Origin of the sequence: Amycolatopsis orientalis DSM 40040 = KCTC 9412 (assembly GCF_000478275.1) — a bacterium.
Classification (GTDB): domain Bacteria; phylum Actinomycetota; class Actinomycetes; order Mycobacteriales; family Pseudonocardiaceae; genus Amycolatopsis; species Amycolatopsis orientalis.
In genome coordinates this window covers 1-55,559 of record NZ_ASJB01000015.1, presented here as the reverse complement: position 1 = coordinate 55,559, position 55,559 = coordinate 1, and the positions used below count along the sequence as shown (strand labels likewise).

Below are 55,559 nucleotides of genomic sequence, written 5' to 3'. Positions count from 1 at the left end.
CCTGTCCCGTTTGCGGGCGAGTTCGTCGCGTGCCTGCCACAGTTCGCGTACCGCGGCGAGCCCTCGGGCACTGCGGATCTTGTGCACCCCGGACGTCCGGCGCCACGGCTCGGCCCTCGGCGCGGGCGGCGGCGCGGTGCGGACGGCCTCGAACTCCTGCTGGGCCCATTCGAGCTTGCCCTGGGCGGCCAGGTCGGCTTCGAGCTTCTCGCGCAGTTCGATGAGCAGCTCGACGTCGAGGGCGGCGTAGTTGAGCCAGTCGACCGGGAGCGGGCGCTTCGACCAGTCGGCGGCGCTGTGCCCCTTCTCCAGCTGGTAGCCGAGGAGGAGTTCGACGAGGGTGCCGAGGGCGACGCGTTCGTACCCGGCGAGACGCCCGGCGAGTTCGGTGTCGAACAGGCTCTTCGGGCGCAGGTCGAGTTCGGCGAGGCACGGCAGGTCCTGTGAGGCCGCGTGCAGCACCCATTCGGCGTTGTTGAGCACTTCCGCGAGGGGTTCGAGCTGCCCTTCGAGCGGAATGGGGTCGATGAGGAAGGAACCGGCACCTTCACGGCGCAGCTGCACCAGATAGGCCTTCGGCCAGTACCGGTAGCCGGACGCGCGTTCGGTGTCCACCGCGATGGCCCCGCTGCCGCCCGCGATCTTCACGCAGGCTTCGGCGAGGGCTGTCGCGTCGGCGATCACCGGTGGAGTGCCCTCGGCGGGCTCGCGTAACAGAACCGGCCCACCGACGTCGTCGGTGGCGGTCTTCGAGTCCGTCTGCGGTTCTCCGGGTCGGTCGCCTTCCATAGGTGAAGACCCTACGGGACGAGCGGGCCGCGCCTGGTCCGCCCGCCCCGCAGGGCAGTTCGCCTTTGTCAGCGGATCACGCCGGCACGCATGGCCAGCGCCACCATCTGAGCCCGGTCACCCGTGCCGAGCTTGCGCCCGATGCGGGAGAGGTGAGACTTCACCGTGAGAGCGGAGAGGCTGAGTTCCTCACCGATCTCCTTGTTGGACTGGCCGTCGGCGACGAGCTGCAGCACCTCGACCTCGCGCGCCGAAAGCTCGCGCGGGGTGTTGTCGGTGCCGGCGACTCGGGTGCCGGTGGCCAGGACCGGTGCGACGCTCGGGTCCGCGTAGACGCCGCCCTCGAGCACCCTGCGGACGCCGTCGGTCACTACGACCGGCGATGCCGACTTGAGCAGGTATGCCTGGGCGCCGGCCTGGAACGCCGACCTGACCGCGTACGGGTCGTCTGATGAAGCGAGCACCACTACTCGAGGCCAGCCATGGCTACGGAGTTCCGTAACCAGCTCGATGCCGCTGCCATCCGGCAGTCCGAGATCGAGGATCGCCAGATCACAAGGCCCAGTGGCCTGTGCTCGCGCCCTCGCCTCGGCCACCGTGGCGGCCTCGTGGACGGTGCCCGCACCCATCTGTGCGAGTCTTGCTGAGATTGCCTCCCTCAACAGCGGGTGGTCATCGACCACCAACACGGAAAAAAGCTCTTCCCGCGGGTGCGGAACCATGCTCGCCGGCAATGAACCGGCTGGCGTGGATCGGACGGCCTGAGAAATGCCGACGGTAGCCACGTCACTACCTCCCTGGAGTCGGTCGTGCCCCCCGACCGGCACCGGGACTTTCGGCCGTTTAGCCGCGCCAGCTTTAGACCGAAAGTGGTGTCGTCGATGGCACTGTAGCCGCCCTGAGGCCTTCGCGGGGGGATCGAACGGGTATCTATCTCAAACGAGTAGTTACTCAGGGAGTTCGTTGTAACACGATCGGGCTAGTACACAGCCGGTGGCTAACACATCGCCAAATGAACGCGATGCACTTGAGTTACCGGGGTCCAACCGACTGTGCAGATGGGCCGTGCACCTGCCGGTGCCGCTTCCCGGGACCGCTGGACGGTGGCCCATCGGAGCGCGAAAACCCCCTCCGGCATGGGGCTTGATCAACTTCGCGGAGGGTCATGATCGCTTCGCTCGGTAACCGTTATGGTAACGCTCCGGAAGCGCCGGGGCGCCTCCGGAGGGCCGGTTCCGGCGGGCTTGATCTTGTTGCGGTCCGTGACACTGTGCGTAGCACGAACGGGGTGGTCCAGACCTCTGTCTGCCGCGCTCCGCGCTGGTCGGGGCCGCTCTAGGCCAGATGGCCCCCTGGGGCCTCTCGGACGCTTACAGGCGCTCTCAGGGCCTCGTGTCCGGAGTGTGCGAAGGCGTCTTCGGGTGCTTCGCGGAGGCTTCGGGAGTATGTGAAGGCTTCCTTCGCCGCGTCCGACGCAGTGAAGGGAGCCTTCACGTCCTTGGGGCGCGGATCGGGTGGGGGGAGCAAGGGACCTTTAGTATCGCCAGCTTTACTAGCGACGCTAGCGGGCTTGGAACGCAAAATAACCCGAATGCTATGTCTCGATTAGTGGGATTCCCGGCGTGTCGGGCCCTCGGCGAGCTGTCTCCGGTGAGTGGAGCCCGGCGACGCGGCCTCGGCGGCCGGCGCGGGGTTCGAGTGTGGAGGATTTGGGACGTTGAACGTCCCAAATCCTCCACACTCGGGGGTCTCCCTGATCCTGTGTCGATCAAGCTGTGCGACCGGGTGTGAACCCCGTGTTGATGAAGGAATCGGGACACTCAACGTCCCCATTCCTTCATCGTCGGCCTGCGCCAGGACGAAGAGGGGCCCGACCTGCACGATGCCGACTTTGCCGGGCCCTGACCGAAGGGGGCCTTCACGCGCAGCGGTTGGGACTGCTGATGCTTGAGGGCCGCCTGTGGCGATCATCGAGTCCGGGCTGGGGATCAACGGAGGCACCGCGAGGGGACGCGGGCCGAAAGGTCAGGAGGACTGACGCTGCCCGAAGAGCGTCACGCCGACCGGCGGCAGTCCCACGACACTCGCCATCACCTGGCAGAACGCCTGCCCGTGCGGCCGCAGCGCGGCGTCGGTCGGCGTCCAGGACGCCCGCAGTTCCAGATCGTCGGTGCGCGCGGGCCCGGAGATGTCGCCGAAGCGGGCCGACGAGGTCTCGGTGACCGTGCCGCCCAGCGCCGTCCACTCCGCGCCGGAACTTTCCAGCGCGTCGGTCAGCCACGACCAGCCGACGGCGGGCAGGAAGGGATCGGTCGCCAGTTCCCGGTCGAGTTCCGCGCGGACGTACATGACCAGCCGCAGGACGCCGTCCCAGCCTTCCTGCCCGTCCGGATCGTGCAGGAGCACCAGTCGTCCCGACGCCAGCACATCCGCGGGGCCTTCCACCTCGCAGCTCACCGCGTAGGACCACGGCGCCAGGCGCTGCGGCGGGCGCATCGTCTCCAGCTGCACTTCGGGACGGGGCCGGACCGATTGCAACGCCGCGACGGCTTCACGGAAGAGGTCGGGTACTGACGTCATCGCGGTCACCAACCGACTGTAGGACGCGATAGTCCGGTTCGGGGCGCAGACGCGCCGAGAGTAAGGCCTCCGAGCGTCCATGGCACCATGAACCGTGATGTCTCCTTCAGCTGCTTCTCCCGCGCAGACCGTCCCCGCGGCCCGTCGCGCCCTGCCCGGTGCGCCGTTCCTGGCCGCCGCGCGCGGCGAACGCCCGGCCCGCACCCCCGTGTGGTTCATGCGCCAGGCAGGCCGGTCGCTGCCGGAGTACCGGGCGCTCCGCGAAGGCACCTCGATGTTCGAAGCCTGCTTCGACCCCGAGATGCTCGCGGAGATCACCCTCCAGCCGATCCGCCGTCACGGCGTCGACGCGGCCATCCTCTTCAGTGACATCGTCGTCCCGCTCAAGGCGGCGGGCCTCGACATCGACATCGTCGCGGGCACCGGCCCGGTCGTCGCCTCGCCGATCCGCGACGCCGCGGGCGTGCGCGCGCTGCCGGTCCTCGAACCGGAGCAGGTGGAGCGGGTCGCCGAGGGCGTCCGGCTGCTGGTCGGGTCGCTGGGCGAGACGCCGCTGATCGGTTTCGCCGGCGCGCCGTTCACGCTGGCCTCCTACCTCATCGAGGGCGGGCCGAGCCGCAACCACGAGCACACCAAGGCGCTCATGCACTCCGAACCGGAGCTCTGGCACGAGCTGGCGGGGCGCCTGGCGGAGATGGCGATCACCTTCCTGTCCGCGCAGCTGGACGCCGGAGCCGACGCGATCCAGCTGTTCGACTCGTGGGCGGGCGCGCTCTCGGAGCGGGACTACCGCGAGTTCGTCCTGCCGCATTCGGCGAAGGTGCTGTCCTCGATCGCGCGCTACGGCGCGCCGCGGATCCACTTCGGCGTCGGCACGGGTGAGCTGCTGGTGGCCATGCGCGACGCGGGTGCCGACGTGGTCGGCGTCGACTGGCGCATCCCGCTCGACGAAGCGGTCCGGCGGCTCGGCGGCGGGGTCGTGCAGGGCAACCTCGACCCGGCGCTGCTGCACGCGTCCTGGCCGGTGCTCGAAGCGGAGGTCCGGCGCATCCTCGCCGAGGGCCGCGCGGCCGACGGCCACATCTTCAACCTCGGCCACGGCGTCCTGCCCGGCGTCGACCCCGATGTCCTGACGCGCGTGGTCGGGCTGGTGCACGAGCTTCAGCCGTGAGCACGATCGCCGTCGTCGGTGGCGGTATCTCGGGACTGACGGCGGCCTATCGCCTGAGGACGCTGCTCGGCGACGACGCCCGGATCGTCGTCTTCGAGGCGGCAGGGTCGCTCGGCGGGAAGCTCCGCACGGTGGAACTCGCCGGGGAACGCTACGACGTCGGTGCGGAGGCGTTCCTCGCCCGCCGCCCCGAGGCGGTCTCCCTGGTCCAGGAGGTCGGGCTGGGCGAAAGCCTCGTCCACCCCACCAAGGCCCGCGCCAAGATCCATGCCGGCGGCTCCGTGCTCGGCCTGCCGCCGGGCACGGTCATGGGCGTTCCGGCCTCGGCCGACGCGGTCGCGGGGGTGCTGTCGGAGAAGGGTCGCGCCCTGGTCGAGGCCGAGGCCTCGTTGTCACCGCTGGAACTGCCCGCCGGTGACGTGCCGCTCGGCCCGCTGCTGCGCGAGCGGTTCGGCGACGAACTCGTGGACCGGCTGGTCGATCCCCTGCTCGGCGGGGTCTACGCCGGGGGAGCGGACGGGCTCGGGCTGCGCGCGACCATGCCCGGTCTCGCGTCCGCGATCGATCGCGGTGCACGCTCGCTCACCGAAGGCGCCGCCTCGCTCATGCCGGCCTCGCCGAGTACGGCGCCGGTCTTCGGCACCCTCCTGGGCGGCCTCGGAACGCTGATCGCACGGCTCGCGGAGCTTTCCCGCGCCGAGATCCGGACCGGGACCACCGTGACGGCGCTCGAGCGCACCGCCGTCGGCTGGAAGGTCGACGACCTCGACGCCGACTCCGTTCTTCTCGCCGTCCCGGCGCCTTCGGCACGACGGCTGCTCGACGGTGTCGCGGGAGTGGCCTCGTCGGTGTTCGCCAAGGTCGAACTCGCGTCGATGGCGGTGGTCGCGCTCGCGCTTCCGCCGGGGACCGCGTTGCCGGAGTCGTCCGGAGTGCTGATCGGCGCGGGGGAGCGGGACGCGGCCGGGAAACCGTTCGCCGCCAAGGCGTTCACCTTCTCCTCCCGCAAGTGGGCGCAGTACGGCGAAGGCCCGGTGCTGGTGCGTGGCTCGGTCGGCCGCTTCGGCGAACCGGGCGCGCTGCACGCCGACGACGACGAACTCGTGCGAGTGGTCCGCGACGACCTGGCCCGGCTGACCGGGGTCACCGCCGAGCCGATCGAGACACTGGTGACCCGATGGGGCGGCGGGCTCCCGCAGTACGGCACCGGGCACCTCGTCCGCGTCGAGCGGATCGAACGCGCCGTCGCCGCCGTTCCGGGGCTGGCGGTGGCGGGCGCGACCCTGCACGGCGTCGGGCTGCCCGCCTGCATCGCGACCGCCGACGCGGCCGCCCGCCGCATCGCCGGGATCACACCGACCCACGAGGGCTCCTGAGCACCGGCAGTGCCAAGATGGCGGTATGGCGCGGCTGAACTACAACGAGCTCAATGACACCATCCGCTACACCGCCTGGTCGGTCTTCCGGGCCGAGCAGGGCAAGCTCGGCGAAGACCGCGAGAAGGCGACAGCGGAGACCACCGAGTATCTCGACGCGCTGGAGGCCAAGGGCGTCGTCGTCCGCGGTGTCTACGACCTCTCGGGACTGCGCGCCGACGCCGACTACATGATCTGGTGGCACGCCGAGGAGATCGAGCAGGTCCAGGCGGCCTACAGCGGTTTCCGGCACACGCCGCTCGGCCGCGCGTCGGTGCCGGTGTGGAGCCAGGTCGCGCTGCACCGCCCGGCGGAGTTCAACAAGAGCCACATCCCGGCGTTCCTCGCCGGTGAAGAGGCCCGCAAGTTCATCTGCGTCTATCCGTTCGTGCGCTCCTACGAGTGGTACCTGCTGCCGGACGACGAGCGCCGCAAGATGCTCGCCGACCACGGCAAGGAGGCCCGCGACTATCCGGACGTCCGCGCCAACACGGTCGCGTCGTTCGCGCTGGGCGACTACGAGTGGATCCTGGCCTTCGAGGCCGACGAGCTGCACCGCATCGTCGACCTGATGCGTCATCTGCGCGGCACCGAGGCCCGCCTCCACGTGCGCGAGGAGATCCCGTTCTACACCGGGACGAAGGTGGCCCCTGCCGAGCTGATCGCCCTGCTGCCCTAGTGAACGCCTCACTGGACCCCCGCGTCTGGACCACGCTCACCGGCGACGAGCTCGCCGAGGACGCCGTCGAGGTCACCGGCCCCGAGTCGGTGCTGCCCGGGATCTTCCGGGTCGAGGAGGCGGCGGTCACGAGTATCGCCGCGGCGACCCTGGCGGCCGGGGAACTGCTGCGGCTGCGGGGGATCGAGCCGGGCAAGGTCTCGATCGACACCCGGCACGCCGCGGCGTCGTTCCACAGCGAGCAGTACCTCCGCGTCGACGGGGAGCCGGTGCCGTTCAGCGCGCCGCTGTCCGGCGACTATCGCGCGAACGACGGCTGGGTACGGCTGCACTGCAACTATCCGCGGCACGTCTCCGCCGTGTGCTGGGGTCTCGGTGTGCCCGCGACCCGCGCGGCGTTCGAGAAGGTCGTCGCGGCCAAGTCGAAGTACGAGGTCGAATCGGCGGTCATCGGCGCCGGCGGGGCCGCCGCCGTCATGCGCACGCGTGAGGAATGGCTGGCGCACAAGCAAGGACAGGCGTCGAGTGGGTTGCCGGTCGCCGAGATCCGGCCGCTCGGGCCGTCGGACCCCGTGCGGCTGTTCGAGTCCGACCGGCCGCTCGGCGGGGTGCGGATCCTGGACCTGACCCATGTCATCGCCGGACCGGTCGCGGGCCGCGTGCTCGCCGCGCACGGCGCCATCGTCATGCACATCGGGTCGGCCCAGCTGCCGACGGTGCCGCCGCTGGCCGTCGACACCGGGATGGGCAAACTCTCGGCGTACGTCGACCTGGAGACCGAGGCGGGGCGCTCGCGGCTGCGCAAGCTGATCGCCCGCGCCGACGTCGTGCTGCAGGGTTTCCGGCCGGGATCGCTGGTGGCCAAGGGTTTCTCGCCCGAAGCGATCGCCGAACTCCGGCCGGGCATCGTCGTCGCGGACCTGTCCGCCTACGGCTGGGAAGGGCCATGGGCACGGCGGCGGGGGTTTGACAGCCTGGTGCAGATGGCGTCGGGCATCGCCGACGAAGGCGGGAAGGCCGCCGGACTCGACGGTCCGGGTCCGCTTCCGGTGCAGGCGCTCGACCACGCGACCGGCTGGCTCACCGCGGCGGCGATCATGACCGCCGTCCGCCGGGCGGCCACCGAGGGCGGCAGCCAGCACGTCCGCACCTCGCTCGCCGGAACGGGGGAGTGGCTGAACTCCTTGGGGCGCAAGGAACCCGGTCCCTCCGGCTTCGACGGCGCCGAATGGCTGGAAGACGTCGACAGCCAGCTCGGCCGGCTGACCCGGGTCAAGATGGCGGGCACGCTGCCGGGCGCGAATCCCTTCTGGGCGGAAGCGACGCACGTCCCCGGAAGCGACCGCGCGGTCTGGTGACCCCGCGTTTAGTCCTCTGAATGCGTGTCGGCCAGAACGCATTCAGAGGACTAAACGGCGTAGCCACCTCGCCAGGCGGCCCTTCGGCTTCGGTACCTCACCGCGCTCGACGAGCCACGTGCCGAACGCGTCCGCGTAGGCCCGTGCGCGGATCGCGTCGGTCTTCGGATGCGCTGTCGCGTACTCGCGGAACAGCGCGGCGAACCGGTCGCCGAGTGCCTCGGCGAGATCGGGGCGAAGGTAGGCGGCCAGCCTGCTTTGCTTGTTCCGCAGGACGTTCGCCTCGATACGGAGCCTGTCCGCGTCGAAGCCCGCCGGAGCGTCGCCCCCGGCGAGCAGGGCCCTGAGCAGTTCGGCCTGCTGCCCGGCGAGCCGTTCCCGCGGCGAACTCACAGCGAGACCGCTTCGCGCAGCGCGGCCAGCTCGGCCGCCAGTTCGCTGTCGGGCGGGTAGTCGTCGTCGCGTTCCAGGAGCACACCCGGCGGCTCGGTGCGCCGCCGCAGTTCGCGCAGCAGGTCCAGCACCTCCGGGACCATCGGATGGGCATGCGTGTCGTGGTAGACGCCGTCGCGTTCGACACCGCCCGCCATATGCGTGTACGCCAGCCGCTCCCACGGGATCTCGTCGAGAAACCGTTCGGGATCGGTGCCGAGGTTGCGGGCGTTGGCGTACAGGTTGGCGACGTCGATGATCAGCAGGCAGCCGGTCCGGTCGGTCAGCTCCCGCAGGAACTCCGACTCGGAGAACTCCGCGTCCGGCCAGTCCAGTACCGCGGCGATGTTCTCCAGCGCGAACGGCACGTCCACAATGGACTGAGTCAGTCTGACGTTGTCCACCAGGACGTCGAGCGCTTCCCGGGTGCGGGGCAGCGGCATCAGATGCCCCGAATCGAGGCCGCCCGCGCGGACGAAGCACACGTGGTCGCTGGCCATCGGCGCGCCGAGTTCACGGGTGATTTCCGCGAGCCGCTCGACGCGGTCCGTGTCCAGCGGCTCCGCGCCGCCCAGCGACAGCGAGACCGCGTGCGGCAGGACCGGGATTCCCTTGTCGCGCAAGGCGACCAGGGTCTCGGGCAGCTGCCCGGCGTGCAGGTTCTCGGCGACGACCTCGACCCAGTCGACGCCGGGCAGCCGCGCGATCGACAGATCCAGCTCGTGCCGCCAGCCGATGCCGATCCCGAGCCTGCCGGGCCCGTCAGCCACCGCAACCCCCGCCACCGCAGGAGCTGCCTCCGCCACAGGAGCTACTGCACGAAGAGCCGCTGCTGCACGAGGAGCCGCCGGACGAACCGCCGCCGAAACCGCTGGAGACCGGAGGCGGGATCAAGGCCGCGCTCAGTTCCTCGTCGGGGAAGGAGGCGAGCCCGCCGAACGCGACCGCCGCGGCGGCGCCGCCCAGCACCGCGCCGCCGGCCATGCCGACGTATCCCGGTCCGTTCGGGATGCCGCGTTTGCGCTCCCGTCCGTGGGCGGACCTGGCCCGGTGAAGGACGCGGTCGCCCTCACCGGTCGGGCGCGGGCCCGACCTCTTGTTCTTGACGGCGCGGGCGACCAGCGTCGCGAAGACGGCCACGATCAGCAGCGGGATGAGGAAGCCGACGGGGTGGTCGCCGGAGATCCCGGCGATCAGGCGCGCCACGCCGAGGACGAGGACGGCGAGGTACAGGAAGAACACGACCTGGCGGATCCGGGGCGCCCGGTCCGCGGCCACGAGTCCCCGGGCCTCCAGATCCTTGGCGAGCGCCTGCATCGGCCCCGACATCCGCAGCCGGTCGCGGATGCCGCGGGTCGTGGCGTTGTAGCCCGGCCGTGCGCCCTTGGCGACGGCCTTTTCGATCGGGTCGGCGGGTTCGGCGCCTGTCAGCTGGAGCTGCTTCGAGCTGCTGACCCGCAACGTCCCGCGGTCGACCAGTGCCGCGATGGCCGTGTCGACCACACGGTCCGGTCCTCCGGCCAGAAAGGCGAGTTCGTACACCGTCGGCTGCGGTCCGTGCACGGCGGGGCGCGGTGCCTTGCGGCCCAGCTTGACCAAGACCGTCCACAGCAGACCGACGACCAGCGGGAACACCAGCAGGGCGCCGTAGATCGCCAGGAAAGTGGGTCCGGGGATGCCCCAGGTGTCCTTCATCGCACGGGCCTTTCACGAGCAGGTGCAGTTACCGTAGTCGGACGCTTTTCCGTCCGGTCGTGGTTCCGTGATTCGAACAGCCGGGGTGGGTTCTCACGACGGCAGTTGGACCCTCATCCGCCACAACCTCCGCCACCCCCACCACCGCCATCGCCGCCCCCGCAGGAGGAAACGGCTTGGGCACAACCGCTCGCACCGCCGGCCGTGGACCGGCTCTGTCGCGAGCCGCCGGTCCTGACCAGCGTGGCCGCGAACACCGGTTCGGGGAAGGCGCCCAAGCCGTGCAGGGCGACCCGGCCGGTCGTGGTCCTGCCGAGGCTTCGGTCCCACTGGCCGTAGTGGAGGGCCAGCATGCCCGCGGTGGTCGCGCGGCCCGCGCGATCCGGCCACTGGAGCCCTCCGGTGAGAGCGATCGCCCCGAGCACGGCGAGGAGCAGCATGATGAGAATGTCGGACGGCCGCCGCAGCGGAACGGCGTTCGCCAGTCGGGCGACCCCCAGCGCGAAGATCGGCACATACGCGGCCATCGCGCATTGCCAGCCCACCCGTCGGCGTTTCTCGCCGACCTGCAGCCCTCTCCGCTGCAGGTCGGCGCGCAACTCCAAGACGACCTCGTGCCGCGCCATCTTCGAGCGCAGCTCGCGCAGGCCGATTCCGAGGCTGGGCAAAGTCGACACGACCGCGCGCTCGAAGGGATCGGCCGGAACGGGCTTGGTCGGATACAGGACGCCGTGGCTGTCGAGCCGGAGACCGCTCCGTTCGAGCAGACCGGCGACGGCGGTGTCGGTGACCCGGTCGGAACCGCCTGCCAGCGCGGCCAGGTGGTGGACGCCGGGTACTTCACGTGCGCCGGTGTCACGGCGCAGCCACCTCGTGTGCAGTCCGGCGAGCGCGAGGGGCAGGACGGCCAAGCAGCCGTACAGCCACGCGAAAGCCGGTCCGGAGATTCCCCAAGGTTCGTTCATACGACACCGCCCTCCCCGACGCTGCTCTGCACAGGGAACGCGTCGGAGAGGGCGGTGGTTCGCTTCGGTTGGTTACGACTCGGGAACGAGCTTCAGCGAGATCGAGTTGATGCAGTACCGCTGATCCGTCGGCGTGGCGTAGCCCTCGCCTTCGAACACGTGTCCCAGGTGGCTGTGACACGACTTGCACAGCACCTCGATGCGGCGCATCCCCATCGTGGTGTCCTCGCGGAGGAGGACGGCGTCGGAATCGGCCGGGTCGTAGAACGACGGCCAGCCGCAATGGCTCTCGAACTTCGTGTCGCTGCGGAACAGTTCGGCACCGCAGGCGCGGCACTGGTAGACACCGGTGGTCTTCTCGTCGGTGTACTCCCCGGTGAAGGGGCGCTCGGTGCCCGCCTGGCGGAGCACGGCGTACTCGTCGGGGCTGAGCTGTTCCCGCCATTCCTGCTCGGACTTGACCACGCGTGGCGTGGCTCCGACAACGGGTTTCATGCCTTTCACCGGTTCCACGTTACCCCGCGAGCCACGTGATGGCCCGGCCGATGATGTCCCATGCGGTGACCATCACGCCGAGCACGATGAGGACCACGACCAGTGCGGAGACCCACCAGCGCAGGCCGCCGAGGCGGTTGCTGGAATCGGCGAAGTCGGAGACACCGTCGAGGCAGGCTTCCACGGTGAAGTTGGGGCCGCAGCGTTCGATGCGGTCCAGATGCTCGGCGAAGGCACGAGCTTCGGGGTCGTACGGGTCGAGACCTACCAGGTCCTCGCGGAAACGAGGATTCGGGCCAGGTCCGAAAGGTCCGCTATCGGCCATGGAAGCAACAGTAAGCCACGAGCGGCGATTGGCCTACCACCAGCGAGGCGGGTCTCACCACCACCACGCTGGGTCAGGGACCGAGTACTCGCGTGTCGGCGTCGATGAGGTACTGGCCGCCGACCTGGACGACGCGGAGTGCCGGACGGGGGCCGTTGTTGACCGTCACGTTCATGTCGATCGAGCCGTCGGGGTTCCCGCCGCCGCTGTCGGCGTGTGCCTGCTTGGCTCCGGTGACCTTGTGCGTCGACCAGTACTCGGCGAACGCTTCGGGAGAGCCGTACACGGCCTTCGCGCCCTCGGTGAGCTTGTTCCAGCTCGCGTCGGTCCCGATCTTGCCCGTGTCGAAGAAGTCGAGCACGAACTGCCCCACGCTCGAGAAGTTCGTGATCTTCTCGGTCTGGGCCTGGCCCAGCCCCGCCGGGGCCGCGCGCGACGACGACGGCGGATTCGACTTCGACATCGAGGTGCCCGGCTGGGCCTGGGTGTTGTCGCCGGTACCGCCCTGGGTGTTCGCCCCGTTACCCGAATTGAGCACCAGGAACACGATCACGGCGATCACCACGACCGCGGCGCCCGCGCCCGCGAACAGCGCGGCCTTGCGCTTGCCGTCGGCGGGCTTCCCCTGGGACGGCCGCATCGGGGCGGCCGCGGACGGCGGCGGGGTCGCCGCGGCGACCGGGCGCGGCGGCGTGTTCGGCGGAGCCGCCTGCGAGCGCATGGGGATGAACGCGGCCGTCGGCGTGGGCTGCTTGGCGGGCGGCGGCGGAAGCTGGGGCGTCGCGGACTGGGCCGGGGGATCGGTCCGCTGCCAGGGCGGCCGTTCCCCGGCGGGGTTGCCGCGTCCCGGGGTGTCGGGCGCGGCGGGCTGTCTGCCGCCACCGGCCCCGAAGAGCCGCGGCGACGCCGCCGTTCCCGCGGCGGATTCGTTCGCCGCCAGCGCGGCGAGCCGTTCCCTGGCCTCGGCCATGGTCGGCCGCTCGGTGGGCTCGGTGCGCAGGAGGCTCATCAGCAGCGCCGTCGCGGGACCGGCCTGCTGCGGCGGGTTGATCTGCCCGTTCGCGGCCGCGTACAGCAACGCGAGCTGGTTGGAGCTGTTCCCGTACGGCGTCTGGCCTTCGATCGCCTGGTAGAGCGTCGCGCCGAGCGCGAAGACGTCGGAGCTGGGCACCGGGTCGGAGCCGCGCGCCAGCTCGGGTGCGAGGTAGGCCGGGGTGCCGCCGATGAGGCCGGTCTGGGTGAGCGTCATGTCACCGGCCGCGCGGGAGATGCCGAAGTCGGTGATCTTCGCGGTGCCTGCCTCGTCGATCAGGATGTTGCCCGGTTTGACGTCGCGGTGCACGATCCCGGCGCGGTGCGCGGCGACCAGCGCCGACGCGACCTGCTCGCCGATCTTCGCGACGCGGCCCAGCGGCAGCGTGCCCTCCTCGGAGATGATCGCCGAGAGGCTCGGGCCGTTCAGGTACTCCATCACCAGGCAGGGATCGCCGCCGTGCTCGGCGATGTCGAACACCACGATCGCGTTCGGATGCTGGAAGCGGGCCGCGTTCTTCGCCTCGCGCATGGCGCGCTGGCGCATGTTGTCGCGTTCGGCTTCGGAGACACCGGGCTGCGGGAGGATCTGCTTGACCGCCACCGAGCGTTCGAGGCGGACGTCGATGGCGCGCCAGACCACCCCCATGGCACCGCTACCAATTTGCTCGACCAGGCGGTAGTGCCCAGCGATCAGCTGACCGGTGTCGATGGCGACTGCTCCTGACACATTCTTTGACGAACACATCCCGGGTGATGGTGGCGTTACGCGGCCTCACGGGTCCCGCGCACCCGATCGAGTGTAGCGGGCGGCGGTTTCGGATCCCCGTCAGCTCGCCGGTGCGGAGACGGGCGATTCTTCCTCGGCGCTCGATTCGGGCACCGGACGGGCCTTCCGCCGGAAGACCTTGACCAGGCCGATGGCCCCCGCGGCGGCGAACACGGCGTAACAGATCAGCAGGGCGGGGGGCGTTTCCCCGGTCAGCGCGTCGCCGAGGACGACGACCGCGACCGTGCCCGGCAGGCTGCCGAGCGCGGTCCCGAGAAGATACGGAGCGAAGCGGACGGATGACACTCCGCACAGGTAACTGAACGGAGCGAACGGCACCATCGGGATCAGCCTCAAGGAGGTGATCGCCAGGACGCCGCCGTCGGAAAGCCGGTCGTTGACCGCGCGGACCTTGGCCCGGTGCAGATGCCGGGTGACGAGGTCGCGGCCCAGCGCCCTCGCGAGGGCGAACGAGAGCCCGGAGGCGACCGTGGTCGCCAAGATGCCGACGACGATGCCCGTCGTGGCGCCGAGCAGGAGCCCGCCCGCCAGGTTGAACACGGTCCGCGGGATCGGCGCGACAGTGAGCACCGCGTAGAGGAGGAAGAAGACCAGCGGGGTGGCCGGGCCGGTCTCGGCCGCCCAGGCCCGAAGCCCGGCCGGGCCGGGGATCGGCAGCAGTACCGCGGCGGCCACGAAGAGGGCGAGCACGGTGAGCGCGAGCATCAATTTGGTACGGCCGGACACCACGTCAACCGTACGGTATCCGCTGTGATCGATACCGACGCGCTGCGACGGCAGCCCGAACTCATCGGCGAGCACGTCGTGCTGGCGCAGCTGGACGAGACTTACCTCGAACCCGCGTGGCGGGCGGTGCGGGAGCCGGAGACGACCAGGCTGACCGGCACGCACACGAAGTTCACCGAGGAGCAGATCCGCAAGTGGCTCGCCTCCAGGCCGGGACTCGACGATCGGGCGGACTACGCGATCCTCCGCGGCGAAGACCGCGCCTACCTCGGTGACGTCGTGCTTTCCGACATCGACGAGCACAACCGCTCCGGGGCCTTCCGGATCGCGTTGACCGGTCCCGATGTCTTCGGCAAGGGCTACGGCACCGAGGCGACCAAGCTCCTCCTGGACTTCGCGTTCGACGTCGTCGGCCTGCACCGCGTGTCGCTCGAGGTCTTCGAACACAACCCGAGGGCGCGGCGCGTCTACGAGAAATGCGGGTTCGTCCGCGAAGGGCTCCAGCGGGAGGCGCTGTGGTGGGACGGCGAGTGGCATGACGTCATCACGATGGCAATTCTGAAGAACGATCCGCGGCCCTGATCGGCGCCGGACTGGCTACGGTGGGCGCATGCCCAAGAACGGTGAGCCGATCGAGGTCGCGGTAGGCGAGCGCAAGGTGCGGGTGTCCAGCCCGGACAAGGTGTACTTCCCCGCCCGTGGCATCACGAAGCGCCAGGTCGTGGAGCACTACGTCGCGGTCGGCGAGCCACTGCTGCGCGCGGTCGGGGAGCGGCCCACGACGCTGAAGCGCTATGTCGACGGTGTCGAGGGCGAGTGGTTCTACGCCAAGCGCGTGCCGAAAGGCGCCCCCGAGTGGGTGGAGACCGTGAAGATCACCTTCCCGTCCGGCCGGACGGCCGAGGAGGTCTGCCCGACCGAGCCCGCCGTCTTCGCCTGGGCGGCGAATCTGGGCACCTTCGACTTCCACCCGTGGCCGGTGCGGCGGCCCGACGTCGACCATCCCGACGAACTGCGCATCGACGTCGACCCGCCGGACGAGGCCGGGTTCACCGACGCGGTCGAGGTCGCCGGGGTGGTGCGCGACGTCCTCGACTCGGCCGGGCTCGTCGGCTACCCGAAGACCTCGGGCGGGCGCGGCGTGCACGTCCTGGTGCGGATCCGGCCGGAGTGGGACTTCATCGACGTCCGCCACGCGGTGATCGCGCTCGGCCGCGAGGTCGAACGCCGGATCCCGGACAAGGCGACCATCGCGTGGTGGAAGGAAGAGCGCGGCGGCCGGGTCTTCATCGACTACAACCAGGCGGCCCGCGACCGCACGGTGGCTTCGGCCTGGTCGGTCCGGGGCACCCCGCGCGCGACGGTGTCGACGCCGTTGACCTGGGACCTGCTCACCGAGGTCGACCCGGACGACTTCGACGTCCTCACCGCCGGTGCCTTCTACGCCGAGCACGGCGACCTGCACGCGCCGATGGACGAACGGGCGTTCGGCATCGAGACGCTGCTGGAGTGGTACGCGCGGGACGAGCGCGACCACGGCCTCGGCGAGATGCCGTATCCGCCGGACTACCCGAAGATGCCGGGTGAGCCGAAGCGGGTCCAGCCCAGCAAAGCGCGGGACGACACCTAGCCCGCGTTTGGTCCTCTACTCGCGTGCCGGGAGACGGCGGCCGAGGTAGTCACGCGCGATACGCGCCAGCCTGGCGGTTGTGGCGGCCTTGTAGCTCCAGAGCCCGGCGACGTACACGGCGAACGCGGTGATCGCTTCATCGCCCGCTTCGGCCCAGCGGGTGTTCCGTCGCGCCCAGGTCTCCGCCTCGTCCACTCGGTGGCCCGCGTCGATGAGGCGGATGACCAGGAAAGCCGGGTCGACCCACGCGGCACCTCGTGCGGGCCAGCCCCAATCGATGACCCGGATCTCCCCGTCGTCGGCGATGAGGAACTGGTCCGGGTGGAGATCGGTGTGGAGAAGGCTGTTTCCGGCGACGAGCGCGGGGACCTTCCGCTCCCAGGCCACCAGTTCGTCGAGGTTCCAGCGGCCGATGACCTCAGGGCGCTCCTGGCCTAGCCGGTCCCACCATGTCGGCTGCCAGCGCTGCTCCAGCGCCCGGAGCCCGGGAGCCTGGAGACGCCCGATGCGGTCGAGCGTCGCGGCCACCAGCGCGAGGTCGGAGGAGCCCGGGGCGAGCTGGGCACGCCGGCCGCGCACGTACTCGAAGCCGACGACCAGCCAGTCCTCGATGTCGGCGGAGAAGTGCACGGCCGGGGCGATGTCGGAGGTCGGTTCGCCGACGCCGGCTTCGTTCCGGAGCCAGCGCATCGGTGGGGAGATTCCCTCCACCGCCTTGACGAACAAGGGCGCCGCTCCGTCACGGTGCACGACGGCGGTGAAGTTGCTGCTCTGGCCTGCCTTGACCTCCTCGCACACGGTGATGGCGCCGACGCGCTCCCGGATTCCCTCGCGTACGGGTTCCGGCAACTCACTCCAGCGGTACTTCTTCACCTTGTCGTCCTGCTCCCGGAGCTACTTGCCGTTGGTGTCGGTGTTCTCGTTCGTCAGGGACATGATGGATGAACCGTTGCCGCCCGGCGCCGGTCCGGGCGGGCGGTACGAGGGCGACGGCGAGCCCGGGCCGGGAGCGGGAACGCGTTTCGTGACGGCACGTGCGGCTTCGGTGACCGATTCCCGCTTCTCGTCCGTCTCTTCCGCGATTTTCTCGCGAGCTGATTGCGAACTCGTGTCGATCCAGAAACCTGTTACCGCTCCGGGAGTGATCGATACGAGACTGTGTGACGCGTGGGACTCGGTCGTAACGCCAGGCTTCCTGCCAGCGACATTTCCCTCCGAACACCAGCCTGGGGGAGACGAAGGAGAATTCGTGGACGACCTGATCGCCTTCCTCGCCGCGCGGGTGGGGCAACGCCAGGCGCTGATCATGCAGGCCGTCAAGAAAACCGAGATCAGCGAATCGCTCACCCGCGGTGAGACCAAGGTCGTCATCGAAAAGAAGATCCGCTCGCTGAACGACCTCGAACTCGACGTGGTCAACCAGATGATCAACGAGATCGAGGCGACCCGGCGGCTCCTGCAAGCGCACCGCACCACGGTCTCGGAGAAGGTCCCGGGATTCCCCCTGTACGGCAACGAATACTGGTGCGAGACGTGCAACGTGCCCGCGGACGAGGCCGGGACGAACTGGTGCCTGACCCTGCGGCTTCTCGCCCTGCCCTACGCCGACCACCCGGACTACAGCGAGCGCTGGCGCCCCTGAGCGGGAATGCCCGCCGCGTCCGGGCGCGTTGATCCGAGGGTGATCACCCTTTCGGTTCTGGACCGGTCCCCGACCCGCCGCGGCGGTGACGCGCCCCGCGCCCTGCGGGACACCGTCGCCTTCGCGCGAGAGATCGAAGCGCTGGGCTATCACCGGTTCTGGGTCTCCGAACATCACAGCGTGCCCGGCGTCGCCGGTTCGGCGCCCACGGTGCTGGCGGCCGCCGTCGCCTCGGCCACCGGGCGGATCCGGGTCGGCACCGGCGGCGTGATGCTGCCGAACCACCGGCCGCTGGTGGTCGCGGAACAGTTCGGCGTGCTCGAAGCGCTGTTCCCCGGCCGGATCGACATGGGGCTGGGCAGGTCGGTCGGGTTCACCGGCGGGGTCCGCCAGGCGCTCGGGCACGAGAAGGGCGACGCCGACCGCTTCGGCGACCAGGTCCGGGAGCTGCTCGGGTTCCTCGCGGGCGACCAGACGGCGTATCCGGGCGTGCACGCCATTCCGGCGGAGGGCCTGCGCGTGCCCGCGTTCCTGCTGGCCACCGGCGCGGGGGCGCGGCTGGCCGCGGAACTGGGGCTGCCGCTGGTGATCGCGCCGGTGCGGGGCGAGGGACCACTGCTCGAAGCGATCGAGGGCTACCGTTCCGCCTTCCGGCCTTCCGCGCAGGCTTCGCGGCCGTACGTCGTGGTGTCCACGGCGATCGCGGTCGCCGAGACGGCCGGGCTGGCGCGGCAGCTGCTGATCCCTGAAGCGTGGTCGACGGTCTACTCGCGGACGCACGGCGTCTTCCCGCCGCTGTCGCCGGTGGAGGAGATCCTCGCGGGACCGCTGTCCGGACGTGATCAGGAGCGGCTGGACCGGGCGCTCGACGGCCAGATCGCCGGCACCCCGGACGAGGTGGGCGACCGGCTGGCCGCTCTCGTCGCCAAGACCGGCGCCGACGAGATCCTCGTGACGACAAGCACCTTCGACCAGGCGGAGCGGCTGGAGTCCTATCGCGGGCTCGCCGAGGTCGCCGGGCTGAGAAGCCTCGCCGCGGCGTCGTGATCTTTGTTAGGGTCACGGCCATGACTGCCGGGTCGGCCTTGTGCCGTGAGCGGACGGGTTCCCCGGCCGCCGCTTGATCTCCCAGCGGGCTCGCAGCCCGCCTCCGCGTAGGTGTCCCTTCGGGTGGACCATGCGCGGAGAGGAGGTGAATCGCATGTCCCACAAGGAAAACTGGCGTGATTTCGTCGTCGCGAACGCGGACGGCGGCGTCCTGGACGGCGTCGTCACGCGAGTGCTGCCGTTCGGCGCGTTCGTCGAGGTGGCCCAGGGGCTGGAAGGGTTGCTGCCGACCGTCGGCGGCACCGGGCCACTCGCCGCCGGGGCGTCCGTCGCGGTCCGGCTCGACAAGCTGGACATCCAGAACCGGCGGTTCAGCCTGACCCTGGCCTGACGCCCCCTCGCATTTCGTCCTCTGGATGCGGTATTTCGCGTCGCGAACCATCGCATCCAGAGGACTGAACGTGTTCTAGAGGCGCAACAGGAGCTGGGTCAGGACACGCTGCGCGGGGTCGGCCAGGTCGATCCCGGACACCTCGCCGGCGCGCCGCACCCGGTACCGCACCGTGTTCGGGTGGATGTTCAGCTCCCGCGCCGCGCGCCGGACATCGCCGAACGCGTCGAGGTAGGCGAGTACGGCCGGGACGAGGATGCCGCCGTGCTCGGCGTCGTGCGCGACCAGCTCCGTCAGCCGCGGATCGCGGATCCTCGGCTGCTCGCCGAGGAAGGCGAGCACCTCCGAGAGCAGGACCTCGGCGCGGACGTCGGCGAGCGAGGCGACGTCCGCGGTCCCGTGGCCGCGGGCCATCGCCGCCAGCACGCGGTCGGCGTCCCCCCGCGAGGCCGCCGCGTCGGAGAGCCGGGGCACGACGCCGCCCAGCGCGGCGCGCACCCCGACCTCGAGATGCCGTCGCGCGGTGCCGACGATCTCCTTGGCCAGCGCGAGGATCCGCGGCTCGGCGTGCTCGGGGAGATCGGGAAGGAGCGCGTAAACCCGCCCGCCGATCACGCTCACCAGCGCGCTCCGCCGGTACGCGGCGGTGTGCACGGTGATCAGGTGCACCAGTTCGGCACGCCGCAGCTGCCGGTCGGTCGCCGCGCGGTCGCGGGGGAGCGAGAACCCCAGCACCATGGCGGGTTTCCCGGGGTCCGCGCCGATGTCGTCGGCCACGGATTCGACGTCGAGACGGCCTTCGAGCAGCCCGGCCAGTAGGTCCTCGCGCAGCCGGAGTTCCGGGCTGGGCAGCATGCGATGCCGGATCAGCTGGGGCGCGAGCGCCCGGCTGGCACCGAGCAGGGCGACCTCCGCGCTTTCGGTGAGCGGATGCGCGCCCTCCTGGACCCAGATCGTGCCGAGCGGCTGGGAACCGGCGTGGATGCCGGCCGCGATCCGCCGCCGGATGCCGAGATCGGGCCGTTCGTCGATGCGGACGATGCCTTCACCGGCGCGAAGCCGCTGGTAGACGCCCCATTCGCGCAGCATCGCGAGATAGCGCTCCGGGCCCTCGCGGCCGAGGATCGAGAGCCTGCGCAGCTCGTCCACCTCGTCGCCCGCCCGCGAGTAGGCCAGTACGCGGCTGGCGGTGTCCTCGATGCTGACCAGGCCGCCGGTCAGCGTCGCGATGGTCTGCGCGAGCGAGAACAGATCGCCCAGTACCTCGCCGTGGTCCGCCTCGCCGCCCGCGCGGGCCGCGTCGACGACGCCCCTGGCCAGCGCCTCGACCTGCTCCCAGCGCGCCTCGTGGCCGACTTCGAGCAGCGCGATCCCGGTGTCGGCCGCGACGTGCACGACGGCCGAGCCGTTCTTGACCGCCACGGCGGCCGCGCCGGACCGTCCCGCCGCCCGGATCGCCCCCGCCGCCGACCGCCCGCGCGCGCCGATCACCAGGACGAGATCACCCGGATGGGCGTCCGGCGGGTCTTCCGGATCGTGGATGACGACGTCCTCGACGCCGACGCCGAGGCCGCCCGGCGCCGCGAGCACCCTGACCAGCGGTTCTCCGAGCGTGGCGAGGACGTGCCGCAGCGAAGCGCCGGGCACTCCCGTGGTCGGTTCGGTAGTCGCGGTGATCACCAGATTAAGCCGATCGGACAAGACGGTCACCCTGATTCTAGCCAGTCGGACAATCCGCCGGGAGGTCGTCCGGTCTACCGTTCGGGGAGAGACCTCTAACCGGCGAAGTGAAGTCAGGAGCAGTCAGTGGACGCCGTGACCCAGACCCCCGCCCCGAAGAACGAGCCGGTGCTGAACTACGCGCCGGGCAGCGCTGAGCGCGCTGAACTCGAGGGCGCGCTCAAGTCGCTGGGCGGCGCCGACCCCATCGACATCACCGCGACGATCGGTGGTGAGCAGCGCAAGGGCGGCGGCGAGAAGATCGAGGTCGTCCAGCCGCACAACCACAAGGCCGTGCTGGGCGTCATCCACAGCGCGACCGCGCAGGACACCCACGACGCGATCGCCGCGGCCAAGGCCGCCGCCCCGGGCTGGCGCGCGCTCTCCTTCGACGACCGCGCCGCGATCATCCTGCGTGCCGCCGACCTGCTGGCGGGCCCCTGGCGCGCCCGGCTGAACGCCGCCACCATGCTCGGCCAGTCGAAGACCGCCTTCCAGGCCGAGATCGACTCCGCCTGCGAGCTGATCGACTTCTGGCGCTTCAACGTCGCCTTCGGCCGTCAGATCCTCGCCGAGCAGCCGGTCAGCTCGCCCGGTATCTGGAACCGGATGGAGCACCGCCCGCTCGAGGGCTTCGTGTACGCCATCACCCCGTTCAACTTCACCGCGATCTCCGGCAACCTGCCGACCGCGCCCGCGCTGATGGGCAACGTCGTGCTGTGGAAGCCGTCGCCGACGCAGAGCTACGCCGCGCACATGCTGATGCGGCTGCTCGAAGAGGCGGGCATGCCGCCGGGCGTCATCAACCTGCTCCCGGGTGACGGCAAGGCCGTCTCCGAGGTCGCCCTCACCCACCGCGACCTGGCCGGGATCCACTTCACCGGGTCCACCGCGACGTTCCAGCACCTGTGGGCCACCGTCGGCGCCAACATCTCCGGCTACCGCACGTACCCGCGCCTGGTCGGCGAGACCGGCGGCAAGGACTTCGTGCTCGCGCACGCCTCGGCCGACGTCGACATCCTGCGCACCGCGCTGATCCGCGGCGCCTTCGAGTACCAGGGCCAGAAGTGCTCGGCCGCTTCCCGCGCCTACGTCCCGCGCTCGCTCTGGGCGAGCCTGAAGGACGAACTGGTCTCCGAGACCGAGGCCCTCACCTACGGCGACGTCACCGACCTGACCAACTTCGGCGGCGCCGTGATCGACCGCCGCGCCTTCGACAAGCACGCCGCCGTACTGGCCAGTGCCGCCGAGGACGCCGAGGTCGAGGTCATCGCCGGTGGCACCGCCGACGACAGCGTCGGCTACTTCGTGCGCCCGACGATCCTCGTCTCGGACAACCCGAAGCACGAGATCTTCCGCACCGAGTACTTCGGCCCGATCCTCGCGATCCACGTCTACGACGACGACACCGCCGAAGGCTTCGACAACGTGCTCAAGCTGGTCGACGAGACCGCCGACTACGCGCTCACCGGCGCGGTCATCGCCAACGACCGCACGGCCGTCGCGAAGGCGTCCGAGGCGCTGCGCTTCGCCGCCGGCAACTTCTACGTCAACGACAAGCCGACCGGTGCGGTCGTCGGGCAGCAGCCCTTCGGCGGCGGTCGCGCGTCCGGCACCAACGACAAGGCCGGTTCGGTGTTCAACCTGCTCCGCTGGACGAGCCCGCGCTCGATCAAGGAGACCTTCGTTCCGCCGACCGGCGTCCGCTACCCCCACCAGGGCTGAGTTCTCCAGGAGTCCGTGATGTTGCGTGCCCCGTTGCTCGCCGCCGCCCGATCCCGGCGGATGCGCAAGCTGGTCGAGGTCGTCCCCGCCACCCGATCGGTGGTGAGCCGGTTCGTCGCCGGTTCGAAGACGCCCGACGCCGCCCGGGTGGTCCGCGAACTGGCCGACGACGGCCTCCGGGTCACCCTCGACCACCTCGGCGAGGACACCACCGACGCCGAGCAGGCCGCGACGACCGTCCGCGCCTACGAGGAACTGCTGTCCGCGCTGGCGGCCGACGGTCTCGCGTTCGGCGCGGACGTCTCGGTGAAGCTGTCCGCGGTCGGCCAGTTCCTGCCCGCCGACGGCGAGAAGGTCGCACTGGAGAACGCCCGCAAGATCTGTGCGGCGGCCGAGGCGGTCGGTGCCACGGTGACCCTCGACATGGAGGACCACACCACCACCGATTCGACCCTGGGCATCCTGCGGGAACTGCGCACCGAGTACCCGTGGGTGGGCGCGGTGCTGCAGGCATACCTGCGGCGGACCGAACAGGACTGCCGCGACCTCGCCGGTGAAGGCTCCCGCGTCCGGTTGTGCAAGGGCGCCTACGCCGAACCCGAAGAGGTCGCGTTCCAGGACAAGTCCGAAGTGGACAAGTCCTACGTGCGCTGCCTGAAGATCCTCATGGCTGGCAAGGGTTATCCGATGGTCGCCTCGCACGACCCGCGGATGATCGCGATCGCCGAGAAGCTCGCCATGGACGCGGGCCGCAAGGCGGACGACCACGAATTCCAGATGCTGTACGGGATCCGTCCCGAGGAGCAGCGCCGGATCGCGGGGGACGGCAAGACCATGCGCGTCTACGTCCCCTACGGCGACGAATGGTACGGCTATTTCATGCGCAGGCTGGCGGAACGCCCGGCGAACCTGGCGTTCTTCCTGCGCGGACTCGCCACCCGGGGCTGACCCGGTTCCCGGTGGCACGGTTCCGCTGAAGTACAAAGGGGCCCTTCCCGGCGAAATCCGCCGGGAAGGGCCCCTTCTTCACGCTCGTCAGGCCTCCTGGGCCTCTTCCTTGAGCTTGTCCATGTCGATGTCGCGCGCCTGCTGGATCAGGTCTTCGAGCGTCTTCTCCGGAAGCGCGCCGGGCTGCGAGTAGATGACCGTCTTGTCGCGGATCACCGCGAGCGTGGGGATCGAGCGCACGTCGAAGGCGGCGGCCAGCTGCTGCTCGGCTTCGGTGTCGACGCTGGCGAAGACGATGTCGTCGTGGTTGCCCGACACCTTCTCGTAGGTCGGCGCGAACTGGCGGCACGGCATGCACCAGCCCGCCCAGAAGTCGATGATCACGAAGTCGTTCTCGGACACGACCTGATCGAAGTTGGCGGCGGTCAGCTCCACAGTGCTCATGCCGGGCGTAACGAATCGGGAAGGGCGCACATTCCCGCGCGGGCGCGTAGCGTCTCGGATGGAGCAACCCACGTTTCGCGGGAGGTGCGTATGGCCGACGGGGACATCCTCAGCCGGATCGACGAACTGGTCAGCGAGGAGCACGAACTCCGTGCGCGGGCGATCGGGACCGGGCTCAGCTCGGACGACCGGTCGCGCCTGGCCAGTGTCGAGCAGCAGCTCGACCAGTGCTGGGACCTGCTGCGGCAGCGGCGGGCCCGGGTCGAGTTCGACGAGGATCCGGACCAGGCTTCGGCACGGCCGATCAGCGAGGTGGAGTCTTACCGGCAGTAGGGGACGACGCCAGCCGGACACCCCACGCGCGCCATGAAAGGTCCTTTCCTTGCAAATTTTGCAAGGAAAGGACCTTTCATGGCGCGCGTGAGGAGTGGAACGGCGTCACGCTCCGTGGGGGGGCGAGCCGGGGCGGATCAGGCCGGGCACAGGGTCCCGTCGACGGGGATCTTCCCGTCGATCAGGAAAGCCCGCGTCGCGTCGGTGACGCACGGCGAAAGGGTCAGCGCACCGTGCCCGGCGCCCTGCCAGGTGATCGTCACCGCGCTCGGCATCTGGTCGGCGGCCCGGCCGGTGCCCTGCTCCGGCGTGACCGGGTCGGTCGCGGTGCCCGCGACGAGGATCGGCGGAGCGCCGGGGGCGCCGGCGGGCGGCAGCGGTTCGCGGCGCACGGGCCAGGGGCTGCACCACGCCAGCAGCTGCGCGGCGAAGACACCGAACTGCGGGTACTTGCCACGCAGCGTCGTCGTCAGGCGGGTGAGTTCTTCGGCCGAGAGCCGGGTCGCGCTGTCGTTGCATTTGGTGGCGAGGGTGCCGTCCAGCCGGGTCGGCCGGGCCCGGGTGTCCTTCAGCGCCGGTTCGGCGAACGCGGCCAGCGGCGTGACGTCGCCGGTCTGCGCGGTCTTGAGCGCCTCGGCGAGTTCCACCCAGCGTGAGCGTTGCGTGAGCCCCGAATAGACGGCGTACAGCGCGATCCCCGGCGTGATCTCGACGCCGTCGGTGGTCGTGGCGGGGGCGGCGCGGAGCCGGTCCGCGACGGCGTTCACGGCCGAGCGGGCGTCACCGAGCGGGCAGCCCCTGGCGATGCAGTCGGCGCCGAACGCGTCGAGTGTGGCCTGCGCGCCCGCGGCGACGGCGTCCTGGACGGCGGCCGTGTCGGCGCCCGGATCGGGCAGGCCGTCGAGCATGACCCGGCCCACCTGCGCCGGGAACCGCACGGCGTATTCGGCGAGGACCTTCGAACCGTCACCGCGCCCCAGCGCGTGCAGCCTGTCGAGGCCCAGCTGCTCCCGGAGTTCTTCGAGATCACCCGCGGCCCGCCAGCTGTCCATCGCGACCTGCGAGTCGTCCAGTTCGATCGCGCACTGCTGACCGGCCTTGCGCGCCGCGTCCACCACGGCTTCGAGGTCGCCCACGGCCGGGTCGCCGCCGAGCAGGTCGGCGCGGATCTCCGCCGGGATGCACTGGACCGGCACGGACGCCCCGGTCCCGCGCCGGTCGACGCCGATCAGGGAGAACTTCTTCAGGTACTCGGGCGGCAGCGTCGCGGCCAGCCGCGCGGCGTAGAGCGACCCCGGCTCCCCGTCGACGTCGTTGACCACGACGAGCGGAATCGGCCCGTCCCCGGTCTTGACCACCGACATCCGGGCGAGCCCGCGCCCCGGCAGGTCCGGCGCGTCGACCGTGATGGGCACCCTGGCGCAGGAGAACTTCAGCGTGTCCGGCACGGACGGCTGGCCCAGGCGCTGCCGGGTGGCCTCGTCGCAGTCCTCCCATTTGAGGGACGGTGACCGGGGTTCGTTCAGCGGCGGCAGCGGCACCTGCTGCGCGACCGTCGAGGAACCGGGGGTGGTCTTGCCGTCGTTGTCGATCACCGCCGGCCGCACCGAGGGCCCGGCCGTGCAGCCCGCGAGCACGGCCGCGGCCAGGACGGTCGTCAGGATCAGCCGTGGCCTGCGGCGGACGGTGCTGGCGGGGCGCACGGGCTGGTCCTCACTTTCCGGGCATGACAAAAGCTCGTGGGTGAGCTTCGCAGGTCGTGTGTCAGGCGCCGGTTAACGGGTGCGCTTGACCTCGCCGCGGAACACCGCGTCCAGGTCGTACCGGGCGACCTCGTCGAGCTGGGCGTAGGTGCAGGAGTCCGGCTCGCGGTCGGGGCGCCAGCGCTTGAACTGCGCGGTGTGCCGGAACCGCGACGGATATCCGCCCTCCGTGTGCTCGTAGCCGACCTCGACCACCTTCTCCAGCTTCAGCGGCACCCACGGGGCTTCCTTGGACTTCCACCGCGTGATCCCGCCGGGGATCCGCTGGTTCTCCCGCACGTTGTCGCCCAGCCACGGGTGATCGGTCCCGTCGGTGATCAGCGGCGCCAGCTCCTCGGCCAGTTCACGCCGCCGGGTGACCGGGAAGGAGCCGACGACGCCGGGGTGGTGCAGCACGCCGTCCTCGTCGTACAGCCCGAGCAGGAACGAGCCGACCAGCTCGCCCGGTTCGCCGTCGACGTGCCAGCGCAGCCCCGCCAGCACGCAGTCGGCGGTCCGCGAGTGCTTGTACTTCAGCAGCACGCGTTTGCCGGGGGTGTACGGCTCGTCGAGCGGTTTGCCGATGACGCCGTCGAGTCCCGCGCCCTCGAACAGCTCGAACCAGTGCCGCGCGACCGCCGGATCCGCCGTGGCCGGGGTCAGGTGGATGCCGTCGGAAGCCAGTTTCTCCAGCCGTTCCCGCCGTTTCGACGTCGGTTCGTCCAGATAGGACTCGTCGCCGAGCGCCAGCAGGTCGAACGCGACGAACTCCGCCGGGGTCTGCTCCGCGAGCAGCTTGATCCGGCTTTCGGCGGGGTGGATCCGGTCGGTGAGCGCGTCGAAGTCCAGTTTCCCGTCCCGGCCGACCACCAGTTCGCCGTCGAGCACGATCCGCTCCGGCAGCGTCGCCTTCAGCCGTTCGACGACTTCGGGGAAGTACCGGTTGAGCGGCTTCTCCGACCGCGACTGGAGGGTCAGCTCGTCGCCGTCGCGGAACACCAGGCAGCGGTAGCCGTCCCACTTCGGCTCGAACAGCAGGCCGCCGGAATCGGGGATGGCCTTCGCCGGTTTGGCGAGCATCGGTTTGACCGGCGGCGTCAAGGGAAGCGACATGACGGCCATTCTTGCCGTATCGGCGCGGTCAGCGCACCCGTTGCGGTGCTGCCGTGTCGAGTTCGAGCCGGACGGCGGTGGGCAGCACGTCGACCCCGAGCGATTCCCGCGCGCGGGCCAGCACGGTGCGGTCGAGCTGCTCCCAGACGCGTTTCAGGTCGGTGCCCTCGTTCAACCAGAGCGTGATCCGCAGCGCCGGGTTCTCACTGTCGCCGACCGCGCGGACCCGGGCGCGGCCGATCCCGTCGATCGTCTCGGCGTCGGCGCGGACGGCGTCGGAGATGGCCGAGGAGGTCACCACGAGGTCGTGGTCGAGTTCGAGGTCCGGACGGCCTTCCGGGCGCAGTGACCGGAAGAACCACCACAGTCCCAGCCACAGCAGGAGCACCCCGAGCACCAGCGCGCCGACGCGAGCCGGGAGCGCGTGCTGCGCGAGCCAGTCGAGCGCGAGGGGGTCGGCCAGCGGACGGCGGCCGCGGTAGGTGCCGAGCCAGCCGGCGCCGATCACGAGTACCGCGATCCCGCCGAGCAGCGCGAGGAGTCCGATGAGGACGGTCAGGATCCGTTCCGTGCCGGTGGACCGGCCGAGTGCCTTGGCGGAGACTGAACGGCTCATCGGCGGTCCTTCGGGGAGTCGACGACGACGGACACCTTCGGCCGCCGTACCAGGGGGACTTCGTCGAGCAGACCGGAGACCGTCTCCAGCAGCCGCGGCCGCAGCTCGCCTTCGGTCTCCAGCCTGCTCGTCGCGCGGACGCGGATCTTCTTGGCGGTGGCGGTGACCTTCGCGCCGGCGACGTTCTCCTGCGCGCGGACGGTCACCCCCACCAGCCGGGCGAGCGACCGCGGCGACGTGGTCACACTGACCTCGTTCGCCGGATCGGTCAGCCGGATGGCACGGCGCCCGGCCGAAGCCGCCGCGAGGATCAGCAGCAGGCCCACCACCCCGACGACGATCGCGGTGAGCCGGACCGGGGAACTGCCCCAGGACAGCTCCGCGAGCCTGTCGCGCCAGTCGTCCCACGGGACGAACAGCGGGCCGCGCCCCGGCCGCCACCAGCCCCAGCCGACCTCCAGCGCCAGGAGGACCCCGGCGGCGGCCAGCGCCAGCCCGATCAGGGCGGACAGCAGGCGGACGAACAAACGCATACCGGTTGCTCCTTCTAGCGGACGCGGGGCGCGATGTCGGGCAGGAGCGCGGAGACCGTGACGGAGATGTCGCGGACCCGGTACGAGGTGATCCGCTCGACCTCCTCGGTGACCCGGGCGCGCAGATCGCCGACGATCCGCCGTACCGGCGCCGGATAGTTCAGCGCGACGTCGAGCACGAGGTCGACGTCGTTGCCCTCACCGCCGACCTTCGCGCTCGCGCCGTGTGTCCCCAGCCCGAGTCCGGCGATCCGCCGTTCGGCCCGCGTGGTCCCATCGACCTGGTCCGCCGCGTGCTGCGCGATCTTGCGGACCACGGCGGGCGCGATGGTGAGGGTGCCGCGGTTTTCGGGGCCGCCTGGTTCGGGCGGGAGGGTCATTTGTCGCGGCCCCGGCCGAACAGGTCGCCGAGGTCGAGTTCGCCGTCGAGTACGCGGCCGAGGACGAGGCCGATGACGCCGACGGCCAGTGTCACCAGGAACGCGGTGAAGCCCTGGGTCGCGGCGAGGCCGAGGATGAGCCCGGCGAGCAGGCCGGTCTGGGTGCCGTTCATCATTCGACCCGCGAGGTCTCGGTCTCGCCGCCGTTCTCGTCCGGCAGGTGGATGTCGTTGACCGCGATGTTGACCTCGATCACCTCGAGGCCGGTGATCTGCTCGACCTGGCCGATCACGTTGCGGCGCACCGCCCGCGCCACGTCCACGATGCGCGCGCCGTACTCGACGACGACGTCGAGGTCGATCGCCGCCTGCTTCTCGCCGACCTCGACCGAGACCCCGGACGTGGTGACCGTGCCGGAACCGGGGATGCGCTCGCGGATCGCGCCGAAGGCCCGCGAGACCCCGCCGCCCAGCGCGTGGATCCCGGTCACCTCACGGGTGGCGAGTCCGGCCACCTTCTGGACCACCACCGACGAGATCGTGGTCTTGCCGGCGGCTCCTTCCTCGTTGAGGGTCGATCCCGTCCCGGCGCCCACCACCGGGGTGTCGGGCTTGCTCGCGCTCGGCTGCGCCATGAAGTTCGCTCCTTCTCGCACCTTGCGCCGCGCGACCCGCGCGCGGCGTTCCCTAACGCTCTCACCGACCAGGACACGCGCGCAGGGCGAGCCGTCACGTCATGTCCCCCGAACGGGGTAATCAGTTCCGGTTGCTCAGTCGGGATGCACGTCGACGACATGGACGTTGATCGCGGGCGGGGCGGAGCCGAGCTGGCCGGTCAGCGCCTCGGCGACCCGGTGACGCAGCACTTCCGCGGCCGCCGCTTCGACGCCGAAGCGGACCGTCACGAGCACCTGGAGCACTTCGTCTTCGAGCGCGACGGCCGAGACGTACACCCCGCCGAGGTCGCGCCCGATCTCCGCGGCGAGCCGCCGGGTCATCAGCACCAGCGCCCGCTCCGACACCTGCGTCTTCCCGCCCGCCGACGGCAGGTCGAGCGGCGAGGTGGTGTGCCTGCCGCGAACACCGCCGACCGAGCGGAGCACCCGTTCGACGAGCCCGGGCGGCGTCGGCACCGGACGGCTCGCGGCGGCGCGCACCTGCGCCCACCGGGGGTCGTCGCGCGGATCCTCGCTCATCACCGTTCCCCGGGTCGGAAGTTGTCGCCGAGCTTCGCCAGCAGCGCCACCCTGGCGCGGTGCAGCCGGGCCCGCAGCGCGGGCACACTCACTTCGAGGACCTCGGCCACCTCCTCGTAGGTCAGCCCTTCGAATTCTCGCAGAATCAGCGGGATCCGCTGGCCGACGTCCAGTTCGGCGATCGCGCGCAGCACCGCGCCGACCTGTTCCGCGCTCACCACGTGCCCTTCCGGACCGGGGACGACACCCGCGTCGCCCTCGTCGAGCGGCACCGTCGGTTTCCGGCGCCGGACCTGGCCCAGCGCGCCGTTGGTGGTCACCCGGTAGAGCCAGGTGGACACCGCGGATTCGTACCGGAAGCCGGGCAGCGCGCGCCACGCGGAAAGCCAGGCCTCCTGGACGACGTCCTCGGCCTCCGACGTGCTGCCGGTGATCCGCAGCGCCACGCGGTACATCCTGGCCGTGTGCCGCCGCACCAGGGTGTCGAAGGCACCGTGGTCCCCGCCGGCGGCCCTGGCCGCCAGTTCCTCGTCCGGAACCGGCGCGGGCTCGCTCACCCGCCCTCCCGGCGGCGGTAGCGCAGCATGGTGAAACCGTCCTCGGACAGCACCGACGCGAGGTCCATCCGCCGGGGCTCCAGGGTGGGACGGCCGTGTGCGATCCGGCCCGCGCCCGCGCCCGCCAGCAGGGGGGCGACCGTGAGGCACAACTGGTCGACGAGATCGGCGGCGATCAGGTCGCCGAACAGCGTCGGCCCGCCCTCGCAGTCGACGCGGTACAGCCCGCGTTTCCCGAGGAGTTCGAGCGCGGTCCCCAGATCGACGTCGTCGGTCCCGGCCAGGAGCACCTCGGCGCCCGCGCGCTCCAGCGCGGCTCGCGGGGCCTTCTCGGTGGTGATGACGATCGGCGGCACCTTCGTGTCGGTGAACAAGGGACCCGCGGGATCGAGGTCGCCCGACCGGGTGACCACGGCGATCGGCGGGACCTCCGACAGCCCGAGGGAGACCCGGCGGGCGGCCCGGTCGGCGCTGATCCGCGCGCCGCGGTAGCCCTCGGCGCGGGCCGTGCCCGCGCCGACCAGGATCACGTCGGAGAGCAGGCGCCCCAGCAGGAAGACGCGTTTGTCGGCCGGATGCGAAAGGCCCTCGGACAGCTCGTCGACCGCGGCCGCGCCGTCGGCGGAGCTGACGAAGTTGACCTGGACCCAGGGACGGGTCAGGTCTTCGGGATACCCGTAGAGCCGCTCCAGGTCGGCGTCGGAGACGGGATCCGCCGGTGTCGTTGGCCACAGAAGCCGCATACGCCTATCCCAGCACGCGCCCGACGACACCGCTGAGCGGGGGATACGCCCGTTCAGGGAGGGTGAACGGCCGTCGCCGGTGCCGTTACTCTCGGCGAATGCCCGCCCGCCTGATCGATCGCCGTCCGGAGCTGTCCGCCGACGAGCTGATCACCGCGCTCGTCCCGCCGCCCCGGTTCGACGCGGTCCGGTTCTCCACCTATGTGCCCAACCCCGACGAGCCGAGCCAGGCCGAGGCCGTCGTCACCTGTAGCGCGTTCGCGAAGCGCGTGGCGGAGACGTCGAACCGGAAGCCGAAGTCGAAGCTGCGCGCGCTGTTCGGCGGCGGGGACGAGACGCCGTCCGGGCCGAGGGGGCTTTATCTCGACGGCGGCTTCGGCGTCGGCAAGACGCACCTGCTCGCCTCGACGTGGCACGAGACCCCGTCGCCCAAGGCGTACGGGACCTTCGTGGAGCTGACCCACCTCGTCGGCGCGCTGGGGTTCGCCGAGGCGGTGCGGCGGCTGTCCGAGCACCGGTTCCTGGCGATCGACGAGTTCGAACTCGACGACCCCGGCGACACCATGCTCGTCACCCGGCTGCTGCAGGAGCTGATCTCGGCGGGCGTCTTCGTGGCGGCGACCTCCAACACGCTGCCGGACAAACTCGGCGAAGGCCGGTTCGCCGCGGCGGATTTCCTGCGCGAGATCCAGTCGCTGTCCGCCCGCTTCGGCGTCTGCCGGGTCGACGGCCCGGACTACCGCCACCGCGGCCTCCCGGACGCGCCGCCGCCCGCGAGCCCGGAGGAGCTGGAGGCGTCCGCCGCCGCCCATCCCGAGTCCACTGTGGACGATTTCGACGCACTGTGCGAGCACCTGGGCGGGCTGCATCCTTCGCGGTACGGAAGGCTTCTCGACGGCGTGACCCGCGTGCACCTGCGCGACATCCACCCGGTTCCCGACCAGAACGTCGGACTGCGGATGGTCGCCTTCGCCGACCGGCTCTACGACCGCGCGATCCCGCTGGTCGTCTCGGGCGAGCCGGTGCCGCTGCTGTTCACCGAGGAGATGGTGAACGGCGGATACCGCAAGAAGTACCTGCGCGCCGTCAGCCGTCTGACGGCACTGGCGCGCGACGCCGTACAGCCCAGGTGAGCAGCGCCCAGGTCCCGCAGACGGCCGCGACGGCGAACAGCGTGCCGCCTGCGACGTCGGTCAGGTAGTGGTAGCCCAGGCCGATCATGCCGACCGTGACCGCGCCGAGCACCACCGCGCCCACGATCGAGATGACGGCCGTCGCGACCCCGGGGCGGGCGAGCAGCACGAGCACGGTCAGCACCGCGACCAGCGCGACGGTGTGGCCGCTGGGGTAGGCGAGGTAGGTGTTCTTCCAGCGGCCGAAAAGCGGTTTGAGCACCCAGGTGTTGGCGGCGATGGCGACGAGCGGGCCCGTGAAGGTCAGTGCGGCTTCGAGCCTGCGCCGTCCCAGTAGGCACAGGGTGGCGGCGAGGAGCGCGACCGGGATCAGGACGTAGGCCTCGGTCGGCAGGACGAGTAGCCGCAGCAGGCCGAGGTCGCCGCCGAAGGTGCGTTCCACCCACTTGAGGGCGAGGACGTCGGGGCCCGCGAGCCCTTCCCCGGAGACCAGGAACCCGAGTACGGCCATGATGACCGCGCAGGTCACCGCGACGAGCCCGTACGGCGCTCTTCCGCTCATCCGGCGAGATTACGTGACAGGTGATCAGTCACCATGCAGGGACGGTTCGCGAGGACGAAGGGGGTTTTCGATGCGGATCAGTGTGGTCGGTGGCGGGGTGATCGGGTTGAGCTGCGCGTACCGGCTCGCCGAGGCCGGGCACGACGTCACGGTGCTCACCGCTGCCGCCCCCGGCGAGACGACGTCGGCGGTCGCCGGGGGCGTGCTCTTCCCGCCGCTGGCGGCGAACTCCGCCCGGGTCGACCGCTGGACCGCGGCGAGTGTGCGCGAATACCGCTCGCTCGGCGCGCCCGGTGTCCGCACGGCCAAGGGGACCTACCTCGTCCCGCGCGAGGCGCCGGTGCCGTCGTGGGCGTTCTCCATGCCGGACCTCGACCACGAACCGGGGCGGCTCGCCTTCACGACCGCGATGGTCGACACCCCGGTGTATCTCGCCTGGCTCGCCGGCCGGGTCGCCGCACTGGGCGCGCGCACCGAATACCGCACCGTTTCGCGGCTCGGCGACCTCGACGCGGACCTCGTGGTGAACGCGGCCGGGCTCGGCGGCGGGCGGCTGGCGGGGGACAGCACGGTGGTGCCGGTCGGCGGTCAGGTCGTCCACCTCGCCGACCCGGGGCTGACCGAGTGGATCGTCGACGGGTCTTCGCCGGTGCTGCGGCACGTGATCCCGCACGGACGGCACGTCGTCTGCGGCGGCACGCAGGAACCCGGACGGGATTCCGTCGAGCCGGATCCCGGTGTCACGGCGGACATCGTCCGGCGGTGCCGGGAACTCGTGCCCGAACTGGCGGACGCGCCGGTGCTGGGGGCGAAGGTGGGTTTGCGCCCGTTCCGTCCCGAGGTGCGGCTGGACCGCGAGGGGGACGTCATCCACTGCTACGGGCACGGGGGTGCGGGGATCACGCTGGCCTGGGGCTGCGCGGACGACGTGCTGGCCCTGGTGGTGAGCTGAAAGGGCCCTTCACCGCATGTGACGCGGTGAAGGGCCCTTTCCGTGCGTCGCATGCGGTGAAGGACGCTTTCAGCCCTCCCGCAATTAGAGGACGAAATGCGGGGGGTTAGAGGGCGGCGAAGGCGGCGAAGTCCGCTTCGGTCTGATCCGCGTAGCGCACGGCGTAGGCACCGATCGCCTCGTCGAGGTTTTCGTCGTCCTCGAAGTACCCCGCCAGCATCCGCGGATGCAGCGACCGCGCGTGCGCCCGTGCCAGCAACGCGCCCGCCAGCCGGCCGTAGTCGTCGAGGTGGTCCTTCTTCAGGTCCGCGGGATCGATGTCGCCCTTGAGGTTCCGGAACTGGCGCACGATGTACGGCAGACCGTCGATGGTCGTCCAGCCGAGCAGGATGTCCGTCTCGGCCTGCACGAGCCGCGCGCCCTCGACGATCCGGCGGCCCTCGTGCTCCGGCGAGGGCAGGCCGAGGTACGGCGCCAGCGCCGACGGATTGGCCTGCTTCACTTGCAGCACAAGGTCTTCACCGCTGTTCCCGTGCAGCAGCGCGACGTAGCTGCGCAGCCCGACACTGCCGGTGCCGACCACGCGGAAGGCCACATCGGACACCCGGTACCGCGAGATCAGCGTCCGCCGCGATTCGCGCAGCGTGTCCACATAGGACACCAGTCCGGTGATCACCGCGTCCGCCGTGGCGTCGTCCACATGCGTGAGCACCGGCGGGTCTTCGACGAACCGGTGCCGTTCGAGGCCGGTCTCGTGGTCGTCGATCCGCCGCGTCCACTTCGCGGTGACCTTGGCGCTGGTGTTCTTCCGCGCCTTCTCCGCGGCTTCCTCGAAATCGTCGATCAGGTCGTGCGCCTTGACCTTGTTCAGCACCGACGCGTCCGGCAGCGCGTTCCACGACCGCAGGAACGGCAGTTCGGCGAGCGCCCGGATCGTGCGCCGGTAGGACTTCACCGCGTCCTCGGCGGCCTCGCGGCAACCCGATTCGCCGATCCCGCCTTCGCGCCCGGCCAGCACGAGACTGGCGGCGAGCCGCTTGAGGTCCCATTCCCACGGCCCGGGCACGCATTCGTCGAAGTCGTTGATGTCCATCACGATCTGGCCCTCGGGCGTGCCGTACAGCCCGAAGTTCGCCGCGTGCGCGTCCCCGCAGAGCTGCGCCGTGAGCCCGGACGACGGCGAGCCCGCCAGGTCGGCGGCCATCAGCCCGGCCGCGCCGCGGTAGAAGGTGAACGGCGACGCGAGCATGCGCTCGCGCCGCAGTTCCACCAGCTCCGGGAGACGGCCTTCGTTGGTCCGCGCGAAGAACTCCGCCACGTCGGGCCGGTCGGCGCCCGCCGCCTCGTGATCGTGCGCGGACGTCGGCGCCTTGTCCCGCAGCGCCTTACCCCTCGCGAACCAGTCCTCCGGCGTCACCGTCTCGGTGCCGACCAGCGGCCGCTCCACCCACTCCCGCTCGTCTCCCATGGACAGGCAACGTACCGGCCGCCCGAAAGGTTCACCGGATCCCGACGACCTCCGTGATCGCGTCGATACCGCGGTCGAGTTCCTCGCGGGTGATCACCAGCGGCGGCGCGATCCGCAGGGTGTGGTCGTGGGTCTCCTTGCACAGCACGCCGCGTTCGGCCAGCGCGGTGGACGCCTCACGCCCGGTCGGCCCGCCGGGCGCGATGTCGACACCCGCCCAGAGCCCGCGGCCGCGGACCTCGGCCAGTCCGTCGCCGACCAGTTCGCCGAGCCGGGAGTGCAGGTGCGCGCCCAGTTCGCGGGACCGCTCCTGGAATTCGCCGGTCTTCAGCAGCCCGACCACGGCCCGCCCGATCGCGCAGGCCACCGGGTTCCCGCCGAAGGTCGAGCCGTGCTCACCCGGCCGCAGAACGCCGAGCACGTCCCGGCTGCCGACCACGGCGGACACCGGCATGATCCCGCCGCCGAGTGCCTTGCCCAGGGTGTAGACGTCGGCGCGGACCCCTTCGTGGTCCAGCGCGAGGACGGTGCCCGTGCGGGCGAGACCGGACTGGATCTCGTCGGCGATCAGCAGGACGCCGTGCTCGTCGCACAGCCGCCGCGCCTCGGCGAAGTAGCCCGACGGCGGCACGATGACCCCGGCCTCGCCCTGCACCGGTTCCAGCAGGATCGCGGCGGTGCGCTCGGTGATCGCGTCGCGCAGCGCGTCGACGTCGCCGTACTTCACCGTGACGAAGCCCGGCGTGAACGGCCCGAAGTCGGCGCGCGCGGTCTCGTCGGTGGAGAAGGACACGATGGTCGTCGTGCGGCCGTGGAAGTTCGACCCGGCGACGATGATCTCGGCCATCCCGTCGGGGACGCCCTTGACCTGGTACGCCCACTTCCGGGCGATCTTCACCGCGGACTCGACGGCCTCCGCGCCCGAGTTCATCGGCAGCGTCATCTCGGTGCCGGTCAGCTCCGCGAGTTCGCGGCAGAACAGCCCGAGCTGGTCGTGGTGGAACGCGCGCGAGGTCAGCGTGACCCGCCCGAACTGCTCGATCGCGGCGGCGATGAGCCCGGGGTGGCGGTGCCCGAAGTTCAGCGCCGAATAGCCGGAGAGGAAGTCGAGGTAGGTCTTGCCCTCGACGTCTGTGACCGAGGCGCCCTCGGCGGTGGCGATCACCACGGGCAGCGGGTGGTAGTTGTGCGTGCTCCACTGCTCGTCGAGCGCGATGAAGTCGGCGGTCGTCATGCGTTCAGGTTAGATGGCCATCCGTCTGCTTTCATCCGGGAAACGTTGCTTTGACCCGTTGTTCGTTGCGTTTCGACTCCTCTGGGTGGCGAAATCGTGTGCGGAAGAACTTGATCACCACGGGCGGGACGGCCGGAGCGCGGTTATCGTCGCCGGATGGCGAAAAAGGACCACGTCTCCGTCCGGGACACGCTGAGGATCGGCAAGGGCGGCGAGCGGCACGATCCGGGCTCGTTCCCGATCGGGCCGACCAAGAAGCCCAAGGGGCTCAAAGACCTCGCCGACGCCGGAAGCAGGCTCGCCGAGCTGCAGGAGGCGTTGTACGCGGAGGGCGTCGGCGGCGGGAACCGCAGCCTCCTGCTGGTCCTGCAGGGGATGGACACCTCCGGCAAGGGCGGCACCGTCGGGCACGTCCTCGGCCTCGTCAACCCGATGGGCGTGCGGTACGCGGGGTTCAAGAAGCCGACCGCCGCCGAGGCACGCCATCACTACCTGTGGCGCATCCGCAAGCAGCTCCCCGTGCCGGGGCAGGTCGGCGTCTTCGACCGTTCGCATTACGAGGACATCCTGGTGCCGCGGGTGCAGAAGCTCGTGCCCGCCGCGGAGTGGCGCAAGCGCTACGCCGAGATCAACGCGTTCGAGAAGGAGCTGACCGAGGCGGGCACGACGATCGTGAAGGTCTTCCTCGACATCTCGCCGGAGGAGCAGCTGAAGCGGCTCAAGGCGAGGCTGGAGACCCCGGCGAAGTGGTGGAAGTACAACCCGGCCGACCTCGACGCGCGCGCCCAGTGGAACGACTACCAGAAGGCCTACGCCGACATCTTCACCAGGACTTCCACGGCGGCCGCGCCCTGGTACGCCGTCCCGGCCGATCGCAAGTGGTACCGCAACTGGCTGGTCGCGCGGCTGCTGATCGAGACGATCGAGGGGATGGACCCGAAGTTCCCGCCCGCCGACTTCGATCCCGACGCGGAACTGAAGAAGCTGGAAGGCGTTGGCGTACCGGGATGAGTGTCTGAAAGAGTGCGGACGTGACCGACACCAGCCTCGAAGATCTCCCGTTCCTCCGTCGTCAGGCCCGCACCCAGCGCTTCACCCTCGGCGCGCCGAAAGAGTTCAAGGTCGCCCCCGACGCTTCCCGCATCCTGTTCCTGCGGTCGGAGTCCGGCACCGACCCGCGGCACAGCCTGTGGTCGTTCGACGTCGTGTCGGGCGAGGAGACGAAGCTGGTCGACGCGGCCGAACTGCTGCCCGGTGAAGAGGATCTGCCCGCCGAGGAGCGCGCCCGCCGCGAGCGCAGCCGGGAGACCGGCGGCGGCGTGGTCGGCTACGCGGTGGACGACGCCTTCACCGTCGCCGCGTTCTCGCTCTCGGGCAAGCTCCACACCCTCGACCTGGCCACCGGCGAGGTGTCGGTGCTGGTCGACGGCTCGGTCGTCGACCCGCGGCCCAGCCCGGACGGCACGCGCGTCGCCTACGTCCGCGACCGGCGGCTGCGGGTGATCGACCGGGCCACCGGCGAGGACCGCGTGGTCGTCGAGGAAGACGGCGAAGACATCGCCTGGGGGCTCGCCGAGTTCATCGCGGCCGAGGAGATGGGCCGCACCCGGGGCTATTGGTGGTCGCCGGACGGGAAGAACCTGCTGGTCGAGCGCTCCGACCGGACGGCCGTGCCGCGCTGGACGATCGCCGACCCGGCCAACCCGCAGGCGCCGGCCAACGTCGTCGCGTACCCGGCCGCCGGGACGAAGAACGCCGACGTGACGCTGGCGATCATCGGGCTCGACGGCTCGCGGGTCGACGTCGAGAAGTCGGGCTGGGAGTACCTGGCCGCGGTGCACTGGTCGGCGGCGGGGAAGCCGCTGCTCTCGGTGCAGACGCGGGACCAGCGTGAACTCCGGATCGAGGCGGTCGATCCGGCGGACGGTTCGGTCGAGGTGCTGCACACCGAGACCGACCGGCACTGGGTCGAGCTGGCCGCGGGCGTCCCGGCGTGGACGGCCGACGGACGCCTGGTGCGCGAGAGCGCCGCCGACGGTGACCACCGGCTGATCGTCGACGGGGTCGCGGTCACCCCGCCGGGGCTGCAGGTGCGCTCGATCCTGCACGTCGGGGACGAGGTGCTGTTCAGCGCGTCGGAAGCCGACCCGACGCAGATCCACGTCTTCCGCACCGAAGGCGGCGAGCTCCGCCGTCTGTCCACTGAGGACGGCGTGCACGTCGGCTCCGGAACCGCTTCGCTGGCCGTGCTCTCGTCGTGGAGCCTGGACCGCAGCGGCCCGGTGGTGACCGTCGTCTCCGGCGAGAAGACGGTGGCGCGTATCGGGTCCTACACCGTGGACCCCGACGTCGTGCCGAACCTGACCTGGCTGACGCTGGGGGAGCGTGGCCTGCGTGCCGCGCTGGTGCTCCCGACCGGATACGAGGAGAGCGAAGGCAAGCTCCCGGTGCTGCTCGATCCGTACGGCGGCCCGCACGCCCAGCGTGTCCTGCAGACCCGCAACGCCTTCCTGACCCCGCAGTGGCTGGCGGACCAGGGCTTCGCGGTGCTGGTCGCCGACGGGCGCGGCACACCGGGCCGGGGTGCCGCCTGGGAGAAGGAGATCGCCGGCGACCTCGCCGATGTCACCCTCGCCGACCAGGTCGACGCCCTGCACGCGGCGGCCGCGCTGCATCCGGAACTGGATCTGGAACGGGTCGCGATCCGGGGCTGGTCCTACGGCGGCTACCTGTCCGCGCTGGCCGTGCTGCGCCGTCCCGACGTCTTCCACGCCGGTGTGGCGGGCGCCCCGGTGACCGATTGGGCGCTGTACGACACGCACTACACCGAGCGCTATCTCGGGCTGCCGCAGGAGGAACCGTCGGCGTATGAGCACAACTCGCTGATCGCCGACGCCGGCGACCTGTCCAGGGCGCTGCTGATCGTGCACGGCCTCGCCGACGACAACGTTTTCGTCGCGCACTCGTTGCGCCTGTCGTCGGCACTGCTGGCCAAGGGACGCGCGCACGTGTTCCTGCCGCTGGCCGGCGCGACGCATATGACGCCGCAAGCCGAGGAGGTCGCGGAGAACCTGATGCGCACGCAGGTGGACTGGATCGTGCGCGAGCTGTCCGGTGACGCGGTGAAGAGCGAGGAGAACGCATGAAACGGTGGGGCATCACGATTCCGCTGACCGGGGTGCCGCTCGCGGCGCACAAGGAGATGGTCGAGCGGCTGCCCGATCTCGGCTACACCGACGCGTGGTCGGCCGAGACGGCGGGCAACGACGCCTTCACCCCGCTGGTGCTGGCCTCGCAGTGGGCTCCGGAACTCCGGCTCGGCACCGCGATCGTGCCGGTGTACACGCGCGGCCCCGGGCTGCTGGCGATGAGCGCGGCCACCGTGGCGGAACTCGCGCCCGGCCGGTTCGTGCTCGGCATCGGGGCGTCGTCGCCGGTCATCGTGAAGAACTGGAACGCCGCCGAGTTCGAGGCGCCCTTCGCGCGATCCCGTGACACCCTGCGGTTCCTGCGGTCGGCGCTGGCGGGGGAGAAGGTCACCGAGGAGTACGAGACCTTCTCCGTCGGCAAGTTCCGGCTGGAGCGGCCCGCCGACCCGCCGCCGTCGATCATGCTCGCCGCACTGCGGCCGGGCATGCTGCGGCTGGCCGCGCGGGAGGCCGACGGCGCCATCACCAACTGGCTCGCCGCCTCCGACGTGCCCAAGGTGCGCAAGGAGATCGGGCCGGACACCGAACTGGCCGCGCGGATCTTCGTCTGCCCCACCGAGGACAAGGCCGCGGCGCGCGGGCTCGGCCGGATGCTCATCTCGAGCTATCTGACCGTGCCGGTGTACGCGGCGTTCCACGAATGGCTCGGCCGTGGCGAGGCGCTCGCGCCGATGCACGAGGCGTGGGCGGCGGGCGATCGGCAGAAGGCCAACCAGGTCATCCCGGACGAAGTCGTCGACGAGCTGATCGTCCACGGCAGCCTCGATTCCTGCCGCGAGCAGGTGCAGTCCTATGTGGACAACGGGCTGACGACGCCGATCATCGCGCTGCTGCCGACGGGGGAGGATCCGTTCGCGCAGGTTCGGGGGCTGGCGCCTCGGTAGGTGCCTGGGCCACCGGCTGCTATGAAAGGACCTTTCCTTGCAAAATTTGCAAGGAAAGGTCCTTTCATAGCATGCGTGAGCGCACTCAGGCGACGTTGAACAGCTCCTCGAACCGGGACACCATCATGTGCGACCCCTTGATCTCCGACGTCGTCACCGCGTCGAGGATGCCCGTCTCCACCGTGTAGGTCGCGCCCCCGGAAGGCCCGAGCGGTAGCGAGATCATCGGCGCGCCGGGCGTGTGGGTCCGCAGCTCGCCGCCCTCGATCAGCGCCCGGATGTTGGCCACGACCACCTCGGCGTGGTCACCGGCCACCTTCGCCAGTTTCCCCTCCGGCAGCGCGGTGATGTCACCGAGCGCGAACACCCGCTCCTGGCCGGGAAGCCGCAGCTCGGCGGTCACCGCCACCTGGCCGTTCGCCTGCCGCGCGGCGGCCAGGTCGCCGTCGAGGTACGCCGTGTGCGGCGCGCCGCCGAAGCACTGGAACCACAGGTCGGCGGTCACCTCGCCGCCGGAGGTCAGCGCGGCGGTGAACGTCTTGGCCTGCCCCGGTTCCGAGACCGGCGACTCGGTCAGCGAAGTCCCCAGCAGGAGTTCGACACCCAGTCCGTCGAGCTGACGGCGGATCTCGGCGCGGAACTCGTCCGGGAAGCCCGGCAGGATCTCCTCCGCCGGGTCGACGATCGTCACGGCCTTCTCCGGCCACGCCGCCTTGATCTCCCCGGCCAGTTCGAGGCCCACCGGGCCCGCGCCGAGCAGCAGCACCTTCTCCGCGCCCTCGAGTTCCTCCCGGGTGGCACGGATCTTCGCCTTCGCCGTGGCGCTGTCCCGGAAATCGATCTTCGCCGGGAACGGGTACGCCGAACCGGTCGCCAGCACGATGTAGTCCGGCGTGAGCCGTTCCCCCGAAGCGAGCGTGATGCCGCCCTGGTCCACGCTCGCGGCGTGATCGCGGAGGACCCGTCCGCGGTCGAGCAGCCGGGTGTACGGGTAGAAGAGGCGGTCCGTCCACTCGGGATCGACGAGCCCGCGCAGCGCGGCGACGTGGTGGACGAAATCCTCGCGCGGCTCGACGAGGACGACGTCGGTGAACGAGTCCAGTTCCTTGGCGACGGTGGTGCCGCCGTATCCCCCGCCGATGACGGCCACGGTCGTGGTCATGAGATCCCCTAGTTCGTAGTACGTAATGTTGGTACTGCGAACTACATTAGTTCGTACTCCCAACGACCGTCAAGTAGACTCCGGTCATGACCACGGCCGAAGACCTCGGATTCGCGACAGCGCTCGTCCGCCTCTCGCATCTGGTGCAGAAGGCCTTCATCGACGTCGGCCGCTCCCACGACCTCACGCCGCAGCAGGCGCAGCTGCTCTGTGTGCTGGCACAGAGTGAGACGGGCGTCGGGATGACCGAGCTCGGCAGGCTGCTGAATCTGGAGAAGTCCAGCGTCACCGGCCTGGTGGACCGGGTGCAGCGGCGCGCGCTCGTCGAGCGGGTCGCCGATTCCTGCGATCGCCGCGCCCTCAGGATCACGCTGACCGAAGAGGGACTCCGGCTCGCGCACGCCGCGCACGAAGGCGTCGTCGAAAAACTGGAGGAGATGGCGGCGGGGCTCCCCTCCGAACAGCGTGAGGCGATCGCGGCGGCCGCGGGGCGGATGCTGCCCGAAGACTGAGTCAGGCCCAGATCAGGACGGCGAGCAGGATTCCCGCGCCCGCCGCGGCCAGCCCGGCGACCACGGTGACGACGACATTGACGACGGCGTAGAGCCGCGCCTTTTCCGTGAACAGCCGCAAGGTCTCGTAGCCGAACGTGGAGAAAGTGGTGAGGCCGCCGCAGAAGCCGACGGTCAGCAGGGACCGGAGCGTGCCGGGTAGGTCGCTGTACAGTGCCCAGCCCGTCAGCACACCGAGGATCAGCGAGCCCGCGATGTTGACGGTCAAGGTGCCCCAGGGGAAGGCGGAGTCCCGCCACGACTGCACGCGCCTGTCGGTCAGGTAGCGCAGGATCGCCCCGGTACCGCCGCCGAGGGCCACCAGGAGCGGGGTCACTCTTCCGTCCTGCCGGTGTAGCGGATGACCTCGACCTCGTCGAGGGTCACCAGTCCCTCGCCGATCAGTTCGTCCAGCTGCGGCAGGAAGGCCCGGATCCGGTCCTCCTCGTCGATGATCACGATCATCACCGGCAGGTCCTCCGACAGCGAGAGGAACCGCGTCGTGTGGATGAGCGAACCCGCGCCGTATCCTTCGACCCCGCGAAGGACCGACGCCCCGGCGAGCCCGGCGTCGCGGGCCCGCCGCACGATCTCGTGGTACAGCGGTTTGTGGTGCCAGACGTCGTCTTCGCCCACGTGGACGGTCAGCCGCAGCGCGTGCCCGGCGAGCCTCATCGTTTCGCTCCTGTCCGGTTCAGCCACGCCCGGGTCGCCTCCGAGCCGATGAGGACCGCGATCAGGGCGGCGACCACGCTACCCGCCGCGTACGACAATCCGGTGAACGGATGGCCGGTCGTCACCAGATCGAGGGTGTCCGTCGCGTAGGTGGAAAACGTGGTGTAACCACCCAGGATCCCGACGCCGAGGAACGGACGCAGCAGCCGGTGCGGACGGGTGGCGCCGGTGATGACCGCCATCAGGACGCCGATCAGCAGGCAGCCGGAAACGTTGGTGGCAAAGGTCGAGAGCGCGAATTGGCCCCGGGAATGGGGAAGGACGGCGGAGAGCCCGTAGCGCGCCAGGCTGCCCAGCGCGCCCCCCGCGCCGATGGCCGCGAGCACGTCCCATGGCGGACGCGGGACGGATGCCGGATCAGCCATGGATGGCAGCTTAGAACCGCTGTCCGGGTGAAGAAGCGCCACGGTGTCGAAGATCGCTCGCAAGGCCGTTCTTCCCTGCTGAGCGGTGATTTTTCGCCGGACGTGTCGTAGGCTTGGCGACGCTCCAGGCCGATTTTCGGTCCGTCCGCTCGTCCAGAAAAGGTGGCAGGATGGCACAGGAACAGTCAGGTACGCAGGCTCCCGACAGCGGTTTGCTGCTGGAGGTCGAGAAGATCCCGACAGCGGTGGATCGCGGGAAGGCCAACGGCGCCGCCGCAGACAACGACGGCAACGACGGCTGAGTGCCCGAAACGCCGACGCTGGCTGACCTCGTGGCTCCGCTCGGGGTCAGCCAGTTCTTCCACGAAGTCCAGGGCGAGACCTATCGCCGTTTCGAAGGCCGCGCGGGCCGGTTCGCCGAGCTGCTGCCGTGGCCGGCGCTGAACGCGATCCTCCGGCAGCACCGTCTGGAGTTCCCGCGGCTGCGCCTGGCGCTCGACGGGACGCCGGTCCCGATGGAGAGCTACACCGATCTCGTCCCCACCCGCCGCAGTGGCACCGTCCCCCGGCTGAGGGCCGCTCCGTTCACCGAGCACCTCCGCGACGGCGCGACGATGGTGCTCGACGCCATCCAGGAACTCAGCGATCCGATCGGCGACCTCGCCAGGAGCCTCGAACACGACCTCCGCGAAAGCGTCCAGGTCAACCTGTACGCGGGCTGGGGCGTGACCCACGGCTTCGACGTGCACTGGGACGACCACGACGCGTTCATCATCCAGGTCGCCGGCCGTAAACGCTGGCGGATGCACGGGCCGACCAGGCCCGCCCCGCTGCACCGCGACGTCGAACAGCCCGAGCGGCCCGGCGAACCGATCGACGACTTCATCCTCGAAGACGGCGACGTCCTCTATGTCCCGCGCGGGCATTGGCACGACGTCACCGCGGTGGGGGAGATGTCGCTGCACCTCACCCTCGGTTTCAGCCCGGCCACCGGGATCGATCTGGTGACCTGGCTCGCCGACAAGCTGCGGGCGAGCGCCGTGTTCCGCCTGGACCTCCCGCGGTTCGGGACGGCGCAGGAGCGCGCCGCCCGCGCCGCCGCCTTGCGCGGGGAACTGGAAGCGGTGCTGACCGACGGCGTCGTCGACCGGTTCCTCGCCGATCGCGACTCGTCGGCCCCGGCACATTCGCGGGTCGGGCTGCCCTGGGCGGCGACGCCCGGCCTGCTGCCGGACGGCGACGAGGCCGAGGTCCGGTTCCTCATCCCGAGGGCGGTGCTCGAAGAAGGCGACGGCCGGGTGACCCTGCTGGCGGACGGCAAGCGGTTCGTCTTCGCCGCCGCGGCGGCGCCGGTGCTGAAGGCGCTGCTCGACGGCACGCCGCAGGCCGTCAAAGGACTCGCCGAGCTGGCGGAACTCGATCGGGGGACGGTGCGGGCGCTCCTCGGTGAGCTCACGGCCCAGGGGCTGCTCTCGATCGGTTGAAAGTCACAAGGGACGAGAAGTGTGGAGGGTGACCAGTCGGGGTAAGCTAAGGCATGCCTAAGGTCAAGTCCGGAGGGGTCAGCCGATGACCGCTCAGCTCTCGGACACTCCAGCGCCGCCCGCCGCGTTGCCGGGCTGCGCGACCGTCGCGCGCATGCTGGGCGCGAGCCCCGCCGGCACGGCGGCCGAAATGCGCTGCTGGCTGCTCATCGAGCAGCCGGGTCCCTGGCCCGCGGACGCGCTGGAAACCACCCTCGACGAGGCCTTTCCCGCCGAGCGGCGTGAGCTGCTCGAGAACTTGAGGCGGACGCACGGGCTCCGCCCGCTGCTGATCCGCCGTCCCGGCAAGCATCAGCGCGACCCGGATCGCCCCCGCAGCGTGTACGTCGGCGGCGGCGAACCGGGTAACCGGTGGCTGGAGCGCCTGGAGATCCGGGACCTGAGCGAACTGGCCGAGCTGGACCTCGAAGCCGTCGCGGACGGCGCGGGCGGACTCGGCACCCGGGTCGACGGCCCGCTGTTCCTGGTCTGCACGCACGGCACCAAGGACATGTGCTGCGCGGTGCTCGGCCGCCCGCTGGCTTCGGCGCTCGACACCAACCACCCCGGCCGGGCCTGGGAGGTCAGCCACGTCGGCGGTGACCGCTGGGCGGGCAACCTCCTCGTGGTCCCCGACGGTTTCCTGCACGGCCAGCTCAATCCGGCCGAGGCCGCGCTCGTGGCCAAGGCGGCGTTGCGCGGGCAGGTCGAACCGGACCAGCTCCGCGGCCGGACGTCCGCCCCGACGGCGTGGTCGCAGTTCGCGGAGATCGCGATCCGGCGGCAGACGAATCTGTCCGGACTGGACGACGTGGTCGCCGTCCAGGAGGAGCCGCTGCTCGAATCCGACGCGCGGGTGGTCACCGTGCGCGGAGGCGACGACTTCTACTCGGTGACGGTGCGCCGCCGGGCTGCGACGCCGCGCGGGGAGAGCCGGTGTGCCGGGCTCATTCAGCCCGCCGGGTATGTGACGGAAAGCGTCACCCCGCTTTAACTCGCGATTCGTCCTCTGGATGCGGTAGTTGCGCGCGCAACTACCGCATCCAGAGGACGAAACGCACGAAAGATCACCCATGTTCGAACAGGTGTTTGACACTTGTCTAGAACATGTGTTCGACTGGCCGGGTGCGATGGGATCGACAGCGGGCGGACGGCGGCGAGCCGGTCCTGCCCGGAATGGACGGGTTGCTGCGCACGGTCCGCGCGCCCGAATTCGACGGCGTCACCTTTCACGAGGTGTACGCCAAATCCGTGCTGAACAAGGTGCCCGAGGGCTCGGGTGTCCCGTTCGGCTGGACGGTGAACCCGTACCGCGGCTGTTCTCACGCGTGTACGTACTGCCTCGCGGGCGATACGCCGGTCCTGATGGCCGACGGCCGGACGAAGCCGCTGGCGGAACTGGCGCCCGGCGACGAGATCTACGGGACGCGCGGGCGCGGCGCGGGGCGGCGCCTGGTGCCCACCACCGTCCTCGCGCACTGGTCGACGCTCAAACCGGCCTACCGCCTGACCCTCGACGACGGAACGTCCATAGTGGCCAGTGGCGATCACCGGTTCCTCACCGGCCGCGGCTGGAAACACGTCACCGGCACCCGTTTCGGCGCGGCGCAGCGGCCGCATCTGGTCGGGGGCACGGAACTCGTCGGGGTCGGGAAGCTCACCCGCACCCCCGACGACACCATCGGGTACCGCGCCGGATACCTCTGCGGAATGTTGCGCTCCGGCGGCTTCTCGGCCGAGAAGGACGCCGCGGACCGTGCGCTCGGCTACCTGCCCGACTTCGGCGCGTCGGTCGGCTTCGTGCAGGTGCCGCCGTCCCCGGATTCTCATTGGCAGCGCGGATTCCTGGCCGGGCTGTTCGATCTCGCCGGTGGCTACCGGCACGGCGCGCTGCGGGTCACCCACGACGAACACGACATCGTCTCGACCTTCTGTGCCGCCCTCGACAACTTCGGTTTCCGGCACGTGCGTAGCGAAAACCCCAAGTTCCGTCCGTTGTGGACGGTGCAACTGCTCGGCGGCCCGGCGGAGGAGATGCGCTTCTTCCACCTCGCCGATCCCGCCGTCCGCTGGAAACGGTCGCTCGACGGCCTCGCGATCGGCCGGACCAGACGGAAGGTCTCGTCCGTCGAGGCGCTCGGCATCGAACTGCCACTGTTCGACATCACCACCGGCACCGGCGACTTCATCGCCGACGGCATGGTCACGCACAACTGCTTCGCGCGGAACACCCACACGTACCTGGATTTCGACGCGGGCCGGGATTTCGACACGCAGGTGGTCGTGAAGGTCAACGCGCCCGAGGTACTGACCGCGCAACTGCGGCGCCCCGGCTGGACGCGCGAGCACGTCGCGATGGGCACGAACACCGATCCCTACCAGCGCGCCGAAGGCCGGTACAAGTTGATGCCGCGCATCATCACCGCGCTGGCGGATTCCGGCACCCCGCTGTCCATCCTGACCAAGGGGACCGTGCTGACCAGGGACCTGCCGCTGCTGGAATCGGTGGCGAAGGACGTGCCGGCCGGGCTGGCGATCTCGCTGGCGCTGCTGGACGAGGACCTGCAACGCCGTCTCGAACCGGGGACGCCGAGCCCGCGCGCGAGACTCGACCTGATCCGCAAGGCGCGGGACGCCGGGCTCCCGTGTTCGGTGCTCGTCGCCCCCGTGCTGCCTTATCTGACCGACACCGCGGAGGCGCTCGACGCGTTGTTCGCCAGGCTGGCCGACGTCGGCGCCACCCGGGTCACCGTCCTCCCGTTGCATCTGCGGCCGGGTGCGCGGGAATGGTTCGCGCGCTGGCTCGGCCGGGAACATCCGGAGCTGGTGCCGAAATACCGCGAGCTGTACGCGCGCGGCGCTTATCTGCCCAAGTCCTATCGGGAGCGGCTCGGCGCGCGGGTCGGGCCGTTGCTGCGCCGGCACGGCTTCGGGTCCCGTCCGGACGACGAGCGGATGCAGGTGTCGATGCCCGTGCAGCGAACCGAGGAGCCCGGGAGCATCGCCCCGGCCGCCGAACAGCTCAAGCTCCACTGACGCCTTTGTCACCCTGAGCCTTTGTGACCCGTCCTCGACGGCGTCGCCGGTGTCGATGCCGCCGCGGCCGAAGCCGCCGCGCTGGCCGCCACCCTCCGCGTTTAGTCCTCTGGATGCGGTACTTGCGCGCGCAACTACCGCATTCAGTCCTCTAGATGCGTGAGCAGCCTGAGGGTTTCGGCGGGGGCTGAAGGGCGCTTTCCTCTCATCTCATGCGGGGAAAGCGCCCTTCGCCGCATGAGATGAGAGGAAAGGCCCCTTCAGCCACGCCCGACCCATGGCCACCCCTCCGCAACAGAGCCTGTCAACCGGGATTTCCCTCTCTTCCCAACGAATTCGGCCGTTCGGCTTAGTCACTTGGCGGAATTCCCTTTCGTGCTTAATCTCGAAGGTACGAAGGCGAGGAGGTGCCTGTGACCACCCGGACGGACCGCACCGCCGCTGTTCGCATCGCCTGGGCCGCGACCAAGCTGACCAGGGCGGGACGGCATCCCATCGCCATCGGCAGACTCGCCGCGACCGTCGGCCTCGATCCCGGCGAGGCACACCGGCTGATGGACCTGATGGGTTTCGTCATCCGCGACGGCCTGGTCCTCATGGACCGCGGCCCGCGTCCCGGCTCGGCGGACCGCCCGGCCTCCGACCGGTACCGGGTGGACCTGTTCCTACTGGCCATCGCCACCGGCGAACCCGTGCACGCGGATTCGGTCTGCCCGGCCACCGGCGCGCGCGTCCGCGTCCACTTCACCCGGGACAGGGTGCTGAGCGTCGATCCGCCGCACGCCGTCGTCGCCGCGTCGAGGCTGCCCGGAATCGACCTCACCCTCGGCCCGGACTACGTCGAGGCGCTGGTCTGCACGCAGTTCTTCGCCTCCAAGGAGGCCGCGGCCGGCTGGCTGCTGGAGAACATCGACGGCCGTGTCCTGTCCGTCCCCGACTATCTGGCGCACACCCGGCGCATGGTCGCCGCGCTGGAGGCCTGGCCGACGATCTGAGCGGCGCCCGGTTTGTACCTGGTGGCGAGACAGCGGGGACGATTCGTTAGCCTTTGACGTTGGCGCAGAGCAGCCGAACCGCGGCGCCGCCGAATCGCAGAACGTGATGCCGAAGGAGAGCACCCGCAGTGCTTCGCACCCACAAAGCCGGCACCTTGCGTGCCGAGCACGCCGGTCAGACGGTCACCCTCACCGGATGGGTGGCCCGGCGGCGCGATCACGGCGGCGTCATCTTCATCGATCTGCGCGACGCCAGCGGCGTGAGCCAGGTCGTCTTCCGCGAGGGCGAGATGGCCGAGCGCGCGCACCAGCTGCGGTCGGAGTACTGCGTCCGCATCGTCGGCGAGGTGTCGAAGCGCCCCGAGGGCAACGCCAACACCGAGATCCCCACCGGCGAGATCGAGGTGCTGGCCACCGAGCTCGAGGTGCTGTCCGAGGCCGCCGTGCTGCCGTTCCCGATCGACGACCGGGTCGACGTCGGCGAGGAGGTGCGCCTCAAGCACCGCTACCTCGACCTGCGCCGCAGCGGCCCCGCCGCCGCGATGCGCCTGCGCAGCGAGGTCAACCGGGCCGCCCGCGAGGTGTTGCACGCGCAGGACTTCGTCGAGGTCGAGACCCCGACCATGACCCGTTCCACCCCCGAGGGCGCCCGCGACTTCCTGGTCCCGGCCCGCCTCAAGCCCGGCTCCTGGTACGCGCTCCCGCAGTCGCCGCAGCTGTTCAAGCAGCTGCTCATGGTCGGCGGGCTCGAGCGGTACTACCAGATCGCGCGCTGCTACCGGGACGAGGACTTCCGCGCCGACCGGCAGCCGGAGTTCACCCAGCTCGACATCGAGATGAGCTTCGTCGAGCAGGACGACGTCATCGCGCTCGGCGAGGACATCGTCACCGCGCTGTGGAAGCTGGTCGGCGCCGAGATCCCGCGGCCCTTCCGGCGCATCACCTACGCCGAGGCGATGGAGAAGTACGGCTCGGACAAGCCGGACCTGCGCTTCGACCTCGAACTCACCGACATGACGGCGTTCTTCGCCGACACGCCGTTCCGCGTCTTCCAGGCGCCGTACGTCGGCGCCGTCGTGATGGCGGGCGGGGCCGACCAGCCGCGCCGCACCCTCGACGCCTGGCAGGACTTCGCCAAGCAGCGCGGTCACCGCGGGCTCGCCTACATCCTGGTCAACGAGGACGGCACGCTCGGCGGGCCGGTCGCGAAGAACCTGTCGGAGAAGGAGCGGGAGACCGTCGCCGAAGCCGCCGGCGCCAAGCCCGGCGACTGCGTCTTCTTCGCCGCGGGCAAGCCCGCCGACGCGCGTTCGCTGCTCGGCGCCACCCGGCTGGAGATCGGGAGCAGGCTCGGCCTGATCGACGAGAACGCCTGGTCGTTCGTGTGGGTCGTCGACTTCCCGATGTTCATCTCCGCCGAGGAGTCCGACGACGTCGCCGTCGGCAGCGGCAAGTGGAAGGCCCTGCACCACGCCTTCACCTCGCCGACCCCGGAGTGGATCGGCAAGCTCGCCGACGATCCGGGCGGCGCGCTCGCCTACGCCTACGACATCGTCTGCAACGGCAACGAGATCGGCGGCGGCTCGATCCGTATCCACCAGCAGGAGCTGCAGAAGCAGGTCTTCGAGCTGATGGGCCTCTCCGAGGAGGAGGCGCAGGAGAAGTTCGGCTTCCTGCTCGACGCCTTCGCCTTCGGCCCGCCGCCGCACGGCGGTATCGCGTTCGGCTGGGACCGGATCGTCATGCTGCTGGCCAAGGCCGATTCCCTGCGTGACGTGATCGCCTTCCCGAAGACCGGCGGCGGGTTCGACCCGCTGACCGCGGCCCCGGCGGCGATCACGCCGGAGCAGCGCAAGGAGGCGGGCATCGACGCCAAGCCCGTGCCGCCCGTGAAGAACTGATGCTCCACCTCAGGGCCGTGTGCCCGCCGGACCGGACCGCGGAAGCGATCCGGATCCTGCGGGCGCATTCGGGCACCGCGCATCTCGTCGTGCATCCCGGGGTCGCGATCGCGCCCGAGGGCGATCTGATCGAGGCGGACATCGCCCGCGAGGCGACCGACGAGATCATCGAGTCGCTGTGCGGGCTCGACCTCGACCACACCGGCGGGATCACCTTGGAAGCGCTGGACACCGCGGTGTCCGACGCCGCGGACAGGGCCGAGGAGGACGCGCCCGGTGAGGGCGCGGACGCGGTGGTGTGGCAGGAACTCGTCGGCCGCAGCGGCGAGGAGTCCCGGCTCACCTGGACCTTCCAGGCGTTCCTGACCATCGCGTGCCTGTTGGCTTCGGTCGGGGTGATCACGAACTCGTCGGTCACCATCGTCGGCGCGATGGTGGTGGGCCCGGAATTCGGCCCGCTCGCCGCGATCGCGGTGGGGCTGGTGCTGCGCCGGGGGGATCTGGTGAAGCAGGGCGGGGTCGCGCTGCTCGGCGGATTCCCGATCGCGATGGTGATCACGCTCGGCGTTGTGCTGGTGGGCAACGCGACCGGAGTGCTCGAGGTGAGCACGCTCGCGGACAACCACGAAGTCGATTTCGTTTACAAGGTGGGGATCGCGTCACTGGTCGTCGCGCTGCTGGCGGGTGCGGCGGGGATGCTTTCCATGACGTCGGCCAAATCGGCCGCGCTCGTGGGGGTGTTCATCTCGGTGACCACGGTGCCCGCGGCAGGCTACGCGGTGGTCGCCGCGGTTGCCGGTCAGTGGGAACGGTGCCTTTATTCGGCCGGTCAGCTGCTGGTCAATCTCATCGGAATCGTTGCAGCTGCGGCCATTGTGCTGACATTGCGCCGTCGTGGGCAACGTTCGAGGGTGACGGAACGTCCGCTTTCACGCGGATGAGTCCCAGATCGCGCCAGTGCGCGCGATTGCCCGGATCTCAGTGGTCATGGTTGCTCAGTCACGAGTAGGGTCGGTGGCAATGACAGTCGATACCTCCTCTGCCGATGATTCGACAGTCGGAGCCGAAACCCTGGGCGTCGCGGCGGCGGTCGCTGCCGGTGAGGCGGTTCTTTCGCGCCGATTCGGCAGCGCGATCACCCTCGTCGCCCCCGAAGACCTCGCCGGGAGCGGTCCGGCGACGGTCGTGCGGGCGCGGGTGGCGACCTCTCCGTTCGCCCTGCCGCGGACCCTGGTCATCAAGCACTACCCCGACCCACCCGAGGCCGGGCGGCCCGATCCCTTCGCGCAGGAGGCGGTCAGCTACCAGCTGTTCACCGCGCTCGCCCCGGAGGACCGGATGTGCCCGGAACTGCTGGCGCACGACGGCCGCGACCGCGTCCTGGTGATCGAGGACCTCGGCGGCGTCCCGACGCTGCACGACAAGCTCCACGCGCGTGACGCCCGCGGCGCCGAACGAGCGCTGTTGTCCTGGGCCCGGTCGCTCGGCAGGCTGCACGCGAGCACCGCGAGCCGCGAGGCCGATTTCAACGCGCTGCTGCGCCGTCTCGGCGGCCCGGTCAAGAACGAGGACGTGCCGCTGCCCGCGGTGTGCGCGCAACTGCCGGGGCTGCTGGAGGAACTGCTCGACGTCGAGACACCGGAGCCGGTGCAGAGACGGGTCATGGAGGTCGCGGAGCGGGCCGGTTCACCGTCCTATCGCGCGTTCAGCCCGGTCGACCTCAGCCCGGACAACAACCTCGTGACCACCGGCGGGGTGCGCTTCCTCGATTTCGAACGCGGCCGGGTGCGCAGCACGCTGATGGACGCGGCGTACCTGCGGCTGCCGTTCGCGTCCTGCCCGGACGCGCTGGCGCTGCCGCCGGGGATGAGCGAGGCGATGATCGCGGCCTGGCGGGCCGAGGTCGTCTCGGTATGGCCCGCGCTCGCGGACGAGGACGCGCTGGCCGAACACCTGATGGACGGTCAGTTGCTGCTGCTGTGGTTCATCACCTGGGAGATCCTCCCGGAGCTGGACCTGGACCGGCACGCCACGCCGATCAGCCGGGAGGCCGCGCTGGTGACCTGGTGGCGCGAGCTGGCCAAGCACTCGCTGCGGGCCCGCCTGACGGACATCTCCGAGCACGCCACCCGGGTCGCCGCGGCGCTCGGCGCCCGGCTGGGGCCGCACGCGGATCTCGCGTTCTACCCCGCGTTCCGGTAACCGCCGCACGGACTTTTCGCTCGACCGTCCTCGTCGCGTTACCCAGGCATCACCGCTGGTGAGTCTGCGTGGCCGATGGTGGCTACCGTGACCGTGATCAGTGTCGAAGTCACTCCGAGTCCCGAACCCGACCAATCCCTCCTCCCGCCGCTCACCGGTGTGCCCCGGTCCGCCCGCAGACTGGTCGTGCTCGGCGATTCCACCGCCGTGGGCCTGGGTGACCCGCTGCCGAACCGGGGCGGCTGGCGCGGGGTCGGCCCGCTCGTCGCCGAGGCGCTGGGCGTCGAACCGGACGGCTACCTGAACCCGTCGTTCACCGGAGCGCGGATGGGCTGCGTGCTGACGAAGCAGCTGCCCGCGGCGGTGGCGCACCGCCCGGACGTCGCGCTCGTCGTGGCGGGGATGAACGACACGCTGCGGCCCGATTTCAGCGCGGAACGGATCGCCGCGGACCTCACCGAGGTGATCCGCTCGCTGGCCGTCGTCGGCACGACCGTGGTGCCGGTGCGCTATCACGACCACGGCAAGGTGTTCCGGCTGCCGGGATCGCTGCGGCGGGCGCTGAGCGAGCGGGTGGCCGAACTGAACGCCGCCATCGACGGCGTCGTCGAGCGCGAGGGCGTCCCGTGTCTCGACCTCGAACTGCTGCCCGGCGCCTACGACCTGACCGCGTGGAGCGTCGACCGGCTGCACCCGTCGGAACTCGGGCACCGGATGCTGGCGACCGGGTTCACCGAACGGCTCGCGGAGGCCGGGTTCGCGGTGCCGCGTCCGGTCAGCCTGACCTGCTCGGGAGGTGTCGAGCCGAGTACCGCCGGGCATGTCGGCTGGCTGGTGCTGAAGGGCGTGCCGTGGGTGTGGCGGCGGGGCCGCGAGTTCGTGCCGTACGCCGCGGTCATCATGTGGCATTCGTTCCGGGAGCGGCTGCGCTGACCGGTGGCCGGAACCGTCGGTGGGTACGGCTACCGTCGACACCGTGGCACAGGACGAACTCTTCACCGTGAACCCCGATCTCGCGCCGCCGCCGGAGCAGGCCGAGCCGAGGGAGACCGCTGTCCCCGCGGGCTCTCCGCTGGCGGTGCGGATGCGGCCGCGGTCACTCGGCGAGGTCGTCGGCCAGCAGCACCTGCTGCGTGAGGGCGCGCCGTTGCGGCGGCTCGTCGAGGGCGCCGCGCCCGCTTCCGTGCTGCTCTACGGGCCGCCGGGGACCGGCAAGACCACGCTGGCGAACCTCGTCTCGGCCGCGACCGGACGCCGGTTCGTGGCGATGTCGGCGCTGTCGGCGGGGGTGAAGGAGGTGCGCGGCGTCATCGAGGAGGCCCGGCGCCGCCGGAACTACAACGCCGAGAACACCGTCCTGTTCATCGACGAGGTCCACCGGTTCTCCAAGACGCAGCAGGACGCCCTGCTCGGCGCCGTCGAGGACCGGACGGTGCTGCTGGTGGCCGCCACCACGGAGAACCCGTCGTTCTCCGTCGTCTCCCCGCTGCTTTCGCGGTCGCTGGTGCTGCAACTGCGGCCACTGACCGATGAGGACATCGTCGCGCTGATCGATCGCGCGCTGACCGACGAACGCGGCCTCGGCGGCGAACTCACGCTGACCGAGGACGCGCGGGCGCATCTGGTGCGGCTCGCCTCCGGCGACGCCCGGCGCGCGCTGACCGCGCTGGAGGCGGCCGCGGACGCGGCGGGCGCGACCGAGGCCAAGACGATCGATCTCGCCATCGTCGAGTCCACAGTGGACAAGGCGGCGGTGCGTTACGACCGCGACGGCGATCAGCACTACGACGTCATCAGCGCGTTCATCAAGTCGATCCGCGGGTCCGATGTGGACGCCGCGCTGCACTACCTGGCGCGGATGATCGAAGCGGGGGAGGACCCGCGGTTCCTCGCCCGGCGGCTGGTCGTGCACGCGAGCGAGGACATCGGCATGGCCGATCCGACGGCACTGCAATCGGCCGTGGCCGCGGCGCACGCGGTGCAGTTCATCGGGATGCCGGAAGGGCGGCTCGCGCTGGCGCAGGCGACCGTGCACCTGGCGACGGCGCCGAAGTCGAACGCCATCATCACCGGGATCGACGCCGCGCTCAGCGACGTGCGGTCGGGCCGGATCGGAACGGTGCCGCCGCATCTGCGTGACGGGCACTACGCGGGGGCGGAGAAGCTCGGCAACGCGCAGGGCTACCGTTACCCGCACAACGCGCCGGAAGGTGTTCTGCCGCAACAATATCCGCCGGACGAGCTGGTCGGCCGGGACTACTACGAGCCGACCGCCCGAGGGGCGGAGCGGACTTTGCACGAGCGGGTGCCGAAGCTGCGGCGCACCATCCGGGGAGAGCGCTGAGCCTGCGGTCTCGTGAGTGGTAACGACGGTTATTGAGAGGTAAGGCAAACGTGGCGTGATCGACTCGATGCCGTGAAGGTCCCCTTGCCTACC

59 protein-coding genes (1 of these 59 running past the window's edge) are annotated in these 55,559 nt (G+C 70.6%); 28 read left to right on the top strand and 31 right to left on the bottom strand.

Features of this window, described 5'->3' with window-relative positions; translation table 11 throughout:
- From L324_RS02675 to L324_RS02665, 3 genes are all read right to left on the bottom strand, one after another.
- Positions 1-789, bottom strand: partial view of a ribonuclease D gene (locus tag L324_RS02675; RefSeq protein WP_051173585.1) — the 5' portion only. Its footprint begins 477 nt before the window's first position; the window shows 789 of its 1,266 coding nt (coding positions 1-789); its start codon is at positions 787-789; the stop codon falls past the left edge of the window.
- A 68-nt stretch (positions 790-857) separates the two neighbouring features.
- Positions 858-1,574 (bottom strand): response regulator transcription factor, encoded by a 717-nt coding sequence (locus L324_RS02670; protein ID WP_034318331.1) that lies wholly within the window; start codon positions 1,572-1,574, stop codon positions 858-860.
- A gap of 1,240 nt (positions 1,575-2,814) precedes the next feature.
- On the bottom strand, positions 2,815-3,378 hold the full coding sequence (locus L324_RS02665) for a DUF3000 domain-containing protein (protein ID WP_037304423.1): 564 nt from the start codon (positions 3,376-3,378) through the stop codon (positions 2,815-2,817).
- A gap of 88 nt (positions 3,379-3,466) precedes the next feature.
- Between L324_RS02665 and hemE the strand changes: the two genes are divergently transcribed.
- From hemE to L324_RS02645, 4 genes are read left to right on the top strand one after another with little or no spacing between them, the layout of a single operon-like run.
- Positions 3,467-4,540, top strand: a complete 1,074-nt coding sequence (gene hemE / locus L324_RS02660) for a uroporphyrinogen decarboxylase (protein WP_037303816.1) — start codon at positions 3,467-3,469, stop codon at positions 4,538-4,540.
- Entirely contained in the window at positions 4,537-5,916 is a 1,380-nt protein-coding gene (gene hemG, locus L324_RS02655) for a protoporphyrinogen oxidase (protein WP_037303815.1), read from the top strand. Before hemE ends, hemG begins: the two co-directional genes overlap by 4 nt.
- Positions 5,917-5,941: 25 nt before the next feature.
- A complete protein-coding gene (gene hemQ, locus L324_RS02650; protein ID WP_037303814.1) occupies positions 5,942-6,634 on the top strand; it encodes a hydrogen peroxide-dependent heme synthase in 693 nt (230 codons plus the stop codon).
- The gene (locus tag L324_RS02645; protein WP_438938437.1) at positions 6,634-7,992 is read left to right on the top strand and encodes a CoA transferase; all 1,359 of its coding nucleotides are present in this window, start codon (positions 6,634-6,636) and stop codon (positions 7,990-7,992) included. The genes hemQ and L324_RS02645 overlap by 1 nt, the downstream gene beginning before the upstream one ends.
- A 42-nt stretch (positions 7,993-8,034) precedes the next feature.
- On the opposite strand, the gene L324_RS43200 is transcribed toward L324_RS02645, so the two are convergent.
- The 8 genes from L324_RS43200 to L324_RS02605 all read right to left on the bottom strand — a co-directional run bounded on the left by L324_RS43200 (position 8,035) and on the right by L324_RS02605 (position 14,452).
- Positions 8,035-8,385: an SCO6045 C-terminal-like domain-containing protein gene (locus L324_RS43200; protein WP_037303812.1), complete on the bottom strand. Its 351-nt coding sequence runs from the start codon at positions 8,383-8,385 to the stop codon at positions 8,035-8,037.
- Positions 8,382-9,194, bottom strand: coding sequence for an MbnB/TglH/ChrH family RiPP precursor modification enzyme (locus tag L324_RS02635; RefSeq protein WP_037303810.1), 813 nt, complete (start codon positions 9,192-9,194; stop codon positions 8,382-8,384). Before L324_RS02635 ends, L324_RS43200 begins: the two co-directional genes overlap by 4 nt.
- Positions 9,187-10,119 (bottom strand): TIGR04222 domain-containing membrane protein, encoded by a 933-nt coding sequence (locus L324_RS02630; protein ID WP_037303809.1) that lies wholly within the window; start codon positions 10,117-10,119, stop codon positions 9,187-9,189. Before L324_RS02630 ends, L324_RS02635 begins: the two co-directional genes overlap by 8 nt.
- Positions 10,120-10,232: 113 nt before the next feature.
- A complete protein-coding gene (locus L324_RS02625) occupies positions 10,233-11,084 on the bottom strand; it encodes a TIGR04222 domain-containing membrane protein (protein ID WP_037303808.1) in 852 nt (283 codons plus the stop codon).
- A gap of 72 nt (positions 11,085-11,156) precedes the next feature.
- Positions 11,157-11,579 carry a peptide-methionine (R)-S-oxide reductase MsrB gene (msrB, locus tag L324_RS02620; RefSeq protein ID WP_037304420.1) on the bottom strand — a complete coding sequence of 141 codons (423 nt, stop codon included), beginning with the start codon at positions 11,577-11,579 and terminating at the stop codon, positions 11,157-11,159.
- 19 nt (positions 11,580-11,598) lie between these two features.
- A complete protein-coding gene (locus tag L324_RS02615; RefSeq protein ID WP_037303807.1) occupies positions 11,599-11,904 on the bottom strand; it encodes a hypothetical protein in 306 nt (101 codons plus the stop codon).
- A 73-nt stretch (positions 11,905-11,977) separates the two neighbouring features.
- Positions 11,978-13,585, bottom strand: coding sequence for a serine/threonine-protein kinase (locus L324_RS02610; RefSeq protein ID WP_037303806.1), 1,608 nt, complete (start codon positions 13,583-13,585; stop codon positions 11,978-11,980).
- A gap of 180 nt (positions 13,586-13,765) precedes the next feature.
- On the bottom strand, positions 13,766-14,452 hold the full coding sequence (locus L324_RS02605) for a TVP38/TMEM64 family protein (RefSeq protein WP_037304419.1): 687 nt from the start codon (positions 14,450-14,452) through the stop codon (positions 13,766-13,768).
- 24 nt (positions 14,453-14,476) lie between these two features.
- On the opposite strand from L324_RS02605, the gene L324_RS02600 reads away from it, so the two are divergent.
- Both L324_RS02600 and L324_RS02595 read left to right on the top strand, forming a co-directional pair.
- Positions 14,477-15,034, top strand: coding sequence for a GNAT family N-acetyltransferase (locus tag L324_RS02600; RefSeq protein WP_037303805.1), 558 nt, complete (start codon positions 14,477-14,479; stop codon positions 15,032-15,034).
- A 28-nt stretch (positions 15,035-15,062) separates the two neighbouring features.
- A complete protein-coding gene (locus L324_RS02595) occupies positions 15,063-16,082 on the top strand; it encodes a DNA polymerase domain-containing protein (protein WP_037303804.1) in 1,020 nt (339 codons plus the stop codon).
- A 15-nt stretch (positions 16,083-16,097) separates the two neighbouring features.
- Here L324_RS02595 and L324_RS02590 read toward each other — a convergent pair whose 3' ends face one another.
- A complete protein-coding gene (locus tag L324_RS02590) occupies positions 16,098-16,955 on the bottom strand; it encodes a phosphotransferase family protein (protein ID WP_037303803.1) in 858 nt (285 codons plus the stop codon).
- A gap of 376 nt (positions 16,956-17,331) precedes the next feature.
- Here L324_RS02590 and L324_RS02585 point away from each other — a divergent pair, with 376 nt between their 5' ends.
- The 3 genes from L324_RS02585 (at position 17,332) to L324_RS02575 (ending at position 19,162) form a co-directional block, all read left to right on the top strand.
- Positions 17,332-17,724, top strand: a complete 393-nt coding sequence (locus L324_RS02585) for a DUF6221 family protein (RefSeq protein WP_037303801.1) — start codon at positions 17,332-17,334, stop codon at positions 17,722-17,724.
- 6 nt (positions 17,725-17,730) lie between these two features.
- Entirely contained in the window at positions 17,731-18,771 is a 1,041-nt protein-coding gene (locus tag L324_RS02580) for an LLM class flavin-dependent oxidoreductase (RefSeq protein WP_051173583.1), read from the top strand.
- Between the two features lie 154 nt (positions 18,772-18,925).
- On the top strand, positions 18,926-19,162 hold the full coding sequence (locus tag L324_RS02575; RefSeq protein WP_037303798.1) for a S1 RNA-binding domain-containing protein: 237 nt from the start codon (positions 18,926-18,928) through the stop codon (positions 19,160-19,162).
- Between the two features lie 75 nt (positions 19,163-19,237).
- Here the strand turns inward: L324_RS02575 and L324_RS02570 are convergent, their stop codons facing one another.
- The gene (locus tag L324_RS02570) at positions 19,238-20,809 is read right to left on the bottom strand and encodes a PucR family transcriptional regulator (RefSeq protein ID WP_175583831.1); all 1,572 of its coding nucleotides are present in this window, start codon (positions 20,807-20,809) and stop codon (positions 19,238-19,240) included.
- Between the two features lie 159 nt (positions 20,810-20,968).
- On the opposite strand from L324_RS02570, the gene pruA reads away from it, so the two are divergent.
- Together pruA and L324_RS02560 are read left to right on the top strand one after the other, a co-directional pair.
- Positions 20,969-22,606 carry an L-glutamate gamma-semialdehyde dehydrogenase gene (gene pruA / locus L324_RS02565; RefSeq protein WP_037303797.1) on the top strand — a complete coding sequence of 546 codons (1,638 nt, stop codon included), beginning with the start codon at positions 20,969-20,971 and terminating at the stop codon, positions 22,604-22,606.
- An 18-nt stretch (positions 22,607-22,624) separates the two neighbouring features.
- Entirely contained in the window at positions 22,625-23,554 is a 930-nt protein-coding gene (locus L324_RS02560) for a proline dehydrogenase family protein (protein ID WP_037303796.1), read from the top strand.
- Positions 23,555-23,641: 87 nt separating this feature from the next.
- Here L324_RS02560 and L324_RS02555 read toward each other — a convergent pair whose 3' ends face one another.
- On the bottom strand, positions 23,642-23,998 hold the full coding sequence (locus tag L324_RS02555) for a thioredoxin family protein (protein ID WP_037303795.1): 357 nt from the start codon (positions 23,996-23,998) through the stop codon (positions 23,642-23,644).
- Between the two features lie 90 nt (positions 23,999-24,088).
- Here L324_RS02555 and L324_RS02550 point away from each other — a divergent pair, with 90 nt between their 5' ends.
- Positions 24,089-24,331 (top strand): DUF2630 family protein, encoded by a 243-nt coding sequence (locus L324_RS02550; protein WP_037303794.1) that lies wholly within the window; start codon positions 24,089-24,091, stop codon positions 24,329-24,331.
- A gap of 137 nt (positions 24,332-24,468) precedes the next feature.
- On the opposite strand, the gene L324_RS02545 is transcribed toward L324_RS02550, so the two are convergent.
- From L324_RS02545 to L324_RS02500, 10 genes are all read right to left on the bottom strand, one after another.
- On the bottom strand, positions 24,469-26,034 hold the full coding sequence (locus tag L324_RS02545) for an alpha/beta hydrolase (protein ID WP_037303791.1): 1,566 nt from the start codon (positions 26,032-26,034) through the stop codon (positions 24,469-24,471).
- A 72-nt stretch (positions 26,035-26,106) separates the two neighbouring features.
- Positions 26,107-27,186, bottom strand: a complete 1,080-nt coding sequence (locus L324_RS02540) for an ATP-dependent DNA ligase (RefSeq protein ID WP_037304417.1) — start codon at positions 27,184-27,186, stop codon at positions 26,107-26,109.
- A gap of 28 nt (positions 27,187-27,214) precedes the next feature.
- Positions 27,215-27,802, bottom strand: coding sequence for a hypothetical protein (locus L324_RS02535; protein ID WP_037303789.1), 588 nt, complete (start codon positions 27,800-27,802; stop codon positions 27,215-27,217).
- Positions 27,799-28,335: a DUF6286 domain-containing protein gene (locus L324_RS02530; protein ID WP_037303786.1), complete on the bottom strand. Its 537-nt coding sequence runs from the start codon at positions 28,333-28,335 to the stop codon at positions 27,799-27,801. The genes L324_RS02535 and L324_RS02530 overlap by 4 nt, the downstream gene beginning before the upstream one ends.
- Before the next feature lie 14 nt (positions 28,336-28,349).
- A complete protein-coding gene (locus tag L324_RS02525) occupies positions 28,350-28,715 on the bottom strand; it encodes an Asp23/Gls24 family envelope stress response protein (protein ID WP_037303783.1) in 366 nt (121 codons plus the stop codon).
- On the bottom strand, positions 28,712-28,888 hold the full coding sequence (locus L324_RS43030) for a hypothetical protein (protein WP_005157087.1): 177 nt from the start codon (positions 28,886-28,888) through the stop codon (positions 28,712-28,714). Before L324_RS43030 ends, L324_RS02525 begins: the two co-directional genes overlap by 4 nt.
- Positions 28,888-29,349: an Asp23/Gls24 family envelope stress response protein gene (locus tag L324_RS02515; RefSeq protein WP_037303781.1), complete on the bottom strand. Its 462-nt coding sequence runs from the start codon at positions 29,347-29,349 to the stop codon at positions 28,888-28,890. Before L324_RS02515 ends, L324_RS43030 begins: the two co-directional genes overlap by 1 nt.
- 135 nt (positions 29,350-29,484) lie before the next feature.
- Positions 29,485-29,910 carry a hypothetical protein gene (locus tag L324_RS02510; protein ID WP_037303779.1) on the bottom strand — a complete coding sequence of 142 codons (426 nt, stop codon included), beginning with the start codon at positions 29,908-29,910 and terminating at the stop codon, positions 29,485-29,487.
- Positions 29,910-30,467, bottom strand: coding sequence for an RNA polymerase sigma factor (locus L324_RS02505; RefSeq protein ID WP_037303778.1), 558 nt, complete (start codon positions 30,465-30,467; stop codon positions 29,910-29,912). The genes L324_RS02510 and L324_RS02505 overlap by 1 nt, the downstream gene beginning before the upstream one ends.
- A complete protein-coding gene (locus tag L324_RS02500; protein WP_037303776.1) occupies positions 30,464-31,210 on the bottom strand; it encodes a pyrimidine reductase family protein in 747 nt (248 codons plus the stop codon). Before L324_RS02500 ends, L324_RS02505 begins: the two co-directional genes overlap by 4 nt.
- A 98-nt stretch (positions 31,211-31,308) precedes the next feature.
- Here L324_RS02500 and zapE point away from each other — a divergent pair, with 98 nt between their 5' ends.
- Positions 31,309-32,343, top strand: coding sequence for a cell division protein ZapE (gene zapE, locus L324_RS02495; protein WP_037303774.1), 1,035 nt, complete (start codon positions 31,309-31,311; stop codon positions 32,341-32,343).
- Here zapE and L324_RS02490 read toward each other — a convergent pair.
- Entirely contained in the window at positions 32,297-32,905 is a 609-nt protein-coding gene (locus L324_RS02490; protein ID WP_037303771.1) for a phosphatase PAP2 family protein, read from the bottom strand. The genes zapE and L324_RS02490 overlap by 47 nt on opposite strands.
- Positions 32,906-32,975: 70 nt before the next feature.
- Between L324_RS02490 and L324_RS02485 the strand changes: the two genes are divergently transcribed.
- Positions 32,976-33,857 (top strand): FAD-dependent oxidoreductase, encoded by an 882-nt coding sequence (locus L324_RS02485; protein ID WP_037303767.1) that lies wholly within the window; start codon positions 32,976-32,978, stop codon positions 33,855-33,857.
- 106 nt (positions 33,858-33,963) lie between these two features.
- Here the strand turns inward: L324_RS02485 and L324_RS02480 are convergent, their stop codons facing one another.
- Both L324_RS02480 and rocD read right to left on the bottom strand, forming a co-directional pair.
- Positions 33,964-35,325, bottom strand: a complete 1,362-nt coding sequence (locus L324_RS02480) for a DUF2252 domain-containing protein (protein ID WP_037303765.1) — start codon at positions 35,323-35,325, stop codon at positions 33,964-33,966.
- 31 nt (positions 35,326-35,356) lie between these two features.
- Positions 35,357-36,559, bottom strand: a complete 1,203-nt coding sequence (rocD, locus tag L324_RS02475) for an ornithine--oxo-acid transaminase (protein ID WP_037303764.1) — start codon at positions 36,557-36,559, stop codon at positions 35,357-35,359.
- Positions 36,560-36,715: 156 nt separating this feature from the next.
- Here rocD and L324_RS02470 point away from each other — a divergent pair, with 156 nt between their 5' ends.
- The 3 genes from L324_RS02470 to L324_RS02460 are packed head-to-tail and all read left to right on the top strand — an operon-like array spanning position 36,716 to position 40,652.
- The gene (locus L324_RS02470; RefSeq protein ID WP_037303762.1) at positions 36,716-37,570 is read left to right on the top strand and encodes a PPK2 family polyphosphate kinase; all 855 of its coding nucleotides are present in this window, start codon (positions 36,716-36,718) and stop codon (positions 37,568-37,570) included.
- Between the two features lie 20 nt (positions 37,571-37,590).
- A complete protein-coding gene (locus tag L324_RS02465; RefSeq protein WP_037303760.1) occupies positions 37,591-39,705 on the top strand; it encodes a S9 family peptidase in 2,115 nt (704 codons plus the stop codon).
- Positions 39,702-40,652: an LLM class F420-dependent oxidoreductase gene (locus L324_RS02460; RefSeq protein ID WP_037303758.1), complete on the top strand. Its 951-nt coding sequence runs from the start codon at positions 39,702-39,704 to the stop codon at positions 40,650-40,652. Before L324_RS02465 ends, L324_RS02460 begins: the two co-directional genes overlap by 4 nt.
- A gap of 85 nt (positions 40,653-40,737) precedes the next feature.
- On the opposite strand, the gene L324_RS02455 is transcribed toward L324_RS02460, so the two are convergent.
- Positions 40,738-41,814 carry an NAD(P)/FAD-dependent oxidoreductase gene (locus tag L324_RS02455; RefSeq protein ID WP_037303757.1) on the bottom strand — a complete coding sequence of 359 codons (1,077 nt, stop codon included), beginning with the start codon at positions 41,812-41,814 and terminating at the stop codon, positions 40,738-40,740.
- A gap of 86 nt (positions 41,815-41,900) precedes the next feature.
- On the opposite strand from L324_RS02455, the gene L324_RS02450 reads away from it, so the two are divergent.
- Positions 41,901-42,326, top strand: coding sequence for a MarR family winged helix-turn-helix transcriptional regulator (locus L324_RS02450; RefSeq protein ID WP_037303755.1), 426 nt, complete (start codon positions 41,901-41,903; stop codon positions 42,324-42,326).
- A 1-nt stretch (position 42,327) separates the two neighbouring features.
- Here the strand turns inward: L324_RS02450 and crcB (L324_RS02445) are convergent, their stop codons facing one another.
- From crcB (L324_RS02445) to crcB (L324_RS02435), 3 genes are read right to left on the bottom strand one after another with little or no spacing between them, the layout of a single operon-like run.
- Positions 42,328-42,702 carry a fluoride efflux transporter CrcB gene (gene crcB, locus L324_RS02445; protein WP_037303753.1) on the bottom strand — a complete coding sequence of 125 codons (375 nt, stop codon included), beginning with the start codon at positions 42,700-42,702 and terminating at the stop codon, positions 42,328-42,330.
- Complete coding sequence (locus L324_RS02440) at positions 42,699-43,040, bottom strand: DUF190 domain-containing protein (RefSeq protein ID WP_037303751.1); 342 nt, start codon at positions 43,038-43,040, stop codon at positions 42,699-42,701. The genes crcB (L324_RS02445) and L324_RS02440 overlap by 4 nt, the downstream gene beginning before the upstream one ends.
- Entirely contained in the window at positions 43,037-43,465 is a 429-nt protein-coding gene (gene crcB, locus L324_RS02435) for a fluoride efflux transporter CrcB (RefSeq protein ID WP_037303750.1), read from the bottom strand. Before crcB (L324_RS02435) ends, L324_RS02440 begins: the two co-directional genes overlap by 4 nt.
- Before the next feature lie 170 nt (positions 43,466-43,635).
- Between crcB (L324_RS02435) and L324_RS43830 the strand changes: the two genes are divergently transcribed.
- The 10 genes from L324_RS43830 to L324_RS02390 all read left to right on the top strand — a co-directional run bounded on the left by L324_RS43830 (position 43,636) and on the right by L324_RS02390 (position 55,466).
- On the top strand, positions 43,636-43,767 hold the full coding sequence (locus L324_RS43830) for a hypothetical protein (RefSeq protein WP_005157133.1): 132 nt from the start codon (positions 43,636-43,638) through the stop codon (positions 43,765-43,767).
- A complete protein-coding gene (locus tag L324_RS02430; RefSeq protein ID WP_037303748.1) occupies positions 43,768-44,949 on the top strand; it encodes a cupin domain-containing protein in 1,182 nt (393 codons plus the stop codon).
- Between the two features lie 85 nt (positions 44,950-45,034).
- A complete protein-coding gene (locus L324_RS02425; RefSeq protein ID WP_037303747.1) occupies positions 45,035-45,982 on the top strand; it encodes a ferredoxin family protein in 948 nt (315 codons plus the stop codon).
- Positions 45,983-46,113: 131 nt separating this feature from the next.
- Positions 46,114-48,024: an intein-containing Rv2578c family radical SAM protein gene (locus tag L324_RS02420; protein ID WP_201769631.1), complete on the top strand. Its 1,911-nt coding sequence runs from the start codon at positions 46,114-46,116 to the stop codon at positions 48,022-48,024.
- Positions 48,025-48,437: 413 nt separating this feature from the next.
- Positions 48,438-49,019, top strand: a complete 582-nt coding sequence (gene merB, locus L324_RS02415; protein ID WP_037303745.1) for an organomercurial lyase — start codon at positions 48,438-48,440, stop codon at positions 49,017-49,019.
- Positions 49,020-49,147: 128 nt separating this feature from the next.
- Positions 49,148-50,920: an aspartate--tRNA ligase gene (aspS, locus tag L324_RS02410; protein ID WP_037303743.1), complete on the top strand. Its 1,773-nt coding sequence runs from the start codon at positions 49,148-49,150 to the stop codon at positions 50,918-50,920.
- Positions 50,920-51,861: a DUF389 domain-containing protein gene (locus L324_RS02405; RefSeq protein WP_037303741.1), complete on the top strand. Its 942-nt coding sequence runs from the start codon at positions 50,920-50,922 to the stop codon at positions 51,859-51,861. Before aspS ends, L324_RS02405 begins: the two co-directional genes overlap by 1 nt.
- Before the next feature lie 79 nt (positions 51,862-51,940).
- A complete protein-coding gene (locus L324_RS02400) occupies positions 51,941-53,122 on the top strand; it encodes a phosphotransferase (RefSeq protein WP_037303740.1) in 1,182 nt (393 codons plus the stop codon).
- Between the two features lie 75 nt (positions 53,123-53,197).
- Positions 53,198-54,055 (top strand): SGNH/GDSL hydrolase family protein, encoded by an 858-nt coding sequence (locus L324_RS02395; protein WP_037303739.1) that lies wholly within the window; start codon positions 53,198-53,200, stop codon positions 54,053-54,055.
- Between the two features lie 43 nt (positions 54,056-54,098).
- Positions 54,099-55,466, top strand: a complete 1,368-nt coding sequence (locus tag L324_RS02390; RefSeq protein ID WP_037304412.1) for a replication-associated recombination protein A — start codon at positions 54,099-54,101, stop codon at positions 55,464-55,466.
- The last annotated feature ends 93 nt before the right edge of the window (positions 55,467-55,559 follow it).

Bases quoted from the DNA above. Each gene is read 5' to 3' on its own strand.
- hemE (WP_037303816.1), top strand. From the start codon at position 3,467: ATGTCTCCTTCAGCTGCTTCTCCCGCGCAGACCGTCCCCGCGGCCCGT.
- hemQ (WP_037303814.1), top strand. From the start codon at position 5,942: ATGGCGCGGCTGAACTACAACGAGCTCAATGACACCATCCGCTACACC.
- L324_RS02630 (WP_037303809.1), bottom strand. From the start codon at position 10,119: ATGAAGGACACCTGGGGCATCCCCGGACCCACTTTCCTGGCGATCTAC.
- L324_RS02625 (WP_037303808.1), bottom strand. From the start codon at position 11,084: ATGAACGAACCTTGGGGAATCTCCGGACCGGCTTTCGCGTGGCTGTAC.
- msrB (WP_037304420.1), bottom strand. From the start codon at position 11,579: ATGAAACCCGTTGTCGGAGCCACGCCACGCGTGGTCAAGTCCGAGCAG.
- L324_RS02615 (WP_037303807.1), bottom strand. From the start codon at position 11,904: ATGGCCGATAGCGGACCTTTCGGACCTGGCCCGAATCCTCGTTTCCGC.
- L324_RS02610 (WP_037303806.1), bottom strand. From the start codon at position 13,585: ATGGGGGTGGTCTGGCGCGCCATCGACGTCCGCCTCGAACGCTCGGTG.
- L324_RS02595 (WP_037303804.1), top strand. From the start codon at position 15,063: ATGCCCAAGAACGGTGAGCCGATCGAGGTCGCGGTAGGCGAGCGCAAG.
- L324_RS02580 (WP_051173583.1), top strand. From the start codon at position 17,731: ATGCCCGCCGCGTCCGGGCGCGTTGATCCGAGGGTGATCACCCTTTCG.
- L324_RS02575 (WP_037303798.1), top strand. From the start codon at position 18,926: ATGTCCCACAAGGAAAACTGGCGTGATTTCGTCGTCGCGAACGCGGAC.
- L324_RS02560 (WP_037303796.1), top strand. From the start codon at position 22,625: ATGTTGCGTGCCCCGTTGCTCGCCGCCGCCCGATCCCGGCGGATGCGC.
- L324_RS02555 (WP_037303795.1), bottom strand. From the start codon at position 23,998: ATGAGCACTGTGGAGCTGACCGCCGCCAACTTCGATCAGGTCGTGTCC.
- L324_RS02550 (WP_037303794.1), top strand. From the start codon at position 24,089: ATGGCCGACGGGGACATCCTCAGCCGGATCGACGAACTGGTCAGCGAG.
- L324_RS02540 (WP_037304417.1), bottom strand. From the start codon at position 27,186: ATGTCGCTTCCCTTGACGCCGCCGGTCAAACCGATGCTCGCCAAACCG.
- L324_RS02535 (WP_037303789.1), bottom strand. From the start codon at position 27,802: ATGAGCCGTTCAGTCTCCGCCAAGGCACTCGGCCGGTCCACCGGCACG.
- L324_RS02530 (WP_037303786.1), bottom strand. From the start codon at position 28,335: ATGCGTTTGTTCGTCCGCCTGCTGTCCGCCCTGATCGGGCTGGCGCTG.
- L324_RS02525 (WP_037303783.1), bottom strand. From the start codon at position 28,715: ATGACCCTCCCGCCCGAACCAGGCGGCCCCGAAAACCGCGGCACCCTC.
- L324_RS43030 (WP_005157087.1), bottom strand. From the start codon at position 28,888: ATGAACGGCACCCAGACCGGCCTGCTCGCCGGGCTCATCCTCGGCCTC.
- L324_RS02515 (WP_037303781.1), bottom strand. From the start codon at position 29,349: ATGGCGCAGCCGAGCGCGAGCAAGCCCGACACCCCGGTGGTGGGCGCC.
- L324_RS02510 (WP_037303779.1), bottom strand. From the start codon at position 29,910: ATGAGCGAGGATCCGCGCGACGACCCCCGGTGGGCGCAGGTGCGCGCC.
- L324_RS02500 (WP_037303776.1), bottom strand. From the start codon at position 31,210: ATGCGGCTTCTGTGGCCAACGACACCGGCGGATCCCGTCTCCGACGCC.
- zapE (WP_037303774.1), top strand. From the start codon at position 31,309: ATGCCCGCCCGCCTGATCGATCGCCGTCCGGAGCTGTCCGCCGACGAG.
- L324_RS02490 (WP_037303771.1), bottom strand. From the start codon at position 32,905: ATGAGCGGAAGAGCGCCGTACGGGCTCGTCGCGGTGACCTGCGCGGTC.
- L324_RS02485 (WP_037303767.1), top strand. From the start codon at position 32,976: ATGCGGATCAGTGTGGTCGGTGGCGGGGTGATCGGGTTGAGCTGCGCG.
- L324_RS02480 (WP_037303765.1), bottom strand. From the start codon at position 35,325: ATGGGAGACGAGCGGGAGTGGGTGGAGCGGCCGCTGGTCGGCACCGAG.
- rocD (WP_037303764.1), bottom strand. From the start codon at position 36,559: ATGACGACCGCCGACTTCATCGCGCTCGACGAGCAGTGGAGCACGCAC.
- L324_RS02470 (WP_037303762.1), top strand. From the start codon at position 36,716: ATGGCGAAAAAGGACCACGTCTCCGTCCGGGACACGCTGAGGATCGGC.
- L324_RS02460 (WP_037303758.1), top strand. From the start codon at position 39,702: ATGAAACGGTGGGGCATCACGATTCCGCTGACCGGGGTGCCGCTCGCG.
- L324_RS02455 (WP_037303757.1), bottom strand. From the start codon at position 41,814: ATGACCACGACCGTGGCCGTCATCGGCGGGGGATACGGCGGCACCACC.
- L324_RS02450 (WP_037303755.1), top strand. From the start codon at position 41,901: ATGACCACGGCCGAAGACCTCGGATTCGCGACAGCGCTCGTCCGCCTC.
- L324_RS02440 (WP_037303751.1), bottom strand. From the start codon at position 43,040: ATGAGGCTCGCCGGGCACGCGCTGCGGCTGACCGTCCACGTGGGCGAA.
- crcB (WP_037303750.1), bottom strand. From the start codon at position 43,465: ATGGCTGATCCGGCATCCGTCCCGCGTCCGCCATGGGACGTGCTCGCG.
- L324_RS43830 (WP_005157133.1), top strand. From the start codon at position 43,636: ATGGCACAGGAACAGTCAGGTACGCAGGCTCCCGACAGCGGTTTGCTG.
- L324_RS02425 (WP_037303747.1), top strand. From the start codon at position 45,035: ATGACCGCTCAGCTCTCGGACACTCCAGCGCCGCCCGCCGCGTTGCCG.
- L324_RS02405 (WP_037303741.1), top strand. From the start codon at position 50,920: ATGCTCCACCTCAGGGCCGTGTGCCCGCCGGACCGGACCGCGGAAGCG.
- L324_RS02400 (WP_037303740.1), top strand. From the start codon at position 51,941: ATGACAGTCGATACCTCCTCTGCCGATGATTCGACAGTCGGAGCCGAA.
- L324_RS02395 (WP_037303739.1), top strand. From the start codon at position 53,198: ATGGTGGCTACCGTGACCGTGATCAGTGTCGAAGTCACTCCGAGTCCC.